The sequence below is a fragment of the Micromonospora sp. NPDC051006 genome (assembly GCF_044456245.1).
Taxonomy (GTDB): Bacteria; Actinomycetota; Actinomycetes; order Mycobacteriales; family Micromonosporaceae; genus Micromonospora.
The window spans coordinates 56,078-113,363 of sequence record NZ_JBITFP010000012.1; the positions used below are offsets into that span (position 1 = coordinate 56,078).

49 protein-coding genes (1 of these 49 only partly in view) are annotated in these 57,286 nt (G+C 73.2%); 25 read left to right on the top strand and 24 right to left on the bottom strand.

Annotation, left to right across the window (positions count from 1 at the left end):
* The 4 genes in view from ACIBBA_RS19440 to ACIBBA_RS19455 are tightly spaced (at most 25 nt apart) and all read left to right on the top strand, a layout consistent with a single transcriptional unit that may run on beyond the window.
* On the top strand, positions 1-49 hold the end of the coding sequence (locus ACIBBA_RS19440; RefSeq protein ID WP_396698965.1) for a DoxX family membrane protein. Its footprint begins 398 nt before the window's first position; 49 of the gene's 447 nt are visible here — the last part of the coding sequence; the start codon falls outside the window, past its left edge; it ends in the stop codon at positions 47-49.
* A 25-nt stretch (positions 50-74) separates the two neighbouring features.
* A complete protein-coding gene (locus tag ACIBBA_RS19445; RefSeq protein WP_396698967.1) occupies positions 75-557 on the top strand; it encodes a MarR family winged helix-turn-helix transcriptional regulator in 483 nt (160 codons plus the stop codon).
* The gene (locus ACIBBA_RS19450; RefSeq protein ID WP_396698969.1) at positions 551-2,284 is read left to right on the top strand and encodes an ABC transporter ATP-binding protein; all 1,734 of its coding nucleotides are present in this window, start codon (positions 551-553) and stop codon (positions 2,282-2,284) included. The genes ACIBBA_RS19445 and ACIBBA_RS19450 overlap by 7 nt, the downstream gene beginning before the upstream one ends.
* Positions 2,281-4,350, top strand: a complete 2,070-nt coding sequence (locus ACIBBA_RS19455) for an ABC transporter ATP-binding protein (RefSeq protein WP_396698971.1) — start codon at positions 2,281-2,283, stop codon at positions 4,348-4,350. The genes ACIBBA_RS19450 and ACIBBA_RS19455 overlap by 4 nt, the downstream gene beginning before the upstream one ends.
* A gap of 113 nt (positions 4,351-4,463) precedes the next feature.
* On the opposite strand, the gene thrS is transcribed toward ACIBBA_RS19455, so the two are convergent.
* Together thrS and ACIBBA_RS19465 are read right to left on the bottom strand one after the other, a co-directional pair.
* On the bottom strand, positions 4,464-5,678 hold the full coding sequence (thrS, locus tag ACIBBA_RS19460; protein ID WP_396698973.1) for a threonine--tRNA ligase: 1,215 nt from the start codon (positions 5,676-5,678) through the stop codon (positions 4,464-4,466).
* Between the two features lie 267 nt (positions 5,679-5,945).
* A complete protein-coding gene (locus ACIBBA_RS19465) occupies positions 5,946-6,740 on the bottom strand; it encodes a hypothetical protein (protein WP_396698975.1) in 795 nt (264 codons plus the stop codon).
* Positions 6,741-7,104: 364 nt separating this feature from the next.
* Between ACIBBA_RS19465 and ACIBBA_RS19470 the strand changes: the two genes are divergently transcribed.
* On the top strand, positions 7,105-7,713 hold the full coding sequence (locus ACIBBA_RS19470; protein ID WP_396698977.1) for a DedA family protein: 609 nt from the start codon (positions 7,105-7,107) through the stop codon (positions 7,711-7,713).
* 216 nt (positions 7,714-7,929) lie between these two features.
* The gene (locus tag ACIBBA_RS19475; RefSeq protein ID WP_396698979.1) at positions 7,930-8,628 is read left to right on the top strand and encodes a DUF998 domain-containing protein; all 699 of its coding nucleotides are present in this window, start codon (positions 7,930-7,932) and stop codon (positions 8,626-8,628) included.
* On the opposite strand, the gene ACIBBA_RS19480 is transcribed toward ACIBBA_RS19475, so the two are convergent.
* Complete coding sequence (locus tag ACIBBA_RS19480; protein ID WP_396698981.1) at positions 8,606-10,009, bottom strand: NAD(P)H-quinone dehydrogenase; 1,404 nt, start codon at positions 10,007-10,009, stop codon at positions 8,606-8,608. The genes ACIBBA_RS19475 and ACIBBA_RS19480 overlap by 23 nt on opposite strands.
* Before the next feature lie 106 nt (positions 10,010-10,115).
* Between ACIBBA_RS19480 and ACIBBA_RS19485 the strand changes: the two genes are divergently transcribed.
* On the top strand, positions 10,116-10,571 hold the full coding sequence (locus ACIBBA_RS19485; RefSeq protein WP_350867388.1) for a gamma-glutamylcyclotransferase: 456 nt from the start codon (positions 10,116-10,118) through the stop codon (positions 10,569-10,571).
* Positions 10,572-10,643: 72 nt separating this feature from the next.
* Here ACIBBA_RS19485 and ACIBBA_RS19490 read toward each other — a convergent pair whose 3' ends face one another.
* From ACIBBA_RS19490 to ACIBBA_RS19505, 4 genes are all read right to left on the bottom strand, one after another.
* Positions 10,644-11,615, bottom strand: a complete 972-nt coding sequence (locus ACIBBA_RS19490) for a GNAT family N-acetyltransferase (protein WP_396698984.1) — start codon at positions 11,613-11,615, stop codon at positions 10,644-10,646.
* Positions 11,616-11,688: 73 nt separating this feature from the next.
* Positions 11,689-12,450 (bottom strand): hypothetical protein, encoded by a 762-nt coding sequence (locus tag ACIBBA_RS19495; RefSeq protein WP_396698986.1) that lies wholly within the window; start codon positions 12,448-12,450, stop codon positions 11,689-11,691.
* A gap of 64 nt (positions 12,451-12,514) precedes the next feature.
* A complete protein-coding gene (locus tag ACIBBA_RS19500; protein WP_396698988.1) occupies positions 12,515-13,498 on the bottom strand; it encodes a hypothetical protein in 984 nt (327 codons plus the stop codon).
* A gap of 4 nt (positions 13,499-13,502) precedes the next feature.
* Positions 13,503-14,129, bottom strand: coding sequence for an MBL fold metallo-hydrolase (locus tag ACIBBA_RS19505; protein WP_396698990.1), 627 nt, complete (start codon positions 14,127-14,129; stop codon positions 13,503-13,505).
* Positions 14,130-14,242: 113 nt separating this feature from the next.
* Between ACIBBA_RS19505 and ACIBBA_RS19510 the strand changes: the two genes are divergently transcribed.
* Positions 14,243-15,172, top strand: coding sequence for a DUF4349 domain-containing protein (locus ACIBBA_RS19510; RefSeq protein WP_396698991.1), 930 nt, complete (start codon positions 14,243-14,245; stop codon positions 15,170-15,172).
* Here ACIBBA_RS19510 and ACIBBA_RS19515 read toward each other — a convergent pair.
* Both ACIBBA_RS19515 and ACIBBA_RS19520 read right to left on the bottom strand, forming a co-directional pair.
* Positions 15,129-16,388 (bottom strand): amidohydrolase, encoded by a 1,260-nt coding sequence (locus tag ACIBBA_RS19515; protein WP_396698994.1) that lies wholly within the window; start codon positions 16,386-16,388, stop codon positions 15,129-15,131. The two genes, ACIBBA_RS19510 and ACIBBA_RS19515, sit on opposite strands and share 44 nt — an antisense overlap.
* 570 nt (positions 16,389-16,958) lie before the next feature.
* Positions 16,959-18,542: a methylmalonyl-CoA mutase family protein gene (locus ACIBBA_RS19520; RefSeq protein WP_350867400.1), complete on the bottom strand. Its 1,584-nt coding sequence runs from the start codon at positions 18,540-18,542 to the stop codon at positions 16,959-16,961.
* Positions 18,543-18,747: 205 nt separating this feature from the next.
* Between ACIBBA_RS19520 and ACIBBA_RS19525 the strand changes: the two genes are divergently transcribed.
* Complete coding sequence (locus ACIBBA_RS19525; RefSeq protein WP_396698996.1) at positions 18,748-20,805, top strand: serine/threonine-protein kinase; 2,058 nt, start codon at positions 18,748-18,750, stop codon at positions 20,803-20,805.
* Between the two features lie 48 nt (positions 20,806-20,853).
* Complete coding sequence (locus tag ACIBBA_RS19530) at positions 20,854-22,521, top strand: phospho-sugar mutase (protein ID WP_396698998.1); 1,668 nt, start codon at positions 20,854-20,856, stop codon at positions 22,519-22,521.
* Between the two features lie 79 nt (positions 22,522-22,600).
* Here ACIBBA_RS19530 and ACIBBA_RS19535 read toward each other — a convergent pair whose 3' ends face one another.
* A complete protein-coding gene (locus tag ACIBBA_RS19535) occupies positions 22,601-23,278 on the bottom strand; it encodes a GPP34 family phosphoprotein (RefSeq protein ID WP_396699000.1) in 678 nt (225 codons plus the stop codon).
* A gap of 62 nt (positions 23,279-23,340) precedes the next feature.
* A complete protein-coding gene (gene upp / locus ACIBBA_RS19540) occupies positions 23,341-23,973 on the bottom strand; it encodes a uracil phosphoribosyltransferase (protein ID WP_350867407.1) in 633 nt (210 codons plus the stop codon).
* A gap of 145 nt (positions 23,974-24,118) precedes the next feature.
* Between upp and deoC the strand changes: the two genes are divergently transcribed.
* From deoC to ACIBBA_RS19590, 10 genes are all read left to right on the top strand, one after another.
* A complete protein-coding gene (gene deoC / locus ACIBBA_RS19545) occupies positions 24,119-25,078 on the top strand; it encodes a deoxyribose-phosphate aldolase (RefSeq protein WP_350867409.1) in 960 nt (319 codons plus the stop codon).
* 5 nt (positions 25,079-25,083) lie between these two features.
* Positions 25,084-26,514 (top strand): aldehyde dehydrogenase family protein, encoded by a 1,431-nt coding sequence (locus tag ACIBBA_RS19550; RefSeq protein ID WP_396699003.1) that lies wholly within the window; start codon positions 25,084-25,086, stop codon positions 26,512-26,514.
* Positions 26,507-27,331 carry an aldehyde dehydrogenase family protein gene (locus ACIBBA_RS19555; RefSeq protein WP_396699005.1) on the top strand — a complete coding sequence of 275 codons (825 nt, stop codon included), beginning with the start codon at positions 26,507-26,509 and terminating at the stop codon, positions 27,329-27,331. Before ACIBBA_RS19550 ends, ACIBBA_RS19555 begins: the two co-directional genes overlap by 8 nt.
* A gap of 176 nt (positions 27,332-27,507) precedes the next feature.
* Complete coding sequence (locus ACIBBA_RS19560; RefSeq protein WP_357048396.1) at positions 27,508-27,960, top strand: BlaI/MecI/CopY family transcriptional regulator; 453 nt, start codon at positions 27,508-27,510, stop codon at positions 27,958-27,960.
* A 10-nt stretch (positions 27,961-27,970) separates the two neighbouring features.
* Positions 27,971-28,876: a M56 family metallopeptidase gene (locus ACIBBA_RS19565; protein WP_396699007.1), complete on the top strand. Its 906-nt coding sequence runs from the start codon at positions 27,971-27,973 to the stop codon at positions 28,874-28,876.
* Between the two features lie 130 nt (positions 28,877-29,006).
* Positions 29,007-30,254 carry a cytochrome ubiquinol oxidase subunit I gene (locus ACIBBA_RS19570; protein WP_396699009.1) on the top strand — a complete coding sequence of 416 codons (1,248 nt, stop codon included), beginning with the start codon at positions 29,007-29,009 and terminating at the stop codon, positions 30,252-30,254.
* 9 nt (positions 30,255-30,263) lie between these two features.
* Positions 30,264-31,271, top strand: coding sequence for a cytochrome d ubiquinol oxidase subunit II (locus ACIBBA_RS19575; protein WP_396699011.1), 1,008 nt, complete (start codon positions 30,264-30,266; stop codon positions 31,269-31,271).
* Positions 31,268-32,944, top strand: a complete 1,677-nt coding sequence (cydD, locus tag ACIBBA_RS19580) for a thiol reductant ABC exporter subunit CydD (protein ID WP_396699013.1) — start codon at positions 31,268-31,270, stop codon at positions 32,942-32,944. The genes ACIBBA_RS19575 and cydD overlap by 4 nt, the downstream gene beginning before the upstream one ends.
* Entirely contained in the window at positions 32,941-34,809 is a 1,869-nt protein-coding gene (cydC, locus tag ACIBBA_RS19585; RefSeq protein ID WP_396699015.1) for a thiol reductant ABC exporter subunit CydC, read from the top strand. Before cydD ends, cydC begins: the two co-directional genes overlap by 4 nt.
* Before the next feature lie 68 nt (positions 34,810-34,877).
* The gene (locus tag ACIBBA_RS19590) at positions 34,878-35,552 is read left to right on the top strand and encodes a permease prefix domain 1-containing protein (protein WP_396699017.1); all 675 of its coding nucleotides are present in this window, start codon (positions 34,878-34,880) and stop codon (positions 35,550-35,552) included.
* 14 nt (positions 35,553-35,566) lie between these two features.
* On the opposite strand, the gene ACIBBA_RS19595 is transcribed toward ACIBBA_RS19590, so the two are convergent.
* Positions 35,567-35,905, bottom strand: a complete 339-nt coding sequence (locus tag ACIBBA_RS19595) for a helix-turn-helix transcriptional regulator (RefSeq protein WP_350867428.1) — start codon at positions 35,903-35,905, stop codon at positions 35,567-35,569.
* Between the two features lie 117 nt (positions 35,906-36,022).
* Between ACIBBA_RS19595 and ACIBBA_RS19600 the strand changes: the two genes are divergently transcribed.
* Positions 36,023-36,964, top strand: a complete 942-nt coding sequence (locus tag ACIBBA_RS19600) for a DNA primase (RefSeq protein ID WP_396699020.1) — start codon at positions 36,023-36,025, stop codon at positions 36,962-36,964.
* Between the two features lie 39 nt (positions 36,965-37,003).
* On the top strand, positions 37,004-39,433 hold the full coding sequence (locus tag ACIBBA_RS19605) for a transposase (RefSeq protein WP_396699166.1): 2,430 nt from the start codon (positions 37,004-37,006) through the stop codon (positions 39,431-39,433).
* Positions 39,434-39,816: 383 nt separating this feature from the next.
* Here ACIBBA_RS19605 and ACIBBA_RS19610 read toward each other — a convergent pair whose 3' ends face one another.
* The 4 genes from ACIBBA_RS19610 to ACIBBA_RS19625 all read right to left on the bottom strand — a co-directional run bounded on the left by ACIBBA_RS19610 (position 39,817) and on the right by ACIBBA_RS19625 (position 44,957).
* A complete protein-coding gene (locus ACIBBA_RS19610; protein WP_350867432.1) occupies positions 39,817-40,410 on the bottom strand; it encodes an ATP/GTP-binding protein in 594 nt (197 codons plus the stop codon).
* A 1-nt stretch (position 40,411) separates the two neighbouring features.
* Entirely contained in the window at positions 40,412-40,789 is a 378-nt protein-coding gene (locus ACIBBA_RS19615; protein WP_350868772.1) for a DUF742 domain-containing protein, read from the bottom strand.
* A gap of 95 nt (positions 40,790-40,884) precedes the next feature.
* Positions 40,885-41,289: a roadblock/LC7 domain-containing protein gene (locus ACIBBA_RS19620; protein WP_030329023.1), complete on the bottom strand. Its 405-nt coding sequence runs from the start codon at positions 41,287-41,289 to the stop codon at positions 40,885-40,887.
* Positions 41,286-44,957, bottom strand: coding sequence for a nitrate- and nitrite sensing domain-containing protein (locus ACIBBA_RS19625; protein ID WP_396699022.1), 3,672 nt, complete (start codon positions 44,955-44,957; stop codon positions 41,286-41,288). The genes ACIBBA_RS19620 and ACIBBA_RS19625 overlap by 4 nt, the downstream gene beginning before the upstream one ends.
* 502 nt (positions 44,958-45,459) lie before the next feature.
* Between ACIBBA_RS19625 and ACIBBA_RS19630 the strand changes: the two genes are divergently transcribed.
* Positions 45,460-45,780: a hypothetical protein gene (locus tag ACIBBA_RS19630; RefSeq protein ID WP_396699024.1), complete on the top strand. Its 321-nt coding sequence runs from the start codon at positions 45,460-45,462 to the stop codon at positions 45,778-45,780.
* Here the strand turns inward: ACIBBA_RS19630 and ACIBBA_RS19635 are convergent.
* Positions 45,756-46,838 (bottom strand): adenosine deaminase, encoded by a 1,083-nt coding sequence (locus ACIBBA_RS19635; protein ID WP_396699026.1) that lies wholly within the window; start codon positions 46,836-46,838, stop codon positions 45,756-45,758. The two genes, ACIBBA_RS19630 and ACIBBA_RS19635, sit on opposite strands and share 25 nt — an antisense overlap.
* A 206-nt stretch (positions 46,839-47,044) precedes the next feature.
* Between ACIBBA_RS19635 and ACIBBA_RS19640 the strand changes: the two genes are divergently transcribed.
* Positions 47,045-47,773 carry a sensor domain-containing protein gene (locus ACIBBA_RS19640; RefSeq protein ID WP_396699028.1) on the top strand — a complete coding sequence of 243 codons (729 nt, stop codon included), beginning with the start codon at positions 47,045-47,047 and terminating at the stop codon, positions 47,771-47,773.
* 92 nt (positions 47,774-47,865) lie between these two features.
* Positions 47,866-48,729, top strand: coding sequence for a putative RNA methyltransferase (locus ACIBBA_RS19645; protein ID WP_396699030.1), 864 nt, complete (start codon positions 47,866-47,868; stop codon positions 48,727-48,729).
* Between the two features lie 10 nt (positions 48,730-48,739).
* On the opposite strand, the gene ACIBBA_RS19650 is transcribed toward ACIBBA_RS19645, so the two are convergent.
* The 7 genes from ACIBBA_RS19650 to ACIBBA_RS19680 form a co-directional block, all read right to left on the bottom strand.
* A complete protein-coding gene (locus ACIBBA_RS19650) occupies positions 48,740-49,420 on the bottom strand; it encodes a DUF4272 domain-containing protein (RefSeq protein WP_350867443.1) in 681 nt (226 codons plus the stop codon).
* A gap of 105 nt (positions 49,421-49,525) precedes the next feature.
* The gene (locus ACIBBA_RS19655; RefSeq protein WP_396699033.1) at positions 49,526-50,806 is read right to left on the bottom strand and encodes a thymidine phosphorylase; all 1,281 of its coding nucleotides are present in this window, start codon (positions 50,804-50,806) and stop codon (positions 49,526-49,528) included.
* Between the two features lie 146 nt (positions 50,807-50,952).
* Complete coding sequence (locus tag ACIBBA_RS19660) at positions 50,953-51,654, bottom strand: cytidine deaminase (RefSeq protein ID WP_396699035.1); 702 nt, start codon at positions 51,652-51,654, stop codon at positions 50,953-50,955.
* Positions 51,655-51,669: 15 nt separating this feature from the next.
* Positions 51,670-52,950: an ABC transporter permease gene (locus ACIBBA_RS19665; protein WP_396699037.1), complete on the bottom strand. Its 1,281-nt coding sequence runs from the start codon at positions 52,948-52,950 to the stop codon at positions 51,670-51,672.
* A gap of 3 nt (positions 52,951-52,953) precedes the next feature.
* Positions 52,954-54,309 (bottom strand): ABC transporter permease, encoded by a 1,356-nt coding sequence (locus ACIBBA_RS19670; RefSeq protein ID WP_396699039.1) that lies wholly within the window; start codon positions 54,307-54,309, stop codon positions 52,954-52,956.
* Positions 54,310-54,337: 28 nt separating this feature from the next.
* Positions 54,338-55,978, bottom strand: coding sequence for an ABC transporter ATP-binding protein (locus tag ACIBBA_RS19675; protein ID WP_396699168.1), 1,641 nt, complete (start codon positions 55,976-55,978; stop codon positions 54,338-54,340).
* Positions 55,979-56,182: 204 nt separating this feature from the next.
* Positions 56,183-57,250, bottom strand: coding sequence for a BMP family ABC transporter substrate-binding protein (locus ACIBBA_RS19680; RefSeq protein WP_350868777.1), 1,068 nt, complete (start codon positions 57,248-57,250; stop codon positions 56,183-56,185).
* Positions 57,251-57,286: the final 36 nt, after the last annotated feature.

The window sequence follows — 57,286 nt, forward strand, 5'->3', positions numbered from 1 at the left end:
GCAGTTCGTGTTCGTCGCCGCCGCGGCCGTTATTTCGTTTGGCCCCTGACTATCAGGGGGCTAACCTGCTTCCCGTGGACCTGGTAACCCTCAACGACGTGCCGATGGGCCGGCTCCTGGTGGTCGCCGGCCACCTCGTCGGCCAGCGGTGGAACCGCTTCCTGGCGGAGAAGTTCAACCTCACCCAGGCCGGCATGGTCACCCTGATGACCCTCGACAAGGACGGCGCGCTGCCGCACCGCGAGGTGGCCCAACGCTGCTTCGTCCGGCCGGCGACGCTGACCGGCATCATCGACACCCTCGAACGCGACGGGCTGGTCGAACGGCAGCGCGACGACACCGACCGGCGCAGCGTCCGGCTCGCCATCACCCCAGCCGGCCGCGAGCGAGTCGCCGCGATCGGCGCCCTCATCCGAGCGGGCCGGCCGCTCACCTCGGTCGACGCCGATCCCGCCAAGGCGGCGGTGATCCGGGCCTTCCTGCTGGAGGTCATCGGTAGTGGAGAGGAACCACGCATGATCGAACCCACCGACCTGCCGGACGGCCAGCAATGCTGATCCGACTGCTCCGCGGCCACCTGCGCCCCTACTCACGGCCACTGGCCCTGGTGGTGCTGCTCCAACTCGTCGGCACCATGGCATCGCTCTACCTGCCCAGCCTCAACGCCGACATCATCGACCAGGGCATCGCCCGCGGCGACACCGCCTACATCATGCGTACCGGCGGCTGGATGCTGCTGGTCAGCCTGGTCCAGATCATCTGCTCGATCGCGGCGGTCTACCTCGGTGCGCGGACCGCGATGGGCTTCGGCCGCGACGTCCGGGCGTCGATCTTCGGGCACGTCAACCGCTTCTCCGCCCGCGAGGTCGCCCGATTCGGCGCGCCCTCGCTGATCACCCGCAACACCAACGACGTGCAACAGGTGCAGATGCTCGTGCTGATGAGCTGCACCATGCTGGTCGCCGCACCGATCATGAGCGTCGGCGGGGTGGTGATGGCGCTCCAGGAGGACCTCGGGCTCTCCTGGCTGATGCTGGTCAGCGTGCCGGTTCTGGCCGTCGCGTTGAGCCTGGTCATCCGCCGGATGGTGCCCGGTTTCCGGCTCATGCAGACCCGGATCGACACCGTCAACCGGGTACTGCGCGAGCAGATCACCGGCATCCGGGTGGTCCGGGCGTTCGTCCGGGAGCCGTACGAGACGGACCGCTTCGCGGTCGCCAACGCCGATCTGACCGCGACCGCGCTGCGCACCGGCCGGCTGCTGGCGCTGATCTTCCCGGTGGTGATGCTGGTGCTCAACGTCTCCAGCGTCGCCGTGCTCTGGTTCGGCGCGCAGCGGGTCGACTCCGGGGCGATCGCGGTCGGCGCGCTCACCGCGTTCCTTCAGTACCTGATGCAGATCCTGATGGCCGTCATGATGGCGACCTTCATGCTGATGATGGTGCCCCGGGCGGCGGTCTGCGCCGAACGGATCACCGAGGTGCTGGACACCGACTCGTCGGTGGTGCCGGCCCCGAGCCCGGTCGCCGAGCCGCCGAGCCGGGCCGAACTTGAGCTGCGCGGGGTGCGCTTCCAGTACCCGGGCGCGGCCGAGCCGGTGCTGCGGGACATCTCGTTCCGGGTCACCCCGGGAACGACCACGGCGATCATCGGCAGCACCGGCGCGGGAAAGACCACCCTGCTCTCGCTGATTCCCCGGCTGGTCGACGTCACCGACGGCGCCGTCCTGGTCGACGGGGTCGACGTCCGGGAACTGGCGCCGGACGAGCTGTGGCGTCGGATCGGCCTGGTGCCACAACGGCCCTACCTCTTCACCGGCACGGTGGCGAGCAACCTGCGCTACGGCAACCCGGACGCCACCGACGCGGAGCTCTGGGCGGCACTGGAGATCGCCCAGGCCTCCGACTTCGTCGCGCAGATGCCGGACGGGCTGAACGCCCCGATCGCGCAGGGCGGCACCACCGTCTCCGGCGGGCAGCGGCAACGCCTCGCGATCGCCCGCGCCCTGGTACGCAAGCCGGAGATCTACCTCTTCGACGACTCGTTCTCCGCGCTCGACCTGGGCACCGACGCGCGGTTGCGGGCGGCGCTGCGGCCCGTCACCGCCGACGCCGCCGTGGTGATCGTGGCCCAACGGGTCTCCACGATCGTCGACGCCGACCAGATCATCGTGCTCGAGGACGGGGGAGTCGTCGGAGTGGGACGACACGAGGAACTACTGCAGAGCTGCCCGACGTACGCCGAGATCGTCGCCTCGCAGCAGACCGCGGAGGTGCCGGCATGACCGCGAACGGGCGGCCGGGCGCCGCCGTACCCGCGCAGAAGCCGGCCAGCGAAGGGCGGACGCCGAAGCGGCTGCCGCCCGGCGGACAGCGCGGCGGCCCGCCGTGGATGGGCGCCGGGATGCCCGCCGAGCGGTCGATGGACTTCGTGCCGTCCGCCCGGCGGCTGCTCGGCCGGCTGCGCCCGCACCGGCTCAACCTGATGGCGATCATCGCGCTGGCGGTGGTGAGCGTCGGGTTCAGCGTGGCCGGGCCGAAGATCCTCGGCCACGCCACCGACCTGATCTTCACCGGCGTGATCGGCCGGCAGATTCCGGCGGGAAGCACCACCGAGCAGGCCGTGGCGGCGGCCCGGGCGACCGGCAACGACGCGTTCGCCGACATGCTGGCCCGGATGAACCCGGTGCCCGGCGCGGGCATCGACTTCGGCGCGCTGGGCCGGGTGCTCTCGCTGGCGCTCGCCCTCTACCTCGCCGCCAGCCTGCTCATGTGGTGGCAGGGCTGGCTGCTCAACGGCGTGGTGCAGCGCACCGTGCTGACGCTGCGGGCCGACGTGGAGGCGAAGCTCAACCGGCTGCCGCTGCCCTACTTCGACCGGCAGCCCCGGGGTGAGCTGCTCAGTCGGGTCACCAACGACATCGACAACATCTCGACGAGCCTCCAGCAGACGTTGAGTCAGCTGCTCACCTCGCTGCTCACCGTGGTCGGCGTGCTCGGCGCGATGTTCTGGATCTCGCCGCTGCTGGCCCTGGTGGCGCTGGTCGCCGTGCCGCTGTCGGTGCTGGTCACCCAGCGGATCGCCAAGCGCTCGCAGCAGCAGTTCATCGCCCAGTGGCGGCACACCGGCGAGCTGAACGGCCAGATCGAGGAGGCGTTCACCGGCCACGAACTGGTCAAGGTCTTCGGTCGCCAGCGCGAGGTGCAGGCCGCCTTCACCGAGAAGAACGACGAGCTGTTCCGGGCCAGCTTCGGTGCGCAGTTCGTCTCCGGGATCATCATGCCGTCGATGATGTTCATCGGGAACCTCAGCTACGTGGCGATCGCCGTGGTCGGTGGCCTGCGGGTCGCGTCCGGGTCGATGAGCCTCGGCGACGTGCAGGCGTTCATCCAGTACTCCCGACAGTTCACCCAGCCGCTGACCCAGGTGGCCTCGATGGCCAACCTGCTCCAGTCCGGGGTGGCCTCGGCCGAGCGGGTCTTCGCGGTGCTCGACGCCGACGAGCAGAGCCCCGACCCGGCGGTGCCGGCCCGGGTGACCGACCCGCACGGCCGGGTCGAGTTCGACCACGTCTCGTTCCGGTACGAGCCGGACAAGCCGCTGATCGACGACCTGTCGCTGGTCGCCGAGCCGGGGCACACCGTGGCGATCGTCGGGCCGACCGGCGCCGGCAAGACCACCCTGGTCAACCTGATCATGCGGTTCTACGAGTTGGACGCCGGCCGGATCAGCCTGGACGGCGTGGACATCACCACGATGCGCCGCGACGACCTGCGGGGGCGGATCGGCATGGTGCTGCAGGACACCTGGCTCTTCGGCGGCACCATCCGGGACAACATCGCCTACGGACGCCCGGACGCCACCGAGGAGGAAATCCTGGCCGCGGCCCGGGCCACCTTCGTGGACCGGTTCGTGCGCAGCCTGCCGGACGGCTACGACACGGTCATCGACGAGGAGGGGAGCAACGTCAGCGCGGGCGAGAAGCAGCTGATCACGATCGCCCGGGCGTTCCTCGCCGAGCCGTCCCTGCTGATCCTGGACGAGGCGACCAGCTCGGTCGACACCCGGACCGAGGTGCTGCTCCAGCGGGCCATGGCCGCGCTGCGCTCGGACCGGACCAGCTTCGTCATCGCGCACCGGCTCTCCACCATCCGGGACGCCGACCTGATCCTGATGATGGAGAACGGCCGAATCGTCGAGCAGGGCACGCACGAGCAGCTGGTCGCTGCGGGCGGCGCGTACCACCAGCTGTACCGGTCGCAGTTCAGCCAGGCGCTCACCGACTCCGACGAGCCCGACGACGGCGCCGGACGACGGCCCGCGCCGGCCCAGGGGGCGCTGTCGTCGTGACCGACGTGCGGGCCGCCGGCGCCGGGCCCGAGGTACCAGGTGCCGGCACCGGGTCCGACGTGCCGGGTGCCGGCGCCGGGCCCGGCGCACGGCGCGCCGGCGCGGGGTCCGGTTCAGCCGGGCAGCAGGTCGGTGCTGTGGGCGGCCACCACGCCGGTGACCAGCCGGAGCGCGGCCTCGACCGGCATCGGGTCCAACCCCCGGCCGTCGCGCAACCGCAGGGCGACCAGCCCGCCGGCGGCCTCCCGGGCACCGATCACCGCGACGTACGGCACCCGGCGGCGGGCCGCGTCACGGACCCGCGCGCCGAGCGAGCCGGCCGCGTCCACCTCGACCCGCAGCCCGGCCGCCTCGCCCCGCCCGGCGAGGTCGGCCGCGGCGGCGGCCTGCCCGTCGTCGACCGGAAGCACCGCCAGCTGAACCGGCGCGTACCAGGCCGGGAAGGCGCCCTGGTGCACCTCGATGAGGTACGCGAAGAGCCGCTCCATGCTGCCGACCAGGCTCCGGTGCACCATCACCGGCCGCCGCCGCGACCCGTCCCGGTCGGTGTAGGACAGGTCGAACCGCTCCGGCTTGTCGAAGTCGAGCTGGACGGTGGCGAGGGTCGACTCGCGGCCGGCGGCGTCCACGATCTGGATGTCGATCTTCGGCCCGTAGAAGGCGGCGTCCCCCGGCGCCTCGGCGTACTCCAACCCGGCCAGGGCGGCGCGCAGCAGCTCCTCGGCGCGCGCCCACTGGGCGTCGTCGCCGACGTACCTCTGCCCCGGTCCGCGCAGCGACAGCCGGAGCCCGGCGGGGCGGACGCCGAGCGCGGCGTGCGCCTCGCGGATCAGCCGGAGGATCTCGGCGACCTCCTCCCCCACCTGGTCCAGCGCGCAGAAGTTGTGCGCGTCGTTGAGCGAGATGGCTCGTACCCGGGACAGCCCGCCGAGCACCCCGGAGCGCTCGGACCGGTACATCCCACCCAGCTCGGCGATGCGCAGCGGCAGCTCCCGGTAGGAGCGGCCACGGGCGGCGAAGACCAGGGCGTGGTGCGGGCAGAGCGCCGGCCGGAGCACGAACTCGTCGTCGTCACTCACCCGCATCGGCGGGAACATGTCGTCGGCGAAAAAGCCGAGGTGGCCGGAGAGTTCGAAGAGTTCCCGCTTGCCCAGCGGTGGCGAGTAGACGTGCTGGTAGCCGGCCCGCCGCTCCAACTCCCGAACGTACTCCTCGACCGCGTGCCGGGCGGCGGCGCCGGCCGGCAGCCAGATCGGCAGCCCGGCACCGGCCAGCGGGTGGGAGACGAACAGGTCCAGCTCACGGCCGAGCCTGCGGTGGTCGATCATGTCGCTCTCCTTGATCGGGTACGACCCGGAGGCGATCTGATCACCGAACGCCGCGCGGCCGTCGGGGGCGGATCGCCCCGGGGCCTCGTCGACGAAGACGTCAGTGCGGCGCGCCGGGGATTCCCGGCGTCGTGGTCAGATCCGCGCTGCGCATGCGGCGACGGTAACCGCGCGTCGGCCGCGTCCGCAGCCGGATTTACGGCCGGGACTCCCGCTCCGGCTGCCACCGGCAGGTGGTCGCGGCCGGTGGTGGACAGCGTCGGCGGTCTACTGCGTCGGAGGGATCCGGCCGCCGGACCGCACGAGCCACTCGCCGGTCTCCCAGTCCGACGGGCCGTCGTCGATGCGATAGCAGAGGTCGAAGCGGATCCCGAGTCCCGACCAGGGACTGCGGATCGGCACGACCCGGAAGATGTCCTCCAGACCCGGAGCGGTCATCCCCTGGGGGTCCGGGAAGAGCAGTTCGAGCTGGGCACGGGTCAGGTCGGTCCAGAGGGCGAACTGCCACTCCGGGTACGTCCGCCACGGGTCGTGGACCAGTTCGAACCGGGGCTCCCGCCCGACGACGAAGTCCGCGATGCCGTGCTGGAGCTCGCCCGCGGTCGACGGGAGCACGAACGGCCACGGTTCACCGGTGGGATAGCGGTACATCGTCGCGGTCGAGGCGACGGCAGCCACCAGGCTCTGCCACTGCTCGGGCCGGACGGCGCAGGTGGGCAGGTTCACCCCCGTGTGGTCGACGCGCGGAACGTGCCCGGCGAGCCGGCGGGCCAGCTCCGCCAGCTCGATCCCGGCCGGCGGGCCCTGCTCGTCGGGTGCCGCCCCACCGCCGACGCCGATGGTCTGCCCGGTGTCGAGAGCGATCTCCGGCTCCGGCACGTCGGCCAGCAGGAATGTGGTCTCCGGCCGGGCTCCGTCCGGCCGCGGCGGGGTGAGCGTGAGGCGGCCGACCGCCGCCGAGGCGTACGGCACGTCGGCGAGCAACGTACGCAGGTCGGTGAGGAAGGCGTGCGCCACAGGCGTGTCGGGCAGCCGGAAGGTGATCTCGGAAAGCCGGGCCATGCGGCCGACCGTACCGGCGTGCCCCGGCGGACCGGGACAGATGATCATACGAATCTTCGGCTGGTTCGTCGTGCCCCCGAGAGGGGCGGGCGGCCGGCACGGGACCTGCCGGCCGCCCACCGCGGCCCGGTCGTCGGAAACGGGGGATCCGACGGTCACGGGGCCGCGCGCCGACAACGGTACGCCGACGTACGCCGATCCGCCGACCGTCGCGCAGCCCGTGACCTGCGGGCCCGGACGGTCGTTGTACCTGGGTGGCCCTGCCGTGTCGGCGGTCACCACCGGCCAGGGCTGTCCACGGTGACGCCGGACACGCCGTCAGGCTCAGTACACCCAATCGGCCGGATCCGGCGAGGTGGCAGCCGTGCCCGAACTACTCACTGACGTCGCTTCGCCGACGTGGGCGTACCTCGCGCTGCTCGGTCTCCTGGCGGCGGACGCCTTCATCCCGGTGATCCCCACCCAGGCCATCATGATCACCAGCGGGGCGCTCACCGTGTACGGCGGGCTGGACCTGCCGCTGACCATCGCCGTGGGAACCCTCGGGGTGCTCGCCGGGGACGTCGCCTGCTACCTGCTCGGCCGCAGCGCGCCCGACCGTCGGGCCCCCCGACATGCCGAGCCGAGCCGGACCCGACGGGTCGCCGACCGGGTCACCCAGGGGTTACGCCGCCCCGGGCCGCTGGTGATCCTGCTCTGCCGGTTCGTGCCCGGCGGCCGGATGGCGGCCCACTTCTCGGCCGGCCGCAGCCGCTACCCGTACCGACTCTTCATGATCTACGAGACGGCCGCCGCGCTCGGCTGGGCGACCTACGGCGCGATGGTGGGGCACCTCGGCGGGACCGCGCTGACCGAATCGGCCTGGCGGCTCGTGGTGATCGCCGCCGTGGCGGCGGCCGGTTTCGCCGCCGCCGGTTGGGCGATGACCCTGGTCAGTGCCCGGCACGCCCGCGCCGAGGTCCCGGTCGACTGACCCCGCCCGCCGCCATGGCCGGTCGGCCGCATCCGGCGCCGCCAGGCGTTCCGTCAGGGCGGGCCTCCGTCGACGGGCGGCGTCCGACCGCGGGCCTCCGGCGCCGGCAGGCGTACCCGCAGGGGGCGTGACCGCGCGTCCTAGGGGTGGTCCCGGGGATCGATTTCGGTGGCCGGCCCCGATCCGCTTCGGGTGGTTCCGGCGACAGGCTGAGGCATGCCTGGAACCCGGAGCGCCGGCCTGCTTGCCCTCGGCGGAATCGCCTTCGCGGCCCTGCTCGCCGTGATCGGCCACCTAGAAGTCAACGACGATCTGAACCCGTGGGCGCTGACCGTGAGCGACTTCGCGGTCTCCGACCGGGGCGGTGTCATCGACGTCGCCATGGTGCTGCTCGCGCTCGCCACCGCGGTCCTGCTGCCCGGCCTGCGCCGCACCGGGCCGCGCTCCCCCGCCGCCGAACTGCTGCTCGGGGCCTGGGTGGCCGGGCTGGTGCTGGCCGCCCTGGTGCCGACGAACGAGCCCGGTACGCCGATGAGCACCGCCGCGTACCTGCACCGGTACGCCTCGGTCGTCGCGTTCCTGGCGCTGCCGGTCGCCGGCTGGCTGCTCGCCCGCCGGGCCCACCTCGCCCCGGTCGCCGGGTTGCTGCGCGGCCTGGTGCTGACCAGCCTCGTCCTCGCGGCGGCGATGATCTGGTCCGCCTATCCCGGCGACCGGCTGCTGATCGGCCTGGCCGAGCGGCTGCTCATCCTCGCCGAGGTCGCCGTCCTCGCCACCATCGCCCTCACCCTGAGCAGGGCACCCGGCGATCATGCAGTTGTGGTGCCTCGCGAAAGCGGCGTTCCGGCCCGGAACGCCCACCACAACTCCATGATCGGCGCGTCGAAGGGGGTTACTCCAGTTCGTGGAGCATGAGCTGGCGGGCGGCCTCGGTGATGGAGCCGGAGAGGCTCGGGTAGATGGTGATGGTCTGGGCCAGCTCGTTGACGGTCAGGTTGTTCTCCACCGCCATGGTGATCGGCAGGATCAGCTCGCTGGCCTTCGGTGCGACCACCACACCGCCGATCACCTGCCCGCTGGCCGGGCGGCAGAAGAGCTTCACGAAGCCGTCGGCGAGGTCGTCCATCTTGGCCCGGGCGTTGCCGGAGAGCGGCAGCATCACCTGCCGGGCCGGAACCTTGCCGGCGTCCACCTCGTCCTGGGAGACCCCCACCGTGGCCAGCTCGGGGTCGGTGAAGACGTTCGCGGCGACGGTACGCAGCCGCAGCGGGCGGACCGCCTCGCCGAGCGCGTGCCACATCGCGATCCGGCCCTGCATGGCCGCGACGCTCGCCAGCGGCAGCACCCCGGTGCAGTCGCCGGCGGCGTAGATGCCGGGGACGTTGGTCCGGGACACCCGGTCGACGGTGACGTAGCCGCCGCGGGCCAGCTCGACGCCGTACTCGGCGAGCCCCAGGTTGGCCGTGTTGGGGATGGAGCCGACCGCGATCAGCGCGTGCGAGCCGTACACCTTGCGGCCGTCGGAGAGCTCGACCTCGACGCCCGTCTCGGTGCGGCGGACCGCGTCGGCGCGGGAGTTGTTGAGGATGCTCATCCCCCGGGCCCGGAACACCCGCTCGATCGCCGAGGCCGCGTCGGCGTCCTCGTGCGGCATCACCCGGTCGCGGCTGGAGACCAGGGTGACCTCGACGCCCATCGCGAGGTACGCGCTGGCGAACTCGGCGCCGGTCACGCCGGAGCCGACCACGATCAGGTGCTCGGGAAGCTCCGGCAGGTCGTACACCTGGCGCCAGGTCAGAATCCGCTCGCCGTCCGGCAGCGCGGTGGGCAGCTGGCGCGGGGTGGCGCCGGTGGCGACCAGCACGGTGGCCGCCTCGATCGAGTACTCGTCGGCGCCGTCGGTCGGGGTGACCAGCACCCGGTGGGTGTGACCGAGCGTGTCCTCGCCGAGCCGGGCGGTGCCGGCCACGAAGGTGACCCCGGCCTTGAGCAGCTTGGCGTGGATGTCGGCCGACTGGGCCAGTGCGAGGCGCTTGACCCGCTCGTGCACCGCCCGGGCGTCGACGGTGACCGCCTCCAGCCCGTCGGAGTGCACCCCGAACTCCTCGGTGTCCCGGTAGCCGGTCACTACCTCGGAGCTGGCGATGAAGGTCTTCGACGGTACGCAGTCGGACAGCACGCAGGCCCCGCCGGCGCCCTCGGCCTCCACCACGGTGACCTCAGCGTCCAGCTGCGCGGCGACCAGTGCCGCCTCGTAGCCGGCCGGCCCCCCGCCGATGATCACGATCCGGCTCACAGCGTTCGCCCTTCGTCGATGCTCACAGTGACTTTCTTCTCCCGAACGCGTCCGACACGCACTGTCGTATTCTCCCCCACCCGCCCGCCGGGCTATCGTCATCGCCGTGCGTCTTCACGCCGCCTACGGCTCAAACCTGGATCCCGCCCGGATGCGCGCCTACTGCCCGCATTCGCCGATGGTGGGCACCGGTTGGCTGGAGGGCTGGCGGCTGACCTTCGCCGGCGCCGACGTGATCGGCTGGGAGGGCGCGGTGAGCACCGTGGTCGAGTCCCCCGGCGACCGGGTCTTCGCGGCGCTCTACGACATCCACCCCTACGACGCCGCCCAGCTCGACGAGATCGAGGGCGTCACCGCCGGCACCTACCGCAAGCTGCACGTCCGGGTCTCGACCCTCGACGGCGACGTGACCGCGTGGGTCTACGTCTTCGACGGCTACGAGGGTGGCCTGCCGACCGCGTGGTACCTCTCGGAGATCGCTACCGCCGCCGAGAAGGCGGGCGCGCCGGACGACTACGTCACCGAGCTGCGGTCCCGCCCCACCGGCACCGCGTCGGCCTAGAGGCTGTCGCACGCTGCCAGTCTGCTACCGCCGCGACCCGGGCCGCTCGCCGACCCCGGGCAGCGTCGTCAATCACACACCGGCCCCCGGCGCGGCCGGTACGACCAGCTCGTACATGTCGGTCCACCGGGTCTCGGCGAGCCCGACCGAGCGGTAGAGCGACAGCGGGGTGGTCGGGTTGGCCAGGTCGACCCCGAGGCCGGCCGAGCTGCGGCCCTTCTCCGCGTAGCGGGCGAACGCCCGGCGCAGCAACGCGGCGCCCACCCCCCGACGCCGGAAGGCGGGCAGCACGGAGAGGCTGCGGACGAAGCCCTCGTTCTGGTCCAGCGCCTGGTCGGAGGATTGCAGCGCGCCGGCCGCCACCCCGTCCACCTCGGCGACGAACCACTCGTCCCAGGTGGTGCCGTGCTGGGTGATCTTCTTGCGCCACTCGGCGTAGCCGAGCGGCTCGTAGTCGGGGGTGTCCCGGAACGCGGTGTCGAAGATCCGGTGGAACTCCCGCAGGTCCAGCTCGTCGTCGGGGCGGACCGGGCGGACCGTCACCCCGGGCGGCGGGGGCGGCTCGGCGGGCAGGTCGGCCAGCGAACGGCGCATCCGGACGTAGCGCTTCGCCAGGGTGAAGCCGGCGTCGCCCAGGGCGCGCTGCCAGTCCCGCTCCGGCTCGAACACCGCGCACCGCACGGTGAGCGCCGGCAGCTCACGCTCGGTGGCCCGCTCGGCGACCCGGTCCAGTTGGCGGGCCAGCAGCGGGCCGCGTACCTGGTGCCCGTGCTCCGGGTCGACGTAGACCTCCACGAACTCTCGCCCGACGCCGGTCGGGTTGTCGACGCTGGCCCAGCCGACCACCGTGCCGTCCGGGTCCAGGGCCAGCCAGTGATCCCGGGCCGGATCGATGTACGGGCCGGTCAGCGCCGCCTCGACATCCTCGGCGTCGAAGTCGGGATAGCCGACGGCGAAGGTGTCCGCGGCGTGCACCACGGCGAGGATCGCGGGGACGTCGTCGAGGGTGGGCCGGCGCGCGCTCCAGCCAGCGGGAAGGGTCACACGGCCGATCCTGGCAGGGGACGCCGCGACGCGCCGCCGATTTACCGCCCGGCGCGCGGCGGGCGGCCGCCGGTCAGGCGGCCGGGCCGGACCGGGCCACCGGGCCCGACTGCGCCCGGGCGGCGGTCAGCAGGTCGAGCAGCTCGACGCCGTCGACCGGGCCGAGCGCCGCGAACGCCGGCGCGGCCAGCCGGTCGGTCACCGCCTCGGCCCAGAGCCGGCGGCGGACCAGCGGCCCGACCGGCGGGTAGGGCGGCGCCCATCCGCAGGCCATCGCGCCCGCCTCCCCCTCCGGCCCGGCCAGCACCGACTCCAGCGGCGTCATCCCGCTGGCCCGGACGGCGAGCAGGTAGGCGCCGGCGAAGTGCTCCCGGAGCAGTCGCAGCGCCGCCGCGGCCCGCGCCCCGGCCGTCCGGCCCGGCACCGGCATCGCCCGCCAGGCGGCGAAGAGCGGCATGCCGCTGGCGTCGGCCGCGCCGACCGCGCGTTCCAGCAGCCCGGCGAGCCGGTCGACCCCGGGAACGCTGTCCAGGTGCTGCGAGCCCCACCGGCAGCACTCGGCGAGCGTCGCGGCGGCCACCTCGAACGGCCGGACGGTGCGGGCTGCGCCGTCCCAGCCGTCGGCCACCGCGTCCGGCGCGATGAAGCCGAGCGCGGCGGCCGCCGTCTCGGCGCGTACGTCACCGAGCGCGCCCGCCCGGCCGCTGACGTAGAAGGCCCAGCCGGAGATGCCGAGCAGTCGCGCCCGGCGCAGGGTGATCGGGCAGCGGCTGAACGCGTCGCCGAGGTCGAGCACCATCGGCTTGCTGGCCGCCGCGACCTGCTCCGGCGTCATCGGGCCTGCCCGCGCGCGCCGGAGCGAGCCGGTCCCACCCGCATCCCACGTCCGTCCATCGAGGTCAGTCTGCCTCTTCACCGCCCGTCCCGGCAGCCCCCTCGTCGGCCTCCAGCGCCTCCACCGCCGCCTCCACCTCGCCGGTGCGCCGCCGGGCCGTGGTGAGCGTCCGCTCCGCCCCCCGCCGGGCCAGCTTGGCCCGGCTCAGCTCCTGCTCGGCGACCGCCCGCCGCCGCTCCAGCTCGGCCAGCTCGGTCTCGATCCCGTCGAGCGCGGCGGCGCCGTCCTGCTCGGCCGCCGTCGCGTCCGCCAGCTCCGACTCGGCCCGCCGCTGATCGGTACGCGCCTTCGTCAGCTCCCGTTCCAACGCCCGGCGCTGCCGCGCCCGCTCGGCCCGGGCGGCGCGCTCGGCCTGCGCGGCACGTTCCGCGGCCCGGTCGGTGGACCGGCCGCCCGGTGCCCGCTGGGCCGGAGCCCGTCCGGTGTCCCGCCGGGTCCGGCGCTCCGCCGCCTCCTCGCCCTCCTCGTCGCCCCCGGTGACCAGGCGCAGCTGCGGACGGGGGGTCTCGCCGAAGCCGGCGTAGCTGGCCGCCCGAAGCAGCCGCCCGGCCTGGATCTGCTCGGCCACCTCGGTGTCGGCGAGCGCCGCGTTGAGGGTCGCCTCCACCTCGGCCAACGGCAGCTTCCCGGCCGACGGGGCGCCGGCCTCCCCGGCGGCGAGCTTGCGCACCTCGGCGACGAGCGCGCCGACCACCGCCCGCCGCTGCGCGGAGAGTTCCCGCAACCGGGGCCCGCGCAGCTCGCGCTGGGCGGAGCGCAACGCCTCGGCGAGCTGCACCAGGTCGGCGACCAGCTCGGGCCGGCGGATCGCGAGCAGGTTCACCAGCCAGGCGGCCACGGTCGGGCGGCGCAGCCGGGCGATCTGCCGGGCGGCCGCCGGGTCACCCGCGCCCCGGGCCTCGGCGACCGCCGCGTCCCGGGCCGCGACGAAACGGTCCGGGGGCGTGCTGTAGAGCTGCCGCACCAGCTCGGCGGAGGGGTCGGCCATCGCGTCAGGCGTCCAGCCGGGTACCGGGCTCCAGCCGCTGGTACTCGGTGTGGGACAGCGCCGTGTACTGGCGGTCGAGCACACCCAGCCCGTTCGTGTTGAGCAGCGCGTCGTGCAGCGCGTACGCCCGGCGCGGCGCGACCGCCCGGATGAAGTCGACCACCTCGGAGAACTTCGACCAGGGAGCGTGGATGGGCGCGAAGAGCGTGTCGACCGGCTGGTCCGGCACGACCAGCGAGTCCCCCGGGTGGTAGACCACGTCGTTGATCAGGAAGCCGAGGTTCGCCACCACCGGGATGTCCGGGTGGATCACCGCGTGCTGCCCGCCGTAGGCGCGGATCGCCACCCCGGCCGCGGTGAACCGCTCACCGGGCTGGACCTGCTGCAACACCTCCGCCGCGTCGGCCAGGGGCGCGGCGAGCGAGGCCGGCCCGTGCACCGTGAAGGGTCGCCGGTCGAGCTGGCGGGTGATCGCCTCGGCGTTCAGGTGGTCCGGGTGCTCGTGCGTGATCAGTACCGCGTCCGCCCCCTCGAGCGCCGCCGGGTCGCTGAAGATCCCGGGGTCGATGACCAGCACGCCGCCGTCGTGCTCCACCCGGAGGCAGGAGTGGGCGTACTTGGTGAGCTGCATCGTGACTCCTCGATTATCGAATCGTGACGTCCTCAGCGCAGTCTGCCGGAACCGGCGTGCTGGCGCGCCGCGTCCGAGGTATCGCCCATCCGGGCGAGCAGAGGGGAGCGGGGATGGACGTGCGGGAACGACGCCGCCGCGGCGCGCCGTTGGCGGCGCTCGGACTGGTGGCGGTGCTGGTGCTGGGCGGCTGCGGAGCCGGCGGCTCCGGCGGTGACTCGGCGACCTCGAACGAGGCGCCGGCAGCCGGTGCGGCGGACCGCGACGCGGCGGGCGGCGGCGCGCCGGCCGAGGCCGGGGCGGGCGCGCCCGACCTGCGCGTCGACCAGCGCTCGATCATCTACACCGGAACGATGCTGGTCCAGGTGGACGATGTGGACACCGCCGCTCGCAGCGCGGTGACGGCGGTGACCGCGGTGGGTGGCTTCGTCGGTGGCGACCAGCGCTCCAGCTCGGACGCGGACGCCCGGGCGGAGCTGGAGCTGCGGGTGCCGGCGGCGAGGTTCACCGCGGTGATCGACGAGCTGGCCAAACTGGGCCGGCAGGAGCGGCGGGAGATCCACACCCAGGACGTCACCGAGGAGACCATCGACCTGGACGCGCGGATCGCGAGCCAACGCGCCCGGGTGGAGAGCGCCCGTCGGCTGCTCGCCCGGGCCACCACGATCACCGATCTGGTGTCGCTGGAGGGCGAGCTGGCCCGGCGGGAGGCCGACCTGGCCTCACTGGAGGCGAAGAAGCGGCGGCTGGCCGACCTGACCGCGCTCTCCACCATCACGCTGACCCTGGTGGGGCCGGACGCGAGCACGGCGGACGAGGAGTCCGAGATCGGCTTCCTGGTCGGGTTGAGCGGCGGTTGGAAGGTCTTCCTGGCCTCGATGACCATCCTGCTGACCGTGCTGGGCGCGGTGCTGCCGTGGCTGATCGCCTTCGGCGTACCGGTGGCGGTGCTGCTCGTGGTGCTGCGCCGGCGGCGTCGTCGTCGGCCCGCGGCAGCGGTCAGCGCGCCGCCGCCAGTGCCCGCAGCGCGGTCTGCACCATGACCCGGACGCCGGCCGGGATGGCCCGCTCGTCGACGTCGAACGAGGCGCGGTGCAGGTCGACGTTGGGCCCGGACCGGCCGACGCCCAGCCGGGCCAGCGCGCCGGGGACGTACTCCAGGTACCAGGAGAAATCCTCGCCGCCCATGCTCTGCGGGGTCTCCGCGACGCCCTCCGGGCCGAGGGCGGCCGTGGTGGCGGCGGTGAGGATCTGGATGGCCCGCGAGTCGTTGCTGACCGGCGGGCGGCCGCGCAGGTACTCCAGGTCGACGGTGGCGCCGGTCGGGGCGATCACGTCCCGCACCACCTGAGCGACGATCTTCGGCGCCAGCTCCCAGGTGTCGCGGTCCATCACCCGCAGGGTGCCGGCCGCGCACGCCTCGGAGGGGATGACGTTGTAGCGGGTGCCGGCCGACGCGTGGCCGAAGACCAGCAGCAGCCCGCTGTTGGCCGGTACCCGGCGGCTGACCAGCGCGGGCACCTCGGTGACCAGTCGGCCGAGCGCGTCGACCAGGTCGACGGTGAGGTGCGGGCGGGCGGTGTGCCCGCCGGGCCCGGTCAGCCGGACGGTGACGTTGTCCGCGGCGGCGGTGATCGGGCCGACCCGCAGGCCGATCTGGCCCACCGGGAGGTTGGGGTCGCAGTGCAGCGCGAAGATCTGCACCACGTCGTCCAGGCCGCCGGCCTCGATGACCTCCAGCGAGCCACAGGGCAGGATCTCCTCGGCCGGCTGGAAGATCAGCCGGACCCGGCCGTCCAGTTCGCCGAGGGCGGCGAGCTGACCCAGCAGCATGCCGACGCCGAGCATGATCGAGGTGTGCACGTCGTGGCCGCAGGCGTGGCAGACGCCGTCCACGGTGGAGCGGTAGGGGACGTCCTTGACGTCGGTCAGCGGCAGCGCGTCGATGTCCGCGCGCAGCGCGACCACCGGACCGTCGGGGCGGCCGTTGATGTCGCAGAGCACGCCGTTGCCCTTGGGCAGCATCCGGGGGTTCAGCCCGGCCAGCGAGAGTTCCCGGGCGATCAGCGTGGCCGTGGCGAACTCGTTGCCGGAGAGTTCCGGGTGCGCGTGGATGTGACGACGGGTGGCGATGAGGCCGGGTACCCGTAGCGCGAGCAGGTTGTCCAGCTCGAACGGCAGGGGGTGGGACCCGGATGGCGCCTCCGGCCAGGGCGACGCCAATTGGCTGCCGGTCGGCAACATCATCGCACTCGTCACGTCGAATTCTCGATCACTAGAGATGGATGGATCATCGGGAACAGCAGACAGCCTAGACCTCCGCCGGTGACGCTGCGCAACCTCGTTACGGTAGTGATCGGACCGCGCAGCGTCACGAATGCCCTGCTGAGAGCGCTCGGGGATCGATGGGACAGCAGGTAGATCGCGTTCGAACGCCGTCATCCGCCGTCTCACCTCCTACAACGCGTAACCGATTCAGCGGTCACGAAATCGAGCGTCCGTACTAGGCCTCTCGTTGCGAATTGTCGCATTAGTCGGTCTGATGAACCGACACTCCGGCAATTAGCCGACCACTCCCCGCAACGAACGGCTACCGACGCTCACATGCACCGGTGCGGGAAGACCGCACAGGGTGTCCGTCCCCGTTCACCCGGTCGGGGTACCCGCAAACCTCGTGGGCACACACCACGCCGGTCGGGGCCACGCCGCACCAGCCGGGGACTGTCTTCGACTGTAGCGCTCGACGAACCCGACTATCACGCACCTGACCAGCGGAAACACGACAGCAACCCGGCACCGGGGACCGGTGCCGGGTTGCGGTGCGCCGAATCAGAACCGGTCGGTGGGCCGGTAGAGGCCCCACGCCTCGCGCAGCGTCCCGCAGACCTCACCGACTGTGGCCCGGGCCCGTAGCGCGTCCTTCATCGGGTAGAGCACGTTCTCGGTGCCGTCGGCGGCGGCACGCAGCTCGGCGAGGGCCCGCTCCACCGCGCCGGCGTCCCGGGTCCGCCGCAGCTGGGCCAGGCGCTCCGCCTGCGCCGCCTCGATCGCCGGGTCGACCCGAAGTGGCTCGTACGGCTCCTCGTCGTCGATCCGGAACCGGTTCAGCCCCACCACCACCCGCTCGCCGGAGTCGATCTCCTGGGCGATCCGGTACGCGGACTGCTCGATCTCCCGCTTCTGGAACCCGGCCTCGATCGCGTCCACCGCCGAACCGTGGTCGGCGACCCGGTCCATCAGCTCGATCGCCGCCGCCTCCAGCTCGGCCGTCATCGCCTCGACCACGTACGAGCCGGCGAACGGGTCGACGGTGGCCGTCAGGTCCGTCTCGTACGCCAGCACCTGCTGGGTACGCAGCGCCAGCCGGGCCGCCTTCTCGGTGGGCAGCGCGATCGCCTCGTCGAAGCTGTTGGTGTGCAGCGACTGGGTGCCGCCGAGCACCGCGGCGAGCCCCTGCACCGCGACCCGGACCAGGTTCACCTCGGGCTGCTGGGCGGTGAGCTGCACCCCCGCGGTCTGGGTGTGGAAGCGCAGCATCATCGACTTCGGATCCTTCGCGCCGAAGTCGTCGCGCATCAGCCGGGCCCAGATCCGCCGGGCCGCCCGGAACTTGGCGACCTCCTCGATCAGCGTCGTCCGGGCCACGAAGAAGAACGACAGCCGGGGGGCGAAGTCGTCCACCGCGAGCCCGGCGGCGAGCGCGGCCCGGACGTACTCCACCCCGTTGGCCAGGGTGAACGCGATCTCCTGGGCGGGGGACGCCCCGGCCTCGGCCATGTGGTAGCCGGAGATGGAGATGGTGTTCCACTTCGGCACCTCGGCCCGGCAGTAGCCGAAGGTGTCCGCGACCAGCCGCAGCGAGGGCTTCGGCGGGAAGATGTACGTGCCCCGGGCGATGTACTCCTTGAGGATGTCGTTCTGGATGGTCCCGTTCAGCGCCGAGCCGGGGACGCCGTTCTCCTCCGCCACCAGTTGGTAGAGCAGGAGCAGCACCGAGCCGGGGGCGTTGATGGTCATCGAGGTCGAGACCTTGTCCAGCGGGATGCCGTCGAAGAGCAGCCGCATGTCCTCGATGGAGTCGATGGCCACACCCACCTTGCCCACCTCGCCGTGCGCGATCGGGTCGTCGGAGTCGTAGCCCATCTGGGTCGGCAGGTCGAAGGCGACCGAGAGGCCCATCGTGCCGGCCCGCAGCAGCTGGTGGTAGCGCGCGTTCGACTCGGTGGCGGTGCCGAAGCCGGCGTACTGACGCATGGTCCACGGGCGGGAGGTGTACATGGTGGGGTAGACCCCGCGGGTGTACGGGAACTCGCCGGGGCCGCCCAGCCGGGAGTCCAGTTCCGCCGGGAGGTCGGCCGCCGTGTAGACGCCCTTGATCGGGAAACCGGACTCGCTTGACCGCCGTTCGCTCATTACCGGATGGTAGGACGCCGGGCGGCCGGACCGGGTGAGGGATACCGCACACTGCGTCCACGAAGGTCGACCTCAGGTGAACAGCCGGGTACGGAACGTGGACTTCGATAAACGTCCGACGCGTCGGCTTTCGCATCGGGCGTCGGAACCAGCAAGATAGGGGGGTTGTGTCCCAGCCCCCTCGATATCCCCCGGTGGCTCTTCTGTGACTCAGATCCCGACCTGGAGCGGCGGACCTGCCAGTCCTCCCAACGGGCGCGCGGCACCCGGCACCACCATCGGTGGTCGCTACTCGCTGCGCTCCTCGGTGGGCAACGGCGGCATGGGTACGGTCTGGCGTGCCACAGACACCCTGCTGCGGCGGGACGTGGCGGTCAAGGAGGTCGTCCTCCCCCCGGGGCTGGCCCCCAGCGACCGTGACGCGATGTACGAGCGCACGCTCCGCGAGGCCCGGGCCGCCGCGGCGATCCAGCACCCGGCCGTGGTGCAGGTGTACGACGTGGTCACCGAGGGTGGCCGGCCGTGGATCGTGATGGAGCTGCTGGACGCCCGCAGCCTCGCCGACATGGTGATCGAGGACGGCCCGGTCGCCCCGCGCGCGGTGGCCAAGATCGGCATCGCCCTGCTCGGCGCGCTGGAGGTGGCGCACGCGATCGGCGTGCTGCACCGCGACGTCAAGCCGGCCAACGTGCTGATCTGCTCCGACGGCCGCTGCGTGCTGACCGACTTCGGGGTGGCCCGGATGCCCACCGACGTGCAGCTCACCACGCCCGGGATGGTGCTCGGCTCGCCGCACTTCATCTCCCCCGAGCGGGCCATGGGCCAGGAGTTCGGCCCGCCCAGCGACCTCTTCTCGCTCGGTGTGACGCTCTACACGGCGGTCGAGGGGCGCCCCCCGTTCGACAAGGGTGACCCGATCGAGACCATGCACGCGGTGGTCGAGGACCCGCCCGCCCCGCCGCAGCGCAGCGGCCCGCTGACCCGGGTGCTGATGGGCCTGCTGGAGAAGGACCCGAGCCGCCGGCTCGACGTGCACACCTCCCGGGCCATGCTCCGCGAACTGCTGGCCGGCCCGCTGGGCAGCACCGCCACCGCCGTGCACTCGGTGACCGACCCGTACGCCGTGGTGCCCGTGCAGCGCCCGGTCTCGCCCCCACCGCCGGCCCAGCCGGAGCCCAAGCCCAGCGGCCAGATCGGCGGGCGGGCGATGCTCGGCCCCGGTGAGTCGCTGACCGACCGGCTGGCCGAGCTGCGCCGGGGCGAGCGGCCGAAGCCTGCCGCCGCCGACGCCGCCGCCGCGCTCGACGAGACAAGCGCCGACGCGCTGGCCGGTCCGTTGCACACGCCCACCGGCGCGATGCCGACGCCGGGCCGCCCGGCGACCGGCCGCACCTACGGTGGCGCCGACGCCACCCAGCGGGTGGACGCCGGCGCCCACCCGGACGCCACCCAGCGGGTCACCTGGGGCGCCCGACCGGACGCCACCCAGGCCGTCCCCTACGCGGGCGGGTCCGACGCCACCCAGCGGGTGGGGGGCACCTACGGCGGCGGCCAGTGGTCGGTGCCGGGCACCGGCCAGCCCTGGGCCGCGCCGGCCAACCCGCCCGGCGCGGGTGGCAAACCGCTCGACCGGGCCCGCCGGATGGGCGGAGAGCTGGTCGGCACCGTCAAGGGCTGGCCGCGCAAGGTCCAGCTCGCCGCGGCCGGTGGGGTCGCCGTGCTGCTGCTGATCGGGGTGATCGCCCTGTCCAGCGGCGACGACCCGGCACCCCCGGCGCCGCAGGCCCAGCCGACGGCCACCGCACCCGCCGGCCCCGGCGTCGAGATGCAGGAGCACTCCGCCCGCGGCGTCCAGGTGATGGTCCCTAAGGGCTGGGAGCGGGCGACCGGCGGTCTCTACATCGACTACGTCGACCCGGAGGACTCCGGGCGCAAGGTGCGCATCCTCACCGAGAACTTCGGCGGCAGCAGCTCGATGCGCTGGGCCGAGATCGCCGAGGGCGGGCTGAAGAAGGCGAAGTCCTGCCCCAAGCCGTACACCCAGCTCTCGATGACGGAGCAGGAGCTGGCTGGCAAGGCGGCCGCCGAGTTCGAGTACACCTGCGGCGAGGGCGACACCAGACGGCACGGCGTCTGGCGGGGCGTGGTCAGCGGCGGAAAGATCTACTCGTTCTACCTCAGCTCGACCGAGGCGAAGTTCGCGGAGAGCAAGCCGATCTTCGACGAGATGGTGCGCACGTTCCAGCTCACCGCCGCGGGCTGAGCCGGAGGGAACCGTCAGCGGTGATCCGCCGGCGTGCTATCAAGAGGCATGCCGGCGGAAACCACTGACATCGACGACATTCGCGAGCAAGCCCGACGCTGGCTCGACGACGACCCGGACCCGGCCAGCCGGGCGGAGCTGCGGGCGGTGCTCGACCGGCTGCCGGCGAGCGCCCCGGAGCTGGCCGACCGCTTCGCCGGCCCGCTGACCTTCGGCACCGCCGGGCTGCGCGGGCCCCTGCGGGCCGGCCCGAACGGCATGAACCTCGCGGTGGTCACCCAGGCCGCCGCCGGGCTGGTCGGCTGGCTCGCCGCCCAGGGCGGCACCGGCCCGCTGGTGATCGGGTACGACGCGCGCTACGGCTCCCGGGAGTTCGCCGAGCGGACCGCCCAGGTGGCCACCGGGACGGGGCGACCGGCGCTGCTGCTGCCCCGACCGCTGCCGACCCCGGTGCTCGCGTACGCCGTCCGGCGCCTCGGCGCGGTGGCCGGGGTGATGGTCACCGCCAGCCACAACCCGCCGCAGGACAACGGCTACAAGGTCTACCTCGGTGCCGAGCTCGGCGGCGAGCTGGGCGCGGGGGCGCAGATCGTGCCGCCGGCGGACGCCGGCATCGAGGCCGCGATCCGGGCGGTCGGCCCGCTGACCGAGGTGCCGCTCGGCCCGCCCGGCCAGGTGCTCGGCGACGATCTGGTGGCCTCCTACGTGGAGCGGGCCACCGCGGTGATCGCGCCGGACGGGTCGCGGGAGCTGTCGGTGGCGTACACCCCGCTGCACGGGGTGGGCGCGGCGGTGCTCACCGCCGCCTTCGCCCGGGCCGGCTTCCCGGTGCCCGGGGTGGTGCCCGAGCAGGCCGAGCCGGATCCGGCCTTCCCCACGGTCTCCTTCCCCAACCCGGAGGAGCCCGGCGCGGTGGACAAGTTGGTCGCGCTCGCCAACGCCACCGCGGCGGACATCGCCATCGCCAACGACCCGGACGCGGACCGCTGCGCGGTCGCCGTGCGGGACGCGGTCACCGGCTGGCGGATGCTGCGCGGCGACGAGGTGGGCGTGCTCCTCGCCGACCATCTGATGCGGCGCGGCGTGACCGGCCTCTACGCCACCACGATCGTGTCGTCGTCGCTGCTGCGGGCGATGTGCGCCGCCCGGGGACTGCCCTACGACGAGACGCTGACCGGGTTCAAGTGGATTGTGCGGGCCGGCGGGGGCTCGGCACCGCTGGTGTTCGGCTACGAGGAGGCGCTCGGCTACTGCGTCGCCCCCGACCACGTGCGGGACAAGGACGGCATCACCGCCGCGCTGACCGTGGCCGAGCTGGCCGCCGGGCTCAAGGCACAGGGGCGCACCCTCACCGACCGGTTGGACGAGCTGGCGGCCGAGTTCGGTGTGCACCACACCGACCAGCTCTCGGTGCGGGTGGACGACCTGCGGGAGATCGCCGACGCGATGGCCCGGATCCGGGCGGCCACCCCGACCACGCTGCTCGGGCACCCGGTCATGGCGACCGAGGATCTGCTCCCCGAGTCGGACGTGGTGATCCTGCGCACCGACGCGGCCCGGGTGGTGATCCGCCCGTCTGGCACCGAACCGAAGCTCAAGGCGTACCTGGAGGTGGTGGAGCCGGTCGCGGAAGGCGAGGTCGGCGCCGCCCGCGACCGCGCCACCCAGTCCGTGGCCGCCCTCCGCTCAGAGATCGCCACCGCCCTCGGCATCTGACGCGTTGATCAAGAGGTTCGCGTCAGGGAAGCCGTGGATTCTGACGCGAACCTCTTGATCAACAGCAGTGGGTGGCAGGTCAGCGGCGGGGGCCGAGGGCGTGGTCGACCGCCTGGGCGAGGGCGGCGACGACCAGGCCCACCGAGGGGCGGACCACTGAGTCGTCCAGGCTCACCTCGCCGGAGAACCCGGCGCCGGTGGCGATCTCCGCCAGCCGCTGGCGGGCCTCCTCGGCGGTCTGCCCGTCCACGCCGAGCGCGGACTCCATCCGCAGCACCGCGACCAGGGTGGCCAGCGCGGCCGTCCGCTCGTCCGGGACCAGCCCGCCGGTGAGCGCCTCGGCCAGCCGGCGTCGGGTGTCCGCCTCCACCGAGGTGTCCACCACCGGGTAGCGGTGCACGTGGATGAAGCCCAACTCGGTCTCGTCCACGTCCCGCACCACGCCCTGGGTGCACAGGTCGCCGAGGATCCGGTCACGCAGGCCGTGCCGCAGCCGCTGCACCCAGGAGGCGGGGGTGTGCGGGGTGTCGCTGGCGATCCTGGCGAGGACCGCGTCGGCGATCGGTTCGCCGGTGGGTGTCGGGTCGACCGCCGTCAGATTTCCGTCGGCGTACGCGATCCGACCGGCGAGGGCCAGCTCGATCAGCACCGCGGCGGCCATGCCCAGATCGAGGCTGATCCGCGGCATGGTCGCCTTGCCGGTTTCGTCGTCGTACGCGAGAAGCAGCAACTCCTCGGCGAGCGCAACACCAGTCATGGCCCGGAACGGTAGCCGCTGCGCGCACCCCGCGCACGAACTCGCCGAGGGTCGGGCCGAGCTCAGAAGCGGGGCATCCCGCCGAACTGGCGGTCGCCCGCGTCGCCGAGCCCGGGGACGATGAACATCCGGTCGTTGAGGTCCTGGTCGATCGACGCCGTGACCAGGCGCAGTGGCAGTCCGGAGCGCTCCAGCCGCTCGATGCCGACCGGCGCGGCCAGCACGCAGAGCACGGTGATGTCGGTGCAGCCGCGGTCGGCGAGCAGCCGGCAGCAGTGCTCCAGCGAACCACCGGTGGCGAGCATCGGATCGAGCACCAGCACCGGCAGGCCGGCCAGGTCCCGGGGCAGCGACTCCATGTAGGCACGCGGCTCGTACGTCTCCTCGTCCCGGGCCAGGCCGACGAAGCCCATCGAGGACTCCGGCAGCAGGCCCAGCGCGGCGTCGGCCATGCCGAGGCCGGCGCGCAGCACCGGGACCAGCAGCGGCGGGTTCGCCAGCCGGGTGCCCTCGGTGCTGGTGACCGGGGTCTGCACCGGGTACCGCTCGACCGGGAAGGAGCGCGCCGCCTCGTACACCAGCATGGTGGTCAGTTCGTGCAGCGCCGCCCGGAACGAGGAGGAGTCGGTGCGCTCGTCCCGCATGGCAGTCAACCGGGACTGGGCCAGCGGGTGGTCAATGACGTGTACGTCCACGATCGCTCAACCTACCGAACGCGGCGGGCCGATACGCCGTCGCGGGCGGACGGGCGACGCCGCTCACTCCGGACGCCCGCGGGGAGCCCGCCCCGGAAGGGCGTGACCAAGATCACTCACGCGGTGGATGCGTAGACTTCCTGGCATGACGGCGACAGCGACGTCGGCCCGGTCGGACCTCTCCGAGCTGGGACGATCCGAGACCGCTCTGCGGACCTTCCTGCACGGCCTGCCCGGCGTGGACCAGGTGGGCGCGGAGCAGCGGGCGGCACAGCTCGGCACCCGCTCCATCAAGACCACCGCCAAGGCCCAGGCGATCGACCTGGCGATCCGGATGGTCGACCTCACCACCCTCGAGGGCGCCGACACCCCGGGCAAGGTGCGGGCGCTGGCCGCCAAGGCGCTACGCCCCGACCCGGCCGACCCGTCCTGCCCGCACGTCGGCGCGGTCTGCGTCTACCCGGCGATGGTCCCGTACGTGGCCGAGGTGTTGCGGGGCAGCAAGGTGCACCTGGCCAGCGTGGCCACTGCCTTCCCGTCCGGGCAGGCGCCGCTCGACGTCAAGCTCGCCGACACCCGGGCGGCCGTCGCGGCCGGCGCCGACGAGATCGACATGGTGATCAACCGCGGCGCCTTCCTGGCCGGCCGCTACTCCGAGGTGTACGACGAGATCGTCGCCACCAAGGAGGCCTGCGGCGACGCGCACCTGAAGGTGATCCTGGAGACCGGCGAGCTGGCCACGTACGACAACGTGCGGCGCGCCTCCTGGCTGGCCATGCTCGCCGGCGGCGACTTCATCAAGACCTCCACCGGCAAGGTTCCGGTGGCCGCCACCCCGCCGGTGACCCTGGTGATGCTGGAGGCGGTACGCGACTTCCGCGCCGCCACCGGCCGGCAGGTCGGCGTGAAGCCGGCCGGCGGCATCAAGAACACCAAGGACGCGATCAAGTACCTGGTGATGGTCAACGAGACGGTCGGCGCGGACTGGCTGGACCCGGACTGGTTCCGCTTCGGCGCCTCCAGCCTCCTCAACGACCTGCTGATGCAGCGCACCAAGCTGACGACCGGCGTCTACGCCGGCCCCGACTACTTCACCCTGGACTGAGCCCGATGTTCGAATACGCCCCCGCCCCCGAGTCCCGCTCGGTGGTGGACATCAAGCCCTCCTACGGGCTCTTCATCGACGGACAGTTCGTCGACCCGACCGACGGCGGCAGCTTCAAGTCGATCAACCCCGCCTCCGAGGAGGTGCTGGCCGAGGTCGCCGAGGGCGGCGCCCAGGACGTGGACCGCGCGGTCAAGGCCGCCCGGGCGGCGTACGAGAAGGTCTGGGGCCCGATGCCGGGTCGCGACCGGGCCAAGTACCTGTTCCGGATCGCCCGGATCATCCAGGAGCGCTCCCGCGAGCTGGCGGTGCTGGAGTCGCTGGACAACGGCAAGCCGATCAAGGAGTCCCGGGACGTCGACCTGCCGCTGGTCGCCGCGCACTTCTTCTACTACGCCGGCTGGGCCGACAAGCTGGAGCACGCCGGGTTCGGCGCCAACCCCCGGCCGCTCGGCGTGGCGGCGCAGGTCATCCCGTGGAACTTCCCGCTGCTGATGCTGGCCTGGAAGATCGCCCCGGCGCTCGCCGCCGGCAACACGGTGGTGCTGAAGCCGGCCGAGACCACCCCGCTGACCGCGCTGCTCTTCGCCGAGATCTGCCAGCAGGCCGAGCTGCCGGCCGGTGTGGTCAACATCGTCACCGGCGCGGGCGAGACCGGCCGGGCGCTGGTCGAGCACCCGGGGGTGGACAAGGTCGCGTTCACCGGGTCGACGGAGGTCGGCCGGGCCATCGCCCGCTCGGTCGCCGGCACCCGTAAGAAGCTCACCCTGGAGCTGGGCGGCAAGGCGGCCAACATCGTCTTCGACGACGCTCCGATCGACCAGGCGGTCGAGGGCATCGTCAACGGGATCTTCTTCAACCAGGGGCACGTCTGCTGCGCCGGCTCCCGGCTGCTGATCCAGGAGAACGTCGCCGACCGGGTGCTGGAGTCGCTCAAGCGGCGGATGGCCCAGCTGCGGGTCGGCGACCCGCTGGACAAGAACACCGACATCGGCGCGATCAACTCGGCCGCCCAGCTGGCCCGGATCCGCGAACTCTCCGACGCGGGCTCGGCCGAGGGCGCGGAGCGCTGGTCGCCGCCGTGCGAGCTGCCCGACCGGGGCTTCTGGTTCGCCCCGACCATCTTCACCGGCGTCACCCAGGCGCACCGGATCGCCCGGGAGGAGATCTTCGGCCCGGTGCTCTCGGTGCTCACCTTCCGCACCCCGGCCGAGGCGGTGGAGAAGGCGAACAACACGCCCTACGGGCTGTCCGCCGGGATCTGGACCGACAAGGGTTCCCGGATTCTCTGGACGGCCGACCGGCTGCGCGCCGGCGTCGTCTGGGCCAACACGTTCAACAAGTTCGACCCCACCTCGCCGTTCGGCGGATACAAGGAGTCGGGCTACGGTCGCGAGGGCGGCCGGCACGGGCTGGAGGGCTACCTCAATGTCTGAGCGGGTCGCGGTACGCAAGACGTACAAGCTCTTCATCGGCGGGAAGTTCCCGCGCAGCGAGTCGGGACGGTCGTATCTCGTGCAGGACTCCAACGTCTCTCTTGCCTCCCGCAAGGACGCGCGGGACGCCGTGGTCGCCGCCCGCGCCGCGGTGAAGGGCTGGGCCGGGGCGACCGCGTACAACCGGGGTCAGATCCTCTACCGGGTCGCGGAGATGCTGGAGGGCCGGCGCGAGCAGTTCGTCGCGCTCGGTGTCCCGGCCGACGAGGTGGACGCGGCGGTCGACCGCTGGGTCTGGTACGCCGGCTGGTCCGACAAGCTCGCCCAGGTGTACGGCGGGGCGAACCCGGTGGCCGGCCCCTACTTCAACCTCTCCGCGCCGGAACCGACCGGCGTGGTGGCCGTGGTGGCCCCCGAGCGGCCGGCGCTGCTCGGCCTGGTCAGCGTGGTCGCCCCGGCGATCGTGACCGGCAACACCGTCGTGGTGGCCGCGTCGCCGGCGCAGCCCCTCGCGGCGGTCACCCTGGCCGAGGTGCTGGCCACCTCGGATCTGCCCGGCGGCGTGGTGAACCTGCTCACCGGCCGGATCTCCGAGACGGCGCCGACGCTGGCCAGCCACATGGACGTCAACGCGATCGACCTGACCGGGGTGGTCGACGCCGAACTCGCCGCCGACCTGGAGGTCAAGGCCGCCGAGAACCTCAAGCGGGTGCTCCGGCCGGCCCCGGCGGACCACGACTGGTTCGCCGACCCGGGCGTGACCCGGATGACCACCCTGCTGGAGACGAAGACGGTCTGGCATCCCAAGGGGGTGTGAGTCTCGTTCCTGGCCTAGTGGGGTTTCCGGGGAGCCCCGCCCGCTCCGGGCGGTCAGGCTTGATCCCTGCGCGGGCGGGGCTCCCCGGAAACCCTCGGGGGGCCAGGTCCGCGCGGGGGGTCAGCTCACGCGGTGCCACCTCGGGGAGGGTCTACTACCGGGGGTAGGATTGTGGCGTGACTCGGCTTGGTGATCTCGAACGTGCGGTGATGGACGTGCTCTGGGACTCGGTCCCGGGCACGTCGGACGGCGTCACCGTGCGAGAGGTGGCCGATGCGCTGGCCGGCCGGGAGCTGGCCTACACCACGGTGATGACCGTGCTGGACCGACTGGCCGGCAAGGGCATGGTGCAGCGCGAACGGGAGGGCCGGGCCTGGCGTTACCGCGCCGCGGGCACCCGCGAGGGGCACATCGCCCAGCTCATGCTCGACGCGCTCGACCTGGGCGGCAGCCGGGACGCGGCGCTGGTGCGCTTCGCCCGCTCGGTCACCGGCACGGAGGCCGAGGTGCTGCGCGCCGCGCTCTCCGCCGAGGCCGCCGGCGCCAGGCCGGCCGAGGACGCGCTCACCGATCAGATCGACCCGCCGGTCACCCGCCCGGCCCCCGCCGACGAGGCCGCGGACCGGTAGGGCGGCTGCCATGGCGTACGCCCTGCACTTCGCCCTGACCGTCCTGGCCTGCCGGCTGACCGCGCAGGTGCTCGCCCGGTCCACCTGGACGTGGCGCAGCCCACGGGTGGCCATCGTCTGCTGGCAGGCGGTCGGTCTGGCGCTCGGGCTCTCCGCCATGGGCCTGCCGATGGCGCTCGGGCTGGCCGGGTACGACCAGCCCACCGGCACCGCCCTCGTCTCTCTCTTCGACGACCTGGTGCACGACCGCCTACCCGCCGGGCTGGGGGTGCTGCACCTGGCCGGGGTCAGCTTCGGCTTCGGCATCGGCGCGGTGCTGCTGACCACCACGGTGCGCAGCATCCACGGCGCGGTCCGCGCGCAGCGCCAGCACCGGGAGCTGCTCACCCTGGTGGCCCGGGACGACCCCGCCGCGCCCGGCGCGCTGGTGCTCGACCACCCGAGCGCGGCGGCGTACTGCCTGCCCGGCGTGAAGCCGCGGGTGGTGGTGAGCGCCGGGACGCTGAGCCTGCTGGACCGCGCCGAACTGGCCGCCGTGCTCACCCACGAGCGGGCGCACGCCGAGGAGCGGCACGACCTGGTGCTGCTGCCGTTCACCGCGCTCTGCCGGGCGCTGCCCTGGTTCGGCTGGGTCCGGCGGGCGCATGAGCGGGTCGCCCTGCTGGTCGAGATGCGCGCCGACGACAAGGCCCGCGAGCTGCACGCCGAGGCGCCGCTGGCCGGCGCGCTGCGTCGGTTCGCCGCGGCCGGTCACCGGATCACCCCGGTTGGCGCCCTGGGCATCGGCGACCGGGATCTCGACGTTCGGGTGCAGCGGCTGCTGGTCGCCGACCGGCCACCCCGCCTGATCGGCGCCGCCGCGCTGGCCGTGGCGTCCACCCTGGTCGCACTGCCCGTCTCGCTCTTCCTGAGCTGACCCGCGACACCTCCCCCACAACTACTACGCCTTGTCGTAACATTGTCTACGACGCGACGTAGTACTTATACGTAGGGAATCTACGTGTAGGCTCGCTACGACAAGCGAGCCAACCGTTGGAGAGCCGGCCATGGACACCCTGCTCCTCGCCCGACTGCAGTTCGCCACCACCACCTCGATCCACTTCCTCTTCGTTGCGGTCACGCTCGGCCTGGTCACCCTGCTGGTCGGGCTGCAGACCGCGTGGGTGATCACCGGCAACCAGAAGTTCGAACGGCTGACCCGGTTCTGGGGCCAGCTCTACGTGATCAACTACGTGCTCGGCATCGCCACCGGCATCGTGGTGGAGTTCCAGTTCGGGCTGAACTGGAGCGGGCTGTCGCGCTACGTCGGCAACGTCTTCGGGGCCCCGCTCGCGATCGAGACCCTGGTCGCCTTCTTCCTGGAGTCCACGTTCCTCGGCATGTGGATCTTCGGTTGGCACCGGATGCGGCGCGGAGTGCACCTCGCGCTGCTCTACGGCGTCGCGCTGACCGCGTACGCGTCGGCGTTCTGGATCATGGTGGCCAACTCCTGGCTGCAGAACCCGGTCGGCTACGAACTGCGCGACGGCGTCGCCCACCTCACCGACTTCGGGGCGCTGCTCACCAACCCCAGCCTCGGCATGGCGTTCGGCCACGTGGTCTCGGCGTCCCTGCTGGTCGGCGGGATGCTGATGGCGGCGGTGAGCGCCTGGCACCTGATCCGGCGCACCACCGACCACGCGCTCTTCCGTACCTCACTGCGGATCGGCCTGGTCACCGCGGCCCTGGCCATCTCCCTCGTGCAAGGCTTCGGCTTCGCCCAGTTCGGCCCGGTCGGCGCCGTGCAGCCGACCAAGTTCGGCGCCGGCCCCGAGGCCGACGCGCTGGTCGCCGAGTGGACCACGCGGTTCGGCGCCGGCGACTACACCCCACCGGCGCTGGCCAGTGTCGGGCTCGGCTTCATGATCCTGATCGGCTTCGGCCTCGGCCTGCTCTGGCTGCTACTGCCGCTGATCTGGCGCGACTGGATCATCCGGCTGCGCTTCCCGCTCTGGCTGCTGCTGCTCGCCCTGCCGGTGCCCTTCGTCGCGGTGATCCTCGGCTGGATCTCCCGGGAGGTCGGCCGCCAGCCCTGGGTCGCGTACGGGCTGCTCCCGGTCGACCAGGCGGTCTCCCCGGTCGGCGCACCGGTGATGCTCACCTCGCTGATCGGATTCAGCCTGCTGCTCGGCACCCTCGCCGTCACCAACTGGGTGCTGCTCGCCCGGCACGCCGCGCGCGGCGCCCACGACCCGGCCCTCGGTCGGCCGCCGGGAGAGCCCGCCGACCTCGCCCCCACACCCGCCCTCGCCTAGGAGCCGACCATGGAACTCGCCTGGTACGCCCTGCTCGGCCTCTTCTTCGCCAGCTACCTGGTGCTCGGCGGCTACGACTACGGCGTCGGCCTGCTGCTCGCCCGCGAGACCGACCCCGGCCGCCGCAGGGCTGCGCTCAACGCCGTCGGTCCGTTCTTCCTCGGCAACGAGGTCTGGCTGGTGGCCGCCGTGGGCATCCTCTTCGGTGCCTTCCCGCTGCTCGAGGGGGAACTGCTCGCCGGGTTCTACCCGGCGGTGCTCGGCGCGCTCGCCGGGGTGATCCTGGTGACCGCCGGGGTGCAGCTGCGCAGCCGTCCCACCGGTCAGCGGGCCCGCAACGGGTGGGACCGGGTGGTCGTCGCCGGCAGCGCGCTCGCCGCGCTCGGCTGGGGCGCCGTGCTGGCCGGGCTGCTCCAGGGCGTACCGCTGCACAGCGATGGGCACGTCGCCGGGCTGACCCACCTCTTCACCCCGTTCGTCGCCGCGGCCGGGCTGGCCGTGCTCGCCCTGATCGCGCTGCACGGTGCGACCTTCCTCACCCTCCGGCTGCCGGAAGCGGACGCGCTCGTGGTCGGCCGGCTGGCCCGCCGGCTGATCCCGGTGGCGCTCGCCGCGATCGGCCTGGCCACCGTCGCCGGGCTGCTCTCCGAGCGGGTACGCGCCACCGCGCAACGACCGCTGGCCGGCGTACTGCTGCCGGTGCTGCTGGTGGCGGCGCTGCTGGTGGCCCGCGCGGCGCTCGCGCGACGGCGGCCCGGGCTGGCCTTCGCCGCCACCGCGGTGGCCCTGGCCCTGCCGGTGGCCCTGGTCGGCGCCACCCTCTGGCCCTACGTGCTGGTCTCCACCACCGACCCGGGCGCGTCACTGACCGTGGCCGACGCGGCGGCCAGCGCACCCACCCTGCGCCTGCTGGGCTGGCTGGCGCTGCCGCTCCTGCCGGCCCTACTAGGCTTCCAGTTGATGTGTTGGTGGGTGTTCCGGGGACGGACGGACGGCAGGGCACCGGTGTACTGGTGAACCGCCGCCCCTTCGACCCACGTCTGCTGCGTCGGGTCCCCGCGGCCCGCCGCGACCTCGCCCTGCTCGCACTCCTCGGCGTGGCCGCCGCGGCGCTGGTCGTCGCTCAGGCCACCGCCCTGGCCATGCTGCTCGCCACCGCGTTCGACGGCCGGCTGGACCGCCCCGCCCTGGGCGGCTTCGTGGCCGCCGTCGCGGCCCGGGCGCTGCTCGTCTGGGCGCAGGGCACGGTGGCCGCCCGGGTGGCCGCGACGGTCAAGGCCGCGCTGCGCGCGGACCTGCTCGGCGCGGTCGGCCGGCACGGGCCGGGCTGGGTCGCCGGGCAGCGGGCCGGGCAGCTCGCCACCCTGGCCGGGCGTGGGCTGGACGCGTTGGACGCCTACTTCACCGGCTACCTGCCCCAACTGGTGCTCAGCGTCACCGTCCCGGTGGCCGTGCTGGCCCGGATCGGCCTGGCCGACTGGAGTTCGGCGGTGATCATTGCGCTGACCCTGCCGCTGATCCCGATCTTCGGGGCGCTGCTCGGTTGGCAGGCGCAGGCCGCCACCGAGCGGCAGTGGCGGCGACTCTCCCTGCTCGGCGGGCACTTCCTGGACATGGTCGCCGGGCTGCCCACCCTGCGCGCCTTCGGCCGGGCCCGAGCGCAGGTCGACGTGGTCCGCCGGATGGCCGACGGGCACCGGGTCGCCACCATGAAGACGCTGCGCATCGCCTTCCTCTCCGCCCTGGTGCTGGAGCTGGTCGCCACGCTCTCGGTGGCCCTGGTGGCGGTGCCGGTCGGCATCCGGCTGCTCGGTGGCGGGCTCGCCCTGCAGACCGCGCTACTGGTGCTGCTGCTCACCCCGGAGGCGTACCTGCCGCTGCGGGCGGCCGGCAGCCGTTTCCACGCCAGCATGGAGGGGCTCGCCGCGCTCAACGACGCGTTCGAGGTGCAGACCGAGGCGCCGGCCCCGAGCGCGCCGGGTGCGCGCCTCGTCCCCGACGGGCGGGGCGAGATCCGGTTCGAGTCGGTGACCGTGGCGTACGAGCGGACCACCGCGCTGCGCGACGTGACGCTGACCATCCGGCCCGGTGAGCGGATCGCCATCATCGGGCCGAGCGGGGCGGGCAAGAGCACCCTGCTCGGGCTGCTGCTCGGCTTCGTCACCCCGACCAGCGGGCGGGTGACCGTCGGCGGAGTCGACCTGGCCGACGCCGACCCCGACGCCTGGCGCCAGCAGCTCGCCTGGGTGCCGCAGCGCGCGCACCTCTTCGCCGCCTCGCTGGCCGACAACATTCAGCTGGGCGCCGCCGACACCCCCGCCGAGACGCTCGCCGGGGCCGTGCACGACGCGGCCCTCGACGAGGTGGTCGCCGGGCTGCCCGACGGCCTGGGCACGATGCTCGGCGAGCGGGGGCACGGCCTCTCCAGCGGGCAACGGCAGCGGGTCGCGCTGGCCCGGGCCTTCCTCCGGGACGCCCCGGTGGTGCTGCTCGACGAGCCGACAGCCCGGCTGGACAGCGCCTCCGAGGCGGTGGTGCTCACCGCGACCCGGCGACTGGTGACCGGCCGCACCGCACTGCTGGTCGCGCACCGCCCGGCGCTGCTCGACGACGCCGACCGGATCCTGCGGATCGAGGACGGCCGGGTCACCGAGCTGACCCCGGCGCCCACCGGGAAGGCGACCCGATGACAGACGCGCCGCGACCCGACGCCGCGACACCACGGACCGGTCCGGCCGGATCCGGCCGGGCCGAACGGACCGTGCTGCGGCTGGCCCGGCCCTACCTGAACCGGCTGGTCGGCGCCGGGTTGCTCGCCGCCGCCACCGAACTCGCCGGGCTGGCCCTGATGGCGACCGCCACCTGGCTGCTGATGAGCGCCGCCGGGCGACCGCCGCTGGACCGGCTGACGGTGGCCATCGTCGCCGTCCGGGCCCTGGCGATCAGCCGCGGTGTTTTCCGCTACACCGAACGGTTGGCCGGGCACGACGCCGTGCTCCGGATGATCACCGACGTCCGGGCCCGGGTCTTCGCCAGCCTCGCCGCGCGACGGGCTGCCCCGCCCCGCACCGGCGACGCGCTGAGTCGCCTGGTCTCCGACGTCGAGGCGGTCCAGGACCTGCTGCTGCGGGTGCTCGTCCCGGCCTCGGCGGCGGTGCTGGTCAGCGTGCTCGCGGTGGGCGGGGCCGCGCTGATCTCGCCGCCCGCCGCCGGCGCGCTCGCCGTGGGACTGCTGGTCGCCGGGGTGGCACTGCCCGCACTGGCCACCGCGCTGACCCGGCGCAGCGCCGACGAACTGGCGCCGCTGCGCGGGGCGCTGGCCGCCGACGCGATCGACCTGACCCACGGCGCCGCCGACCTCGCCGCGTTCGGGGCCACCGACTCCGCGCTGCGCGCGGCTACCGGGCGCGCCCAGCGGCTGGCCCGACTGGAGCGCCGGCTCGCCGCCGCCGGCTTCGCGGTGGACGCGGCCGGCACCCTCGTCGCCGGGCTCACCGCCGGCGCGGTGGTACTGGTCGCGCTGGCCGCGGAGGTGCCCGGCGTGCTCGTCGGCGTCCTGGCCGTCGGCACGCTCGCCGCGGTCGAGATCACGCTGGCGCTGGTCGGGGCGGCCCGGCAGTGGACCCAGCTCCGGGCCGGCCTGGCCCGGGTCGCCGCCCTGCTCGGCGATGTCGACTCCGCACCCGGTGGACCAGCACCGGCCACGTCGCCGACGGACGGGCCGGCGCGACCCGAGGACGGGCGGGCGCGACCCGAGGACGGGCGGGCGCAGCCGGCCTCGCCCGTGGTTGGGCCGCACGACGTGCGCTTCGACGAGGTGACCGTCCGGTACCGCACCGGCGCCGTGCCGGCGCTCGACCGGCTCAGCCTCGACCTGCCGGCCGGCCGCCGGGTCGCGGTGGTCGGCCCGAGCGGTGCGGGCAAGAGCACCCTGGCCGCCGTCCTGACCGGCGCGGTGCGCCCCTCGTCCGGTCGGGTCACCGTGGACGGGCGGGACCTGGCGACGTATTCCGAGGACGAGCTGCCCCGCGCGGTCGGCGGGCTGCTCGCCGAGGCGTACGTCTTCCACGCCTCGGTCCGGGAGAACCTGCTGCTCGGCCGACCGGGCGCCGGTGAGGACGAGTTGGCCGCCGCGACCGCGGCGGCCGGGCTGCTGGACTGGGTACGGGCACAGCCCGCCGGCTGGGACACCGTGGTCGGCGAGGAGGGCGGGCAGCTCTCCGGCGGGCAGCGCCAGCGGTTGGCGCTGGCCCGGGCGCTGCTGGCCGCGCCGGCCGTGCTGGTGCTCGACGAACCGACCGAAGGGCTGGACCCGGCCACCGCCGACGCCGTGCTCGCCTCGGTGCTGGCCGCGACCCCGGAGGGGCACTCGGTGCTGCTGATCAGCCACCGGCTAAGCGGGCTGGCCGGGCTGGCCGAGATCGTGGTCCTCGACGCCGGCCACGTGGTGCAGCGGGGCCGGCACGCCGACCTGGTCGCCACCCCTGGCTGGTACCGGGACCAGTGGCTCATCCAGGAGGCGGCGGAGCGCGGCTACCTGGCCCTGGCGCCCTGAGCGGTCTCCGGGTCGGTCCAGGGTTCTCCCGGACGACGGAGGTCCGCCCGGCGTGGCAGGGTGAGGCCATGCTGCGCTGCGACGACGTCTCGGTGGAGGGCCACCTGCGGGAGTTTGCCGGCCGCCTGCACGGGCCGGCCCGGCTCAAGTCCGACCTGCTCACCGAGGCCCGGCACGGGTTGCTGGACGCCGTCGAGGCGTACCGGGCCGGCGGGCTGCCGGCGGCGGAGGCCGAGCGGCGGGCGGTGGCCGAGTTCGGCAGTCCGGCGCAGCTCCTGCCGGCGTGGCAGGCCGAGCTTGCGGTCGCGGCGCTGCGCGGGCTGTCGCTGCGGGTGCTCGCGTTCGCGGCGACTCTGGCCGTCGCCGGAGACCTCACCTGGCGCGGGTCGAGCTGGAGCAGTGACGGTCCGCACCCGCCGGCCGGCTACCTCCTGCTCTCCCGGACGGTGAGCGGCATCTGGCTGGGCGCGCTCGCCGTCGCGGTCGTCGGGCTCCTGCTGGTCACGGTGACCGCCCGCTCGGCACGGCCCGGCCCCGCCGTCCTCGCCCGGCTGGTCGGCACCGGCCTGACCGGTCTGCTCGGGCTCGGTGTGCTCGCCGGGGCGGCGCTCTTCGGCTGGTCGATCGGGCTCTGGGACGCGGCGCTCAGCTGGCCGCCGATGATCGTCGGCATGGTGGTGGTGGGGGCCGGTTACATCTGGGTGGGCCGGGCCGCCCGTGGCTGGCTGCTCGCCGCCCGCTGAGCCCGCCGGGCGGCTCAGGCGGGGGTGGGTGGGGCGTCCGGGTCGAGGAACCGGCCGACGGTGGAGCTGAACTCGCGCCAGCCCGCCCGCTCGCCGGCCAGCGCCCGGCGCCCGGCGTCGGTGAGCTGGTACGTCCGCCGCTCCCGGCCGTTGACGGTGCTCCACGTGCTGGCCACGTGCCCGGCCCGTTCCAGTCGGCGCAGCGCGGGATAGATGGTGCCGGTCGGCAGATCGAGGTTGCCGTCGCTGCGGGCCCGCAGCGCCTCGATGATGGCGTAGCCGTGCAGCGACCCCGCCTCGAGCACGGCGAGGAGCAGGGCGTCGAGGTGTCCGTGCAACGCCTGGGCCTTCATACGTAGCTACGCTACTTGTCCGGCGGCCGGACCGCCACCGGGGTGCGGGCTCAGGTGTTCCGGAGCGGCCCACTAGGGTATGTGCCCAGAGTCACTCGCCGTCGGAGACGTCGGCGGGTGGGCAGCCCGAAGCACACGGAGGTCAGCGTGGCCCGCCAGTCGCCTCAACGGCCCGACGCCGACGAGCCCGAGCTCGACGACACCACCGAGCCGGAGGAAGCCGAGACCGACGACCCGTCGGTCGTGGTCGACCGCTCGCTCTGGGACGAGGTCGGCATCGACCCGGTGGAGATCGCCCTGCCCGCCGGCACCGGCTTCACCCTGCGGGCGTACCGGCCGGCCGGGGAGCTGACCCCGACCGACGTCACCGAGCGCGACCAGGACGACCCCTTCCTCGCCCGCCGCCAGGTGCTCGAGGAGGAGGACGAGGACGACGAGACCGTCGTGATCCTCGACGAGGAGCTGGCCGAGGAGTTCGCCGAGAGCGACGAGGACGCCAAGCGCCGCCGGGAGACCGCCGACTCCGACGAGGACGCCGACTCCGAGGAGGAGGCCGCCGAGGAGGCGGACGACGAGGAGGTGCCGGTCTTCCTCACCCACCGGGGCCGGCTGCTGCTCTTCAAGACCCCGGAGTCGTTGGTCAGTTTCATCCGATCCGGTGCGCCCAACGATCTGTCCCAACTGGACAGCTGGCAGGAACTGTCCGAACGGGTGGAACCGGCCCACATCGCGCCGCTGGACGAGGACACCTACGAGCTCGACCTGGTGGTGGAGAACCTCCGCGGCGGGCACGACACGTGGGATCCGACGCTCCTGATCGAGGCCGGCGAGGTCGCCCGTGACCTGTCGTACGCGCTGCGGCTACCCGCCGTGCTCGACATGCTCTCGGCCGGCTCCAGCCTCGACGATCTGGACGAGGCGTTGCGGGCCACCGTCAACGGCGGGATCGGCGCTTTCCGGGGTCGACGGCGGCTGAAGAAAATCGGGGCACAAACCGCAAGTCTCGGTTGGCGCACCATTGTCGGCAAGATCTCTGCGGTCGTGGACTGGCGCGACTGACTCGTACCGGGGAGCATCAGTCTCTGGCAGAGGTAAGACCTGTCCCGGGAGGAGGACGACGCTGTGGCGCTCGTGCGCGTGTACTGCGGTCTGGCCTCGGCGGATCCGGCCGACCGACCGGCCTCGGCCGGCTCGACGCTGACGTCTGCTGTGGTCGATGACGCAGGCCGTCTGCTGCATGTCTGCGAGATCGGCGACGAACCGGCGGGTTACGCCCAGCTGGTCGCGCTGCTCGTGGAGCGGTCAGGCGGGCCGAGCGGTGCGGCGATCGCCGCCGACAGCGACGACCACACGGTGACCTCGCTGCTCAGCGCGGCCGGGCGCCCGCTGGCGATCGCCGACGACGATTCGGTGGACGACTTCGCCGAGCGGTTCGCCGACGACGACTCGCTGGAGGAGATGCAGTCGCCGCCGGCCGAGCGACGGGCCGTCGGCCTGGCCCGCGCCCTGCAGGCCGGTGCGCTCTCCGCGGTCACCCTGCCCGCTCCCCGGGACCTCGCCGGCTACAAGCAGGTGCTCGCCGCACATGCCGCGCTGGCCAGCGGGCGGCACTCTGCCGCCGTCGCGCTGCGTGAAGTGCTCCGCGAGCTCTACCCGGCGGCGCTGCGCGCATACCCCGACCCGGCCGAGCCGATCCCGCTGGCCGTGCTCGACGCGCTGCCGGAGCCGGGGATGCTCGGCGGCGGCGGCACCCGCGGCCGGGAGACCCCGGTCGCCGCGGACGCCATCGCCGCGCACCTCGCCGCCGACGGCGTCGCAGACGCCGAGGACATCGACGAGGCGGTCACCGCACTGCGGGTCGCCATCTCCGAGACCCCTCGCCGGGCCACCGTGAACCGGGCGCTCACCTCCGCCGTGGCGGAGACCGTCCGGCAGGCGGTCGCCTCGGTCCGCGCCTGCGACGCGGGCTGCGACGCGCTGGTGGGCGCGCTCAGCTCCCGGGTCACCACGCCCGCACCGGCGCCCGGCCGCCGGGCCGCCGCCCGGCGCGGTGAGCCGGTGGAGGAGCTGACCGGTCTGGGAAACACCGGCACCGGCCTGCGGGCGGTCCGGCCGGCGAGCGCCGAGCCGCTGCCCGCCGGCGGCGGCCGCCGCAGCCGTCCGGAGCCCGTCTCCGGAAGTAACCCCCCGCTCACCCCGCGACCGCTCGGGCCGCCGCCGGTGGCACCCGCACCGGTCACCCCGCCGCCGGTCGCTCCGGCGCCGGTGGCGCCGGCCGCGATGGCCGGTCCGCCGGTCTCCGCCCCGCCCGGGCGGGGCGAACCGATCCCGAGCCGGATCGACGGACCCACCAACCGTCCGGTCTCCGCGCCGCCACCGCCGCCGCCCGGGATCACCCCGATCGCGCCGTCGCAGCGGGGCAACGTGCCGCCCGCCGAGGCGGGTGAGCCCTTCCGACCCACCCTGACCACCGCGGCGATCAACAACGCCCGTGCCGAGCGGCAGCGCACGGTGATCCCGCCCAGGCCGAAGACGAACGGCGCGGCGCCACCACCGCCCCCTACGGGCGGCTTCAGCGCCACCGACCTGAGCGTCCCGGTGCCCACGCCCCGGCCCGACCAGGAGTCCGCCGCCCCGCCCGGTTCGCGGGCCAACTGGCCGCTGGTCAACAACCCGGAGGACCCGGCCGACAGCTCGGCGAACAACCCGGTCGCCTACTCCTACGGACGCGGCGTGGACGCGCCGACCGACCCGGGGACGGGCGAGGGGCGGGTCACCCCGCCGTGGCTCGCCGACGATCTGCCGCAGGAACCGCCGATGCTGCGGCTCGTCGAGCCGCCGCCGCTGGCCGACCGGGCGCTGCGCGAGGGTGCCAACCCGCCGGCCGACCCGCAGCTGGAGACGCCGCCGCTGCGGCTGGTCGACCGGTCGGACGTCGGCCGCAATGGTCGGCTCCCGAGCCGCGCCGAACGCCCGCCGGTCGAACGCCCGGCGGCCGAGCACCGGCCGCCGCCGCCCCCGGTCGAACACCGGCCGCCCGCGGCCGAGCACCGGCCACCGCCGGTCGAACACCGGCCACCGCCGGTGGCGGACGAGGGTGGCGACGGCGACCTGCTGATCTTCGCGCAGGCGAAGTCCGCGTGGTTCGTCGGGCACGTCGACGAGGTGGACCTGGACTGGTCAACCACCTCCGACGCCGGCTGGCAGGCGGCCGAGCAGGCCGCCCGCCCGGCGGTCGGTGCGGAGACCACAGCCGGGCTGCCCAAGCGGGTGCCGCAGGCCAACCTGGTGCCCGGTTCGCCGCTGCGTGAGGAGCGCCCGCTGCGGATCGTGCGGGACGCCGCCAGCCTTGCCGAGAACACCACCGGCTACTTCCGCGGCTGGCGCCGTGGGCAGGAGATCGGCGGTTTCGCGGTGGGCGGCCGCCCCGGGCGGGAGGCCGCCGGTGGCTGGGACTTCAGCCGCGACCATGGTGACCGCGACGACGACCGAGAGTACGAGTACCGCTCCGCGGGTTACCGTTCCTGACCCTGGCGACCCGACCTACCCTGAGCCCCTGTACGCCCCCGGTTGATTGCACCGGGGCCGCGGCAGGGGCTCTCGGCTCTGGGGGACGCTCGCGGCGGTACGGCCCGCCCTGCCGGCCGTCGGCGGCGGCGTGGGGAGGGCCGGGTCGGCGCGGCCACCGTCGGTGCGGCCGCCGGGCACGCGCAACCCACGGCACGCGCAGCCCACAGCACGCGCACACCGGCGGCACCGCCGCGGCACGGCTGTCCCGTCCACGCGTCGCCCAGCCGGCTGGCACCCGGGCGAGCGCGCCGGCTGCAAACGTGCAGCGGCGTCGGGCGTGCCCGGACAGCGACAAACGCCCGGTGGCGGCCGAAGCCGCACCGGGCGTGTCGACGGGCCCGTCAGGCGGGCGCGACCGCGCGGGTACGACGCATGGTGAGCACGTACTCGACCAGCGAGATCAGCACGTGCTTCGTCGACTCCCGGTTTCGGGCGTCGCAGGCCACCACCGGCACGTCGCTCGAGATCGCCAGCGCGTCCCGGACGTCCTGCGGGTCGTGGTACTGCATCCCGTCGAAGCAGTTGATGGCCACCAGGTACGGCAGCCGCCGGTGCTCGAAGAAGTCGATCGCCGCGAAGCAGTCGGCCAGCCGGCGCGTGTCCACCAGCACGACCGCACCGATCGCCCCGCGCACCAGTTCGTCCCACATGAACCAGAACCGGGTCTGACCCGGCGTACCGAACAGGTACAGGATCAGGTCACGGTCGATCGTGATGCGGCCGAAGTCCATGGCCACCGTGGTCGTCGACTTCCCCGGCACCTGCCGGTTGTCGTCGACGCCCACGCCGGCGGAGGTCATGATGGCCTCGGTGGTCAGCGGCGTGATCTCCGATACCGAGCCGACCAGCGTCGTCTTGCCGACGCCGAATCCACCGGCAATAACGATCTTCGCCGACGTCACGCGCCCGCTCGGGCTCGGCGGGCGGTGCGACATGTCAGAGCCTGCGAAGTCCACTCAGCACCCTCTCCAGCAGTTCAGTGCCCACCGCGTCGTTCGAGTCGTCCAGGATGGTCGGCTCGTGGACCGCGACCAGGCCGTCCGTCGCCATGTCGGCGATGAGCACCCGGGCCACACCAAGCGGGAGCTGCATCCGCGCCGCGATCTCGGCGAGCGACTGCACGCGTCCGTCACACAGCGCGGCGATGTACTGGTGTTCGCGGCCCTGGCCGATGCTGCCGTTGGCAGCGGCCCGGCCGCGCACCGTCGTCTCGACGAGCGCCTCCAGCGCGATGTCGAGTCGGGGGCGGGTACGACCACGGGTGACGGCGTATGGACGGACCAACGCTCCTGTCGGTTCGTCACGATCGGACATGTCGCCGCTCACCTCCTTCGTACCCGGCACCGGCTCCATCCGGTGGAGCCCGTCTTGTCGTCGCTACTGCCCAGCCGACCTTGGTCAGCAGGGCGTCAGCCCAGCATTCCCGCAGCCGCGCGCGGCTGCGGGGTCAGCGCGTCGCCCACCCGGTCGACGAGCAACGCCATCTCGTAGCCGACCTGCCCGACATCGCTGCTGCGAGCGGCGAGCACCGCGAACGACGAGCCGTCCGAGATGGACATCAGGAACAGGAAGCCATTGTCCATCTCCACGACCGTCTGCAACACCGCGCCTCCCTCGAAGCAGCGGGCCGCGCCCTGGGTCAGGCTGACCAGGCCGGACGAGATGGCCGCCAGCTGGTCGGCCCGGTCACGCGGGAGATCCCTTGACGACGCGAGGAGCAGGCCGTCCGCGGAGACCGCGACCGCGTGCGCGACACCGGGTACCCGGTCGGCGAAGTTGGCGAGGAGCCAACCGAGATCCTGCGTAGTAGTCATCCTTCTTGCTCCTTCTGCCCGCTCCCGGCCACTGGGCCTGAGCCAGACTGCGAGGATTGCTGCCCTCCCGGAGTCGCCTCCGGGCTGGTCGGGTTGCTCTCCGCGGGGTTGCTACGTCCACGCTGCACACCCCGGTGGTAGGCCGAGAGCAGGCCGCGTACACCCTCCGGCGTACGACGCTGGACGGCCGCGGCGGGCTTTTCCACCGCGCCCGGCACCAACTGTGCCATCGGCGTGCGCTTCGGCAGACCCGTCGTCGTGGTGGCCTGCACCGGCACGTCGGTGGCCGCCGTGGCGGCCCGCCACCCGTCGTCGGCAGCGGTCTGCCAGCCGTTGGTCTGCTGCTGGGGTCGGCGGGTGGGCAGGCTCTCGGCGATCGTGGGCCGGCTGCCCCCGTTCGCGGTCGACCCGTTCCCCCGTGGCGCCCCTCCGGCCGTCGGAGTCTCTGCCATCGGTGCGTTACCTGTCGTCCCGGGTGGTGTCTTCTGGACGGCCCGGCCGGTGTCGTCCACTGCGGAGAACTGCTGCGTCGTGGCACCGTTCGCCGCCGCCGGCTGTGCGGGTTTCGCCGACTCCTCCGACCCCCGCCGAGCGGTACGGAACCAGGCCGACTCCAGCTCCCGGAAGATCGGAAGCTCCATCGTCTCGTCCGCATAACGCTGCCGGCTCTGGGCCTGCGGGGGCGGCGTGGGTCGGCTCTGCGCCTGCGGCGCGGCCGGCGCGGGGGCCGGCGCCGGCGCGGCCGACGGCTGGCTCTCCGTCCCGGGCCGCGGCACCCGCGGCAGCTCGGTGGTCATGTCCAGGGCCGCGGCGAGGCGCTCGGGCACCGGCGGCGTCGCGGCGTCCCGGTCCGCACCGGCGACCGGCGGCCAGACCGGCGGCGCCGCGGCGCTCGAGGCCGGCCGCGACGGCAGCTGGTTCGCCGGCGGCGCGGAGTAGGGCTGGCCGGCCGGCGGGGCCGAGTAGGGCTGCCCGGCCGGCGGGGCCGAGTACGGCTGGCCGGCCGGCGGAGCCGAGTAGGGCTGGCCGGAGTAGGGCTGCCCCGAGTACGGCTGCGCGGAGACCGGCGGCGCCGAGTAGGGCTGCGCCGAGACCGGCGGGCCGGCGTACGGCGACGCCGAGGTCGGCGGGCCGGCGTAGGGCGAGGCGGACGTCGGCGGACCGGCGTACGGCGACGCGGAGACCGGCGGACCCGAGAACGGTTGCGCCGAGACCGGCGAGCCGGAGACCGGACCGCCCGAGATCGGCGGCAGCGGCGGCGCGGAGACCGGCGGCGGCGAGTAGGACCCGGCCTCCGGGCTGCTCGGCAGCTGCCGCGGGATGCTCGGCTGCTGGCCGGTGGCCGGCTCGGCCTCGCCGTTGTTGCGCCGCTGCGGCAGCGGGTCGATCGGCTGGCCGTTGGGGTTACGCGGGGTGAACGGGCTGGCCGCGGTGGCGCCGGTCGCACCGGTGAGGTCCGACCAGGCCGGCATGGCGGGGACCGAGCCGGCTACCGCCGGGGTGCCCGCGCCGTTGCGCGACGCCGGGTCGAACGGGCGACCGCCGAGGGTCACCTGGTTGCCGGACTCGCTCTGCCGGGCACCCAACGCGGGCAACGCGCCGAAGGACGGCGTGGGGCCGGCCGTGGGCGGCGGGCCGCCGGCGGAGGCGGGCAGCGCCGGGGCGCCCTGCGCCCGCCCGGCCAGCGCCCGAGGCACCAGGACCGAGGTGGGCAGCGTCACGTCGGCGACGGTCCCCCGGTCGGAGCCGGGGCGCAGCTCGACCCGGACGCCGTGCCGGGCCGCCAGCCGGGCGACCACGACCAGGCCCATCATCCGGGAGACGGCCACGTCCACCTGCGGCGGTGTGGCCAGCCGCTCGTTGAGCTCGTGCAGCTGGTCGCCGCTGATCCCGATGCCGCGGTCCTCGACGTAGAGCGAGGCACGGTCGCCGACCCGACGGGCCTCGACCATCACCTGGGAGTCCGGCGGCGAGAAGGCGGTGGCGTTGTCGAAGAGCTCGGCGACCAGGTGCACCAGGTCGTTGACCGCGTGCGCGGCGACCTCGATGTCCCGGTCGATCACGCCGAACTCGATCCGGGTGTAGTGCTCGACCTCGGACTGGGCGGCGCGCAGCACGTCGATCAGCGCGGCCGGCTCCCGCTGGACACGGGTGGAGTCGGCGCCGGCGAGCACCAGCAGGTTCTCGTCGTTGCGCCGCATCCGGGTGGCCAGGTGGTCGAGCTGGAACAGCTCGGCCAGCCGGTCCGGGTCCTCCTCGCCGCGCTCCAGCCGGTCGAGGTGCCCGATCAGGCGGTCGACCAGGATCTGCGAGCGGCGGGCGAGGTTGACGAACATCGTCGCGACGGAGGCGCGCAGCGCCGCCTGCTCGGCGGCGGTGCGGACGGCTTCCAGGTGGACGGCGTTGAACGCCTCGGTCACCTGGCCGAACTCGTCCTTGCTGCGCACCGGCAGCGGCTCGGCGATCTGGTTGGCCAGTTGCGCCGGGGAGAGCTGGCCGGTGACCTGCGGGTCACGCAGTCGGGCCACGGCCTGCGGCAGGCCGTACTGGGCCACGGAGAGGGCGCCCTGGCGCAGGTCGCGCAGCGACCGGGCCATCGAGCGGGCGACCAGGTAGGCGAAGAGGATGGCCAGCAGCAGCATGACGAGCAGCAGGCCGGTCTCCAGGAACACCTGCCGCTGCACGTCGGAGCGGATCTCGTCGGCCCGGCTGACCACGTCGCCGTCGAGTCGCGACTCCACCGTACGGATCAGCTTGGCGTTCGCGACCATCGCCGAGTCCCACTGGTCGGGCCCGAACGGGGCGCCGGCCATGCTGCCGGAGGTGTTGCCGTCGAGCCAGCCGGTGTAGGTCTCGGCCTCCCGCCGGTCGCCACCGGCGATGGTCTGGTCGTGGAATCGCGCCTCGTCCGGGCTCGCGACCGCCTTGAAGCTCTGCACGGCCTGGTCCGAGCCGGTGCCGCTGGCGATGTAGTCCTTACGCAGCGTCGGGGTCAGCTGCTTCTGCGCCAACGCCCGGTGCACCACCACCCGGCGCAGGGAGAGGAACTCCTTCTCCCGCGCCACAGCGGCGGCGGCCCGCATGCGGTCGCTCAGGTCGTTGTCGCCGGCGAGCTGGGTGGCCGAGTCGCGGATGGCGAGCAGGTTGGTGATCACCGACTCGTACGACTGGGTCGCGTCGACCGGCGTGAGCTTGTTGTTGTAGACCTGGCTGCGGGTGCCCGGCAGATCGGTGAGGCTCTGGTCGATCTGGTCCAGCAGGGTCTCGAGGCTGCCCGGCAGATCGTCGATCGACGACCGCTGGGAGAGGTAGGGCCCCTTCGACTGGTCAACCCGGGAGTTGACCCGCCGGTAGGCCTCCTCGTACTGCGCCTTCGCCTGCCCCTGGGGCGCGACCAGCAGCAGCACCGCGGTGGTCCGCTCGTCCTGCAGGGTGTCGATCAGATCACCCGCATAGCCGGAGAGGTTGGCCAGGTCGCCTGCCCGGTTGGCATTGTTGAGCGTCTCCAGGTGGTCGACCAGACCACTGGTGCCCACCACAACCGTGGCGATGGTCGGCACGATCATGATGAGACCGAGCTTGGACCAGATCGGCATGTCCCGGAGCCGGCTGGCCGGCCGGCCCAGCCGCGACAGGAAGGAGCCCGCCGTCTTTGGCCGTTTGCTCACGTCACCGCCCTCGCGATTACAGCTTCAGCGCGTTGCCCCGGGCAACGCCCAGCGACCGACCCGGCGGGTCGGACCCCCGAGATTCCATCACGCCGCCTCGCAAAGAGAAAGCCCAGGTTGGTACCCGCCGATGGTGTGATGAGATGTTGATGCAATTTGATAGCAGACCGTCTGGCCGGAGTTACTGAAGGTAATGAGGCACCCGCACCGCGTCGTCCTGCTCGCCGGCCCTTCCGGCTCTGGAAAGTCGTACATAGCGCAACGAACCGGGCTTCCGGTGCTGTGCTTGGACGACTTCTACAAGGAGGGCGATGACCCTACGTTGCCACGCCGAAGCGGCCAGGTGGACTGGGAGTCACCGCTGTCCTGGGACGCCGAGACGGCTGTGGAAACCATTGCCAAGCTGGCCCGGGAGGGTCGGGCGGAAGTGCCGGTTTATGCGATAGGCGCGGACCGCCGGGTGGCCACCCGGGCATTTGACATAGCCGGATCGCCACTTTTTGTGGCCGAAGGGATTTTCGCCGCCGAGATTGTCGCGGAGTGCCAACGGCGCGGGCTGCTCGCCGGCGCGTACGCCCTGCGCCGGCCGCGCGGCGCCACCTTCCTCCGCCGGCTCAGCCGCGACCTGGCCGAGCAGCGCAAGGGGCCCCGGGTCCTGCTCCGCCGGGGGTTGGCGCTGTTGCGTGCCGAGCCGGCGGTGCTGCGCCGGCAGACCGGGCTGGGCGCCGAGGCGGCCCGGGGCCGAGAGGTGCTGCGCCAGGTGGCCGGCCTGCTCGCCGGCCACCCGCAGCGCGCCGATCAGTCGAGCAGCAGCTCCGCGTAGGCCGGCTTGATCACCTCGTCGATGATCCGCAGCCGCTCGTCGAACGGGATGAAGGCGCTCTTCATCGCGTTGATGGTGAACCACCGCAGTTCGGCCCAGCCGTAGCCGAAGGCGTCGACCAGCAGCGCCATCTCGCGGGACATCGACGTGCCACTCATCAGCCGGTTGTCGGTGTTCACCGTCACCCGGAAGCGCAGGTCGCGCAGCAGCCCGATCGGATGCTCGGAGATCGAGGCCGCGGCGCCGGTCTGCACGTTCGACGACGGGCAGAGCTCCAGCGGGATCCGCTTGTCCCGGACGTACGCGGCCAGCCGGCCGAGCACCGGCTCGGGCCCGGTGGTGATGTCGTCCACGATCCGCACCCCGTGGCCGAGCCGGTCCGCGCCGCACCACTGGATGGCCTGCCAGATCGACGGCAGCCCGAACGCCTCGCCGGCGTGGATGGTGAAGTGGAAGTTCTCCCGCTGGAGGTACTCGAAGGCGTCCAGGTGCCGGGTCGGCGGGAAGCCCGCCTCCGCGCCCGCGATGTCGAAGCCCACCACACCGGCGTCCCGGTGCCGCACGGCCAACTCGGCGATCTCCTGCGAGCGGGCGGCGTGCCGCATCGCGGTAAGCAGCGTGCCCACCCGGATCGGGGTGCCGGCCGCGGCGGCCTGGGCGCTGCCCTCGGCGAAGCCGACGAGCACCGCCTCGACCACCTCGTCGAGGCTGAGGTCCCGCTCCAGGTGCTGCTCCGGGGCGAAGCGCACCTCGGCGTAGACCACCCCGTCGGCGGCCAGGTCGAGCGCGCACTCGCGGGCGACCCGACGCAGCGCGGGCGCGGTCTGCATCACGGCGACGGTGTGCGCGAACGTCTCCAGGTAGCGCTCCAGCGAGCCGGAGGCAGCCGCCTCCACGAACCAGCCCCCGAGCGCCTCGGCGTCGGCCGTGGGCAGCTTGTGCCCCACCTCCGCTGCCAGCTCGACGATCGTCGCCGGCCGCAGGCCGCCGTCCAGGTGATCGTGCAGCAGCGCCTTCGGGACCTTGACGATGTCCTCGTACCGGATAGTCGCGACCATGCTCAGACCCTAGTCAGCCGCGGGCGCGACCGCGCCGGGACCGGCCGCGCCCGTCACGGGCGCCACCCGGGCGCTCCGGCGCGGAGGGGTCACCACCCCGCTGACGGTGATGCCAGCACCACCATGGACTGTGGTGCGCACACCATCGAAGCGGCCCACCGGTCCACCTAGCGTCAAGGCTGGGCTGACGAGCGGCGGAGGCGGCGATGGGGACCACGATGACGACGGGCGCCGGCGGCGCGGCCACCGGTCACCGGTGGCCCGGTCCCACCAGGGCCGGCGGGGAGCAGGAGCCGGTGAGCATCGCCGGTCAGGCGCTACGAGATCTCGGCCACCTGCTGGCCGGCGGGCCGGTCGCGCTCGCCGGCGGACTGCTCGCCCTCGGCACCCTCGCCGGTGTCGCGCTGAGCCCGGCCGGCATCGGCCTGCCGCTGCTCGATCGGGCGGTGACCCGGTCCCGAGCCGTGCTGGACCGGCAACGCCGGCGGGTGGCGGGCGAACCGGTGGCCTCGCCGTACCGCCCCGCGACCGGGCCGGTCACCGCCCGGCTGGCGGTGCGGATGACCGACCCGGCCACCTATCGGGACCTGCTCTTCCAGCTCGTCCACCTGCCGTTCACCGCCCTCGGGGTACTGCTGCCGGTGGTGTGCTGGCTCGGCGCGGCGCAGGGGCTGGCCGCGCCGGTGCTGCACGGAATCCGACCCGGCCTGATCGACCCGTACCCCGGCCTGCCCGTCGACTCCCCCGCGCTGGCCGCCGTGGTCGGGCTTCTGGTGGCGTCCGTCGCGTACCGGCTGCCGCGCGGGTTGGTCGAGCTGGAGGCGCGGTTGACGCGGGCCCTGCTCGGGCCGACCGCCAGCGACAGCCGGGCGGCCTTCGACCCGCCGGCCGGTGGGCCTACCGTGGTCCAGGTGGAGCTACCGTGCCGAGCGTGAACGCCGAGGAGTCGAAGCCGCTCCGGGGCGCGGGACCGACCCGTGCCCACGGCCGGGTCCGCCCGGCGCCGCCCCGTCCGGACGCCTGAGCAATGGACGCTCGCATCCTCGACCGGCTGCGCTGCCCGGTCTGCGGCGAACCGCTGACCGAGGCGGTCGCCGGCACCGCCCAGGCGCTGCGCTGCCCGCGCCGGCACAGCTTCGACGTGGCCCGGCAGGGCTACGTCAACCTGCTCGCCGGTCGCGCCCCGCACGTCGGTGACAGCGCCGAGATGGTGGCCGCCCGCGCCGACTTCCTGACCGCCGGGCACTACGACCTGATCTCGACCGCGCTCGCCGAGGCGGCGGTGGCCGTGACACCACCGGTCGCCGGGGCGTACCCCCTGGTGGTGGACGCCGGCGCCGGGACCGGCCGGTACCTGGCGGCGGTGCTGGCGGCGCTGCCGGACGCCGTCGGTCTGGCCCTGGACGTGTCGAAGCCGGCGCTGCGCCGGGCCGCCCGGGCCCACCCGCGGGCCGCGGCGGCGCTCGCCGACACCTGGCAGCGGCTGCCGCTCGCCGACGGCGCGGCCGACCTGCTGCTGAACGTCTTCGCGCCGCGCAACGGTCCGGAGTTCCGCCGGGTGCTGCATCCGGCCGGGGCGCTGCTCGTGGTGACCCCCGCCGAGGAGCACCTCGCCGAGCTGGTCGGCCCGCTCGGGCTGCTCCGGGTCGACCCGACCAAGGAGGACCGGGTGGCCAGCAGCCTCGGCGCGCAGTTCACCCGGGTGGGCGTCGCGCTGCACCGGAGCGAGCTGACGCTGACCCGACCCGAGGTGGCCACGCTGGTGGGCATGGGGCCCAGCGCCTGGCACACCGACCCGGCCGGGCTGGCCAGCCGGATCGCCGCGCTGGCCGAACCGGTCCGGGTCACCGTCGCGGTCCGGCTCGCCGTGTGGCGGCCGATCCCGAGCTGACCGGCGAGGTTCAGGTGGAGAGGTCGACCTCTTCCCAGCCGGGGGGCTCGTCGTGGTACGGCCCGCGGAGGATCACCGCCCACTCCAGCGCCCACCGCCGCTGGCCGATCGCGTTCGCGTCGACCAGCCCGGGCAGCGTCTTGCCGTGCCGCTCCATCTCCAGGTACGCCCAGTCCAGGCAGTAGTGCAGGTCGAGCAGGGCGGCGGCGTCGGCCGGGTGCTGCGGCGCGGCGAGGATCCGGGACCGCCACTGGCCGAAGGTCTCCCCGCCGGCGATGTGCGGCATCCGCTCTACCAGCCGTTCGTCGACCGGCAGCGTCGGGTCGAGCACCTTGGTCAGGCCGAGCACCCAGGCGAGCGAGAAGAGCGCGTCGTGGTGCAGCACGAACGAGCGGTGGTCGCCCTTGCTGCCGGTGACGAACTGCCACTCCGGCGGGGTGACCATCTCGACCAGGTGCGACGCGAGCAGCCAGCTCATCGCGGCCTGCGGCGGCATCCCGAAGCAGCGGGCCAGGATCAGGTGCAGCACGGCGATCCGGGCCTCGATCTCCACCCTGGGACGCAGCTCGATCTGGTCGTCGGGCTCCCAGACGAGCGGGAACTGCGGAGGCGGCAGCGGCAGGCCCAGCCGGGACAGCTCGTCCAGGCTCGCCTCGCGCACCTCACGTGGGTCGGGGGCAGGTACGGTCACGGCGAATTCCCTTGCTCGCGACGACTCAGCGCCGGTTGTCCCCCCTTGGCCAGGCAGGATAGCGGTCCCAGGTGGCCGACGACACGCCGCCCCGGCGCCGCGGGGTCAGCCTATCCGCTCCATCACCAACGGTGCCGCCACCGGCGCGCTCGGTGAGATTCGTACCGCCCGGGCGGCCTCGGCCAGCGCCGCGGGCAGCCGATCGGCCTGCTCGGCGCGCAGCTCGTAGAGGGGTTCGCCGGCCCGCACCGGGTCACCCGGCCGCTTGTGCAACAGGATCCCGGCCGGCACGCTGACCGGGTCCTCCTTGCGGGCCCGGCCGGCGCCGAGCCGCCACGCGGCCACCCCCATGGCGTACGCGTCGATCGACTCGACGAACCCGTCGGCCGGCGCCGCGACCACCTCGACCTCGGGAGCGGTCGGCATCGGCGCGTCCGGGTCACCCCCCTGGGCGCGGATCATCGCCCGCCAGGAGTCCATCGCCCGGCCGTCGCGGAGCGCGCTCGCCGGGTCGGCGTCCGGCAGGCCGGCCGCGTCGAGCATCTCCCGGGCCAGGGCCAGCGTCAGCTCGACCACGTCGGCCGGACCGCCGCCGGCCAGCACCTCGACCGACTCGGTCACCTCCACCCCGTTGCCGATAGCCCGGCCGAGCGGGGTGGACATGTCGGTGAGCAGGGCAACGGTCCGTACGCCGTGCGCCCCGCCAAGCTCGACCATGGTGCGGGCCAACTCGCGGGCGTGCTCGACCGACTTCATGAACGCACCCGAGCCGACCTTGACGTCGAGCACCAGCGCGCCGGTGCCCTCGGCGATCTTCTTGCTCATGATCGAACTGGCGATCAGCGGGATCGCCTCGACGGTGCCGGTCACGTCGCGCAGCGCGTACAGCTTCCGGTCGGCCGGGGCGAGGCCGGCGCCGGCCGCGCAGATCACCGCGCCGACGTCGCGCAGCTGGTTGATGAACTCGTCGTTGCTCAGCGCCGCCCGCCAGCCCGGAATCGACTCGAGCTTGTCCAGCGTGCCGCCGGTGTGCCCGAGGCCCCGTCCGCTCAGCTGTGGCACGGCGGCGCCGCAGGCGGCCACCAGCGGGGTGAGCGGAAGCGTGATCTTGTCGCCGACCCCGCCGGTGGAGTGCTTGTCGACGGTCGGCCGGTCGACGGCCGAGAGGTCCAGCCGTTCTCCGCTGGCGATCATCGCGGCGGTCCACCGGGCGATCTCCGGGCCGGTCATCCCGCGCAGCAGGATCGCCATGGCCAGCGCCGACATCTGCTCGTCGGCCACCACGCCCCGGGTGTACGCGTCGACCACCCAGTCGATCTGCGCGTCCGACAGCACCCCGCCGTCCCGCTTAGCCCGAATAACATCAACCGCCGCGAACTCACTCATCACAGAAGATCTTTCCTAGTCGAATGGCGGAACCGGCCAGCGGACCGTGCCCACGGGGGATGGGGCCGACCGTGCCCGGCGGAGGGATCAAGCCTGACCGCCCGGAGCCGGGCACGGTCGGCCCCATCCCTGAAGCTGAACCACGATCAACCCCAGCGGTCCGGGATCTCCATCGGCGGCTCACCCTCGCCGGCCCAGAAGATGCCGCCGTTCGCGTCGACGACCACCACCCGGGGCGTACGGGCCAGACCCCAGGTGATCGCCTCGGCCGGGTCGTCCCAGCTCGGGCCCTCCTCCAGCACCCCGGTCTCGGCCTGCGCGTCGTCCCCGGCGGACCGCTCCCAGTACGCCGTCCAGACCTGCTGGCCGGCGTTGAGGTCGGCGTGCACGAAGACCGTGCCCCGGCCGCGCCAGGCGGCCAGCCGCTCCGGCACCACCGGCAGCGGGGTCTCCCCGATCACCGCGTCCAGGTCTTCCACCCCGAACGCGTGCGGCAGCAGCTCGGCCATCCGCAGCGGGCGGCCCTTCGTCTCGATCAGGCACTCCGGGCCGCCGTTCTCCCAGAGCAGCTGCCGGCACCGGCCGCAGGGCATCAGCGGCTCGCCGGTCGCGTCCACGCAGGAGAGCGCGACCAGCCGACCGCCGCCGGTGGCGTGCAGCGACGAGACCACGCCGCACTCGGCGCAGAGCACGACGCCGTACGCGGCGTTCTCCACGTTGCAGCCGACCACCACCCGGCCGTCGTCGACCAGGGCGGCCGCCCCGACGGGAAACTTCGAGTACGGGGCGTACGCGTGCCGCATCACCTCGACGGCGGCGGCGCGCAGCTGGGTCCAGTCGATCTCCATGTGGTGCTCTCCCCGTCAGCCCTTGATGTACGGCTTGCCGTCCGCGGCCGGTGCCCGCACCCTACCGACCAGCCCGGCCACCGCCAGGATCGTCGCCAGGTAGGGCAGCATGGCCAGGAACTGGCTGGGGATCACACTGTTGATCGCGCCCAGGTAGGTGGCGAGCTGGTCGGCGAAGCCGAAGAAGAGCGCGGCGAGCAGCGCGCCGGTCGGGTTCCACCGGCCGAAGATCAGCGCAGCCAGCGCGATGAAGCCCTTGCCGCCGATCATGTTCTTGGTGAACGAGTACAGCGCCAGCGTGTACGACGCGCCGCCGATGCCGGCGACCACACCGGCCAGCAGCACGTTGCGGTAGCGCAGCCCGAGCACCCGGACGCCGAGGGTGTCGGCGGCGATCGGGTGCTCGCCGACCGAGCGGGTCCGCAGACCCCACCGGGTGCGGAACAACCCAAAGTGGATCACCAGCACCAGCAGCAGGCCGAGGTAGAGGAAGATGTTGCCCCGGAACAGCGCCGGCCCGAGCACCGGGATGTCCTTGAGCAGCGGGATCTCCCAGTTGCTGAAGCGGGGCGCGCTGTTGTACTTCTCCGCGTTGGTCTGCATCAGCCGCTCGTAGAGGAAGCCGGTGACGCCCACCGCGAGCAGGTTCAGCACGATTCCCATGACGGTCTGGTCGACCAGGTAGCGGATGGAGAAGACCGCCAGCAGCAGCGAGATGGTCGCACCGCCGATCGCCGCCGCGACCAGACCCACCCAGACGCTGCCGGAGATGCTCCCGAAGAGCGCGCCGCTGAACGCCCCCATCAGCAGCTGCCCCTCGATGGCCACGTTCACCACGCCGGAGCGCTCGCAGAGCACCCCGGCGAGCGCGCCGAAGATCAGCGGCAGGGCCAGGATGAAGGTGCCCCGCAGGATGTTGACCAGCGGCATGAAGTTCTGCCCGGCCGGGGCTGCGGAGACCTGCCAGCAGAGGAACGAGAGCACGAAGCCGACCAGCCCCACGCCGAGCACGGTGAGGAACCAGCGCTTCGGGAGCCCGGCGAGCAGCGCCGCACCGGCGGCGGCCGCGATCGCCCCGAAGAGGATCCCGCCGACCGTACCGTTGATCTCCAGGGCGGCGCCGGCGGCGTCCTCGCTGAGTGTGAACCGGGCCTGCTGGTCGGTGGCGAGCGCGCCGAACAGCACCGCGGCCAGCAGGCCGAGTGCCAGCAGCACGAGGCCGGCCTTGCGGCTGCGGGTCCAGAATCCCTCGTCGACGGGAGCAACCGCGACGTCGGGGACAGCCATGGTGGACATGAGTTACCAGCCCTTCGCCAGGCTCGTCTGCAGCCGGGCGGCCCGTGCGGCCCGGAGCTGGAAGATCGCCTTCACCAGGGCCGGCGCGGCGATGAAGATGACGATCAGCGCCTGGAGCACGGTGACCAGCTCCAGCGAGATCCCGGAGTACGACTGCATCCGGTTGCCGCCGGCCTGGAGTGCGCCGAAGAGCAGCGCGGCGAGCGCGACGCCCCACGGCTTCAGGCGGCCGAGCAGCGCCACCAGGATTCCGTCGAAGCCGATCTGCGCCACCACCAGCGGCGTGAGCGCGCTGGCGGTCGAGCCGAGCACCATGTTCGAGCCGCCCAGGCCGGCCAGGATCCCGGCGAACACCATGATGAGGACGAACGTCCGGGTGACGCTGATGCCGGCGGTGCGGGCGGCGTCCGGGTTGGCGCCCACGGCCCGCAGCTCGAAGCCGAGCGTGGAGCGGTTGAGCAGCCACGCCACCGCCCAGGTGGCCAGCACGGCGAGCAGGATGCCGGAGTGCACCCGGAGGTTGTCGCCGAGCAGCCGGGGCAGCTGGGCCGAGGAGTCCACGGCCTTGCTGATCGCGTCGGTACGGGTCGGGTCCTGCACGCCGTTCTGCACGATCAGCCAGGTCAGGAAGTACGTGGCGACGTAGTTGAGCATGATCGTGATGATCACCTCGTGCGCGCCGGTGCGCGCCTTGAGGATGCCCGGGATGAAGCCCCAGACCGCACCGCCGAGGCCACCGGCGAGCACCGCGACGAGCAGGTGCAGGCCGGGCGGGAGCGGCAGCAGGAAGCCGGCCAGCGCGGCCAGGATCACGCCGATGGTGGCCTGGCCCTGGGCGCCGATGTTGAACAGGCCGCCGCGGAAGGCGAGCGCCACCGAGAGGCCGGTGAAGACCAGCGGCGCGGTGTAGGTGAGCGTCTCGGAGATCGGCGCGAGCACCGCCTGCCACCCGTTGTCACCGTTCAACCAGCCGGAGAAGGCCTCCGGGTCGAAGACGGAGCCCTTGAACAGGTTGGCGTACGCCTCGCTGACCAGCGTCCAGCTGGCGCTGAACGCGTCCGACGGGCGGGCGGTGATGTACGAGTAGGTCGACAGGACTTCCGGATCCGAGATGATCATCAGGATGCCGCCGACCACGATCGCCAGCACCAGCGAGAGCAGGGTCACCGTGAAGGTGTTGGCCGCCCAGAGGTTGTCCAGGAACAGCCGGCCGAGCGAGGGCCGGGGCTCGGGTGCGCCGCTCTGCGGCGTCGTCGCCGGCTCGGCCCGCTCGGTGTTACCCAGCGCGTTCTGCGCCGCCTGCGCCTCGGTCGCCGGCTCCTTGTCGGGCGAACCCGACTGCGGAGTGGGGTCGCTCATGCCGCACTCCACCTGATGATGCGCTCGCTCATGCCTCGTCCTCGCTACCTGGGCCCTCGGCGGACGCCGCGCCACCGTTGCTCGCCGCCGCGTCACCGGTCTGCCCGGACGCCGCGCCGTCGGCCGGCTCGGCCGCCGGGCCACGAACCTGTTCGGCCGCCACGTCCGGCGCGATGCCGGCCATCAGCAGGCCGATCTCCTCGCGGGGGGTCTCCGGGCCGACGATGCCGATGATCCGGCCGCGGTACATCACCGCGATCCGGTCGGCCAGCCCGATCACCTCGTCCAGCTCGCTGGAGACGACCATGACGGCGGTGCCGATGTCCCGCTCCCGGATGACCCGGCTGTGGATGAACTCGATGGATCCCACGTCCACGCCGCGGGTCGGCTGGGCGGCGATGAAGAGCTTCAGCGGTCGGGAGAGCTCCCGGGCCACGATCACCTTCTGCTGGTTGCCGCCCGAGAGGGTGCCCACCGGCGCGTCGGCCGAGGAGGTGCGCACGTCGAACTGCGCGATCCGCTCCTTCGCCGAGGCGGCGATGGCGTCCGGCTTGAGCGAGAGTCCCTTGCCGAACGGCGCTCGGTCGTAGATGTCCAGCACCAGGTTCTCGGCGACGCTGAACTCCTTGACCAGCCCGTCGACGCTGCGGTCCTCGGGCACGTAGCCGACGCCGGCCCGCAGCACCTTCTTGGTCGCCCAGCCGTCGATCCGGTCGCCGTCGAGGGTGACCGTGCCGGCGAGCACCGGGCGCAGGCCCATGATCGCCTCGATCAACTCGGTCTGGCCGTTGCCCTGCACGCCCGCCACGCCGAGCACCTCACCGGCGCGCACGGTCAGGTCGATGCCGTCGACCGCGCGGATCTGCCGGTCGTCGTCCACCACCAGCCCGGCGACCTCGAGCACCGGCCGGCCCGGGGTGGCCTCGGCCTTCTCCACGGTGAGCCGGACGTTACGGCCGACCATCAGCGCCGCCAGCTCGTCCCGGCTCGCCTCCGGGGAGGCCGTACCGACCGTCTTGCCGCGCCGGATCACGGTGATCCGGTCGGCGATCGCCTTCACCTCGCCGAGCTTGTGGGTGATGAAGACGATCGACTTGCCGGCGGCCTTGAGCGACCGCATGACGGCGAGCAGTTCCTCGGTCTCCTGCGGGGTGAGCACCGCGGTCGGCTCGTCGAGGATGAGCAGGTCGACGTCACGGGTGAGCGCCTTGACGATCTCCACCCGCTGCTGGATGCCGACCGGCAGGTCCTCGATCACCGCATCCGGGTCGACCCGCAGGTTGTATCGCTCGGAGACCTCGGTGACCTGGCGGCGGGCTCGCCGCCGGTCCAGGAATCCGGCGATCCCGCCCCGCACCTGTTCGGCGCCGAGCATGATGTTCTCGGCCACCGTGAAGACCGGCACCAGCATGAAGTGCTGGTGCACCATGCCGATCCCGGCGGCGATGGCGTCGGACGGGCCCTTCAGCTTCAGCGGCTCGCCGTCGACCAGGATCTCGCCCTCGTCGGGCTGATAGAGCCCGTAGAGCACGTTCATCAGGGTCGACTTGCCCGCGCCGTTCTCGCCGAGCAGGGCGTGAATCTCCCCAGGCTCCACCGTCAGGTCGATGTGATCGTTGGCGACCAGATCACCGAACCGCTTGGTGATGCCGCGCAGTTCGAGTCTCAGCGCAACCTCCTGGAGTGCGAGCGATGGTGCAGCGTAGCTGCCGGTCGACCCGCCCGCTGACCGGGCCGGGCGCCGTGGCGGGCGCGCGATCGGCCGCTCCCGCCCGACGGGGTGAATGCCCCCGCCGGGCCGGAGCGGCCGGATCGGTCGTACCTGTTACCGCCGGCTCCACCCGATGATCTCACCGGTGGGACCGGCCAGTCGTCACTTGGTCGGCTGGGCCTTCGAGGTGACGGTGATGGTGCCGGCGGAGATGTCCGCCTTGATCTTGTCGACCTCGGCCTTCAGCTCGGCCGGAACCTTGCTGTCGAAGTCGTGGTACGGGGCGATCGAGACGCCGGTGTTGGCCAGGGTGCCGACGAAGCCCGGCTGGGCCGGAAGCTTCTCGCCACCGGCGGCCTTGAGCACGGCCTCCTTGACGGCCTCCGGGATGTTCTTGACCACGGTGGTCAGGATCGCGGAGCAGTCCGGCGTGCTCTCGCAGCCGTCGACGTCCACCCAGATGGTGCTGTACTTGCCACCCGAGGCCTTGGCCGCGGCGGTGGTGCCGAGGCCGGAGCCGCCGGCGACCGGCATGATGATGTCCGCACCCTGGGCGACCAGCGTGTCGGAGACCTTCTTGCCCTCGTCCTGCTTGGCGAAGTCGTTGGTGAAGGAGCCCTTCTGGGTCTCCTTGTTCCAGCCCAGCGCCTGGACGTTCTTGCCCTTGGTCTTGTTGTAGTGCGCGACGCCGTCGACGAAGCCGTCCATGAAGATGGTCACCGGCGGGATCGGCAGGCCACCATAGGTGCCCACCTTGCCGGTCTTGCTCATCCCGGCGGCGAGGTAACCGGCCTGGAAGGCGGCCTGCGCGGTGTCGAACTGCATCGGGTAGACGTTGGCGTCACCCGGGTTGGCGTCGACGATGCCGAACTGCTGGTTCGGGTTCGCCTTGGCGATCTTCGAGGTCGCGTTGGCCATCAGGCCACCGACAGCCAGGATGAAGTCGCACTTCTGGTTGACGAACTGCGTCAGGTTCGGCTCGTAGTCCGCCTCGGCCTTCGAGGCCACGAACTTGGTCTCGATGTTGCCGTTGGCGGCCTTGGCCTCCTCGAGACCCTTCCAGGCCGAGGTGTTGAACGACTTGTCGTCGATGCCGCCGACGTCGGTCACCATGCAGGCGGTGAACTTCTTGCCGCCGTCACCGGCGCCGTTGTTCTCATCCGGCGCCTCGCCACAAGCGGCGGCGCTCAGCACGAGCCCACCCGCCGCCACGATCGAGGCGATCCGCATCCCACGCACCGAGCGCAAGACGTCTCCTTCCCATTG

Bases quoted from the DNA above. Each gene is read 5' to 3' on its own strand.
- deoC (WP_350867409.1), top strand. From the start codon at position 24,119: ATGACGGCGACAGCGACGTCGGCCCGGTCGGACCTCTCCGAGCTGGGA.
- cydC (WP_396699015.1), top strand. From the start codon at position 32,941: ATGACAGACGCGCCGCGACCCGACGCCGCGACACCACGGACCGGTCCG.
- ACIBBA_RS19655 (WP_396699033.1), bottom strand. From the start codon at position 50,806: ATGAGTGAGTTCGCGGCGGTTGATGTTATTCGGGCTAAGCGGGACGGC.
- ACIBBA_RS19640 (WP_396699028.1), top strand. From the start codon at position 47,045: ATGGGGACCACGATGACGACGGGCGCCGGCGGCGCGGCCACCGGTCAC.
- ACIBBA_RS19530 (WP_396698998.1), top strand. From the start codon at position 20,854: ATGCCGGCGGAAACCACTGACATCGACGACATTCGCGAGCAAGCCCGA.
- ACIBBA_RS19505 (WP_396698990.1), bottom strand. From the start codon at position 14,129: ATGCAGCTCACCAAGTACGCCCACTCCTGCCTCCGGGTGGAGCACGAC.
- ACIBBA_RS19550 (WP_396699003.1), top strand. From the start codon at position 25,084: ATGTTCGAATACGCCCCCGCCCCCGAGTCCCGCTCGGTGGTGGACATC.
- ACIBBA_RS19665 (WP_396699037.1), bottom strand. From the start codon at position 52,950: ATGTCCACCATGGCTGTCCCCGACGTCGCGGTTGCTCCCGTCGACGAG.
- thrS (WP_396698973.1), bottom strand. From the start codon at position 5,678: ATGATCGACCACCGCAGGCTCGGCCGTGAGCTGGACCTGTTCGTCTCC.
- ACIBBA_RS19645 (WP_396699030.1), top strand. From the start codon at position 47,866: ATGGACGCTCGCATCCTCGACCGGCTGCGCTGCCCGGTCTGCGGCGAA.
- ACIBBA_RS19520 (WP_350867400.1), bottom strand. From the start codon at position 18,542: ATGAGCGAACGGCGGTCAAGCGAGTCCGGTTTCCCGATCAAGGGCGTC.
- ACIBBA_RS19610 (WP_350867432.1), bottom strand. From the start codon at position 40,410: ATGTCGCACCGCCCGCCGAGCCCGAGCGGGCGCGTGACGTCGGCGAAG.
- ACIBBA_RS19590 (WP_396699017.1), top strand. From the start codon at position 34,878: ATGCTGCGCTGCGACGACGTCTCGGTGGAGGGCCACCTGCGGGAGTTT.
- ACIBBA_RS19565 (WP_396699007.1), top strand. From the start codon at position 27,971: ATGGCGTACGCCCTGCACTTCGCCCTGACCGTCCTGGCCTGCCGGCTG.
- ACIBBA_RS19555 (WP_396699005.1), top strand. From the start codon at position 26,507: ATGTCTGAGCGGGTCGCGGTACGCAAGACGTACAAGCTCTTCATCGGC.
- ACIBBA_RS19465 (WP_396698975.1), bottom strand. From the start codon at position 6,740: ATGGCCCGGCTTTCCGAGATCACCTTCCGGCTGCCCGACACGCCTGTG.
- ACIBBA_RS19570 (WP_396699009.1), top strand. From the start codon at position 29,007: ATGGACACCCTGCTCCTCGCCCGACTGCAGTTCGCCACCACCACCTCG.
- ACIBBA_RS19575 (WP_396699011.1), top strand. From the start codon at position 30,264: ATGGAACTCGCCTGGTACGCCCTGCTCGGCCTCTTCTTCGCCAGCTAC.
- ACIBBA_RS19670 (WP_396699039.1), bottom strand. From the start codon at position 54,309: ATGAGCGACCCCACTCCGCAGTCGGGTTCGCCCGACAAGGAGCCGGCG.
- ACIBBA_RS19495 (WP_396698986.1), bottom strand. From the start codon at position 12,450: ATGACGCCGGAGCAGGTCGCGGCGGCCAGCAAGCCGATGGTGCTCGAC.
- ACIBBA_RS19635 (WP_396699026.1), bottom strand. From the start codon at position 46,838: ATGGTCGCGACTATCCGGTACGAGGACATCGTCAAGGTCCCGAAGGCG.
- ACIBBA_RS19455 (WP_396698971.1), top strand. From the start codon at position 2,281: ATGACCGCGAACGGGCGGCCGGGCGCCGCCGTACCCGCGCAGAAGCCG.
- ACIBBA_RS19680 (WP_350868777.1), bottom strand. From the start codon at position 57,250: ATGCGGATCGCCTCGATCGTGGCGGCGGGTGGGCTCGTGCTGAGCGCC.
- ACIBBA_RS19450 (WP_396698969.1), top strand. From the start codon at position 551: ATGCTGATCCGACTGCTCCGCGGCCACCTGCGCCCCTACTCACGGCCA.
- ACIBBA_RS19500 (WP_396698988.1), bottom strand. From the start codon at position 13,498: ATGGCCGACCCCTCCGCCGAGCTGGTGCGGCAGCTCTACAGCACGCCC.
- ACIBBA_RS19620 (WP_030329023.1), bottom strand. From the start codon at position 41,289: ATGACTACTACGCAGGATCTCGGTTGGCTCCTCGCCAACTTCGCCGAC.
- ACIBBA_RS19510 (WP_396698991.1), top strand. From the start codon at position 14,243: ATGGACGTGCGGGAACGACGCCGCCGCGGCGCGCCGTTGGCGGCGCTC.
- ACIBBA_RS19595 (WP_350867428.1), bottom strand. From the start codon at position 35,905: ATGAAGGCCCAGGCGTTGCACGGACACCTCGACGCCCTGCTCCTCGCC.
- ACIBBA_RS19660 (WP_396699035.1), bottom strand. From the start codon at position 51,654: ATGGAGATCGACTGGACCCAGCTGCGCGCCGCCGCCGTCGAGGTGATG.
- ACIBBA_RS19615 (WP_350868772.1), bottom strand. From the start codon at position 40,789: ATGTCCGATCGTGACGAACCGACAGGAGCGTTGGTCCGTCCATACGCC.
- ACIBBA_RS19475 (WP_396698979.1), top strand. From the start codon at position 7,930: ATGCCTGGAACCCGGAGCGCCGGCCTGCTTGCCCTCGGCGGAATCGCC.
- ACIBBA_RS19535 (WP_396699000.1), bottom strand. From the start codon at position 23,278: ATGACTGGTGTTGCGCTCGCCGAGGAGTTGCTGCTTCTCGCGTACGAC.